Origin of the sequence: Streptomyces sp. ITFR-6 (genome assembly GCF_031844725.1) — a bacterium.
Taxonomy (GTDB): Bacteria; Actinomycetota; Actinomycetes; order Streptomycetales; family Streptomycetaceae; genus Streptomyces.
Window position 1 is genome coordinate 403701 of record NZ_CP134612.1, and the last position, 57671, is coordinate 461371.

The following is a 57671-nucleotide window of genomic DNA, read 5'->3' on the forward strand; positions in this document are numbered from 1 at the left end:
GGTCGGCGGCCCGGCGCACGCGCTGGAGCTGGCCAGGTCGGGCGAGCCGGTGGCCCGCGAGGCCTTCGCGCAGGCAGGGGCGGCGATCGGCCGGGCCATCGGGGCGGTCGCCAATCTGCTCGGTCCCGAGTGCGTGATCATCTCCGGCGAAGGGCTGGCCGCGTACGACCTGTTCGCCGCGCAGATCCGCGACGCGTTCGCCACCACCGTTTTCAGTACAGCCGCGCAGTGCGACGTGATCACACGCCCGCTGCCGTTCGAGGAGTGGGCGCGCGGGGCCGCGGCCACCGCCATCCAGACCTTCATCGGGTCCGACACCATCCAGGAGAATCGATGACCGAGCAGAGCCGCATACCGGTACCGGGCGGTCCGGGCCGCCGGCGCGTCGTGGGCGGGCTGATGGGGGTGGGCGCCGCGGTTCTGGCGGCCCCCGCCCTCACGGCCTGCGGGTCCGGGGCCGCCGCCGACCCCAAGACGGTGACCTTCGGGTCCAACGGCGCCGACGCCACTCCCAAGAAGGCGTACGAAGCCCTGACCAAGGCCTTCGCGAAGGACAGCGGGCTCACGGTCAAGACCAACACCGTCGACCACGACACCTTCCAGAAGGGCATCTCCAGCTACCTCCAGGGCACTCCGGACGACGTCTTCACCTGGTTCGCGGGCTACCGCATGCAGTACTTCGCCAAGAAGAAGCTGTGCGCTCCTCTGGACGACGTGTGGGAGAAGATCGGCGGCGGCTTCAGCGAGGCCGCGAAGCAGCTCTCCCGGGGCGAGGACGGGAAGTACTACTTCGTTCCGCTGTACAACTACCCGTGGGCCGTCTTCTACCGCAAGAGCCTCTTCAGGGAACGCGGCTACCGGGCGCCCACCACCTGGGACGACTTCGTCGCCCTGGCCAAGCGGATGAAGAAGGACGGCCTCTCGCCGATCGCCGCCGGATACGGGGGCGGGGACACCTGGAGCATCCTCGGCGCGTTCGACTACCTGAATCTGCGGACCAACGGCTACGAGTTCCACACCTCGCTGCTGCGCGGCGACATCAGCTGGACCGACCGCCGGGTGCGCGGAACGATCGACCGGTGGCGCGAGCTCAGCCCGTACTACCAGGAGCGGGCCGGCGGCCGTTCCTGGCAGGACGCCGCCCGGTCACTGCTGGACAAGAAGTCGGGCATGGCCGTCATCGGCCTGTTCCTCGGACAGCAGATCAGCGACCCGGAACTCCGGGACGACATCGACTTCTTCGCGTTCCCGGAGATCGATCCGTCGTACGGTCAGGACACCGTCGAGGCGCCGACCGACGGGTTCATGCTCAGCCGTCGGCCCAAGAACGAGAAGAAGGCCCAGCAGTTCCTGGAGTTCCTCGGCAGCGCCCGTGCGGAGGGCCTGTACATGGGCGTCGACCCCAGCAACGTCGCCGTGCACAGCGAGGCCGACACCAGCGGCTACAACGCGCTGCAGAAGAAGTCCGCCGCGCTCATCTCCCAGGCCAAGCACATCACCCAGTTCGGTGACCGCGACAGCGACCCGGGCTTCATCTCCACCGTGGTGCTGCCCGGACTGTCGCAGTGGCTGAGCAGCCCGGACGACGGCGTGGCCATGCTCAAGAAGATCGAGTCGCAGCGTTCGCGTTTCTTCACCGCCTGACCGACCCAGGGAAGCCCGCCCATGTCTTCCGTACCCTCCGCGCCGCCCGGCACCCGGCGGACGCGACAGCCACGACGCCCGCGACGGCTCGGCCTCTCCGACCGGCTCTTCCTCAGCGTGATCGTCGGTGTGCCGCTGCTCGCCCTGCTGGTCTTCGTCTGGCTGCCCGCACTGGCCTCGCTCGCCCTGTCCTTCACCCAGTGGGACGGCCTCGAACTCTCCGGCATCCAGTGGACCGGCCTGGACAACTACCGGGAGATCTTCACGAACTACCCGCCGTTCTGGCCCGCTGTCCAGCACAACGTCATCTGGCTGCTCTTCACCGCCCTGCTGCCGACCCCGTTCGGGATCTTCCTGGCCTACCAGCTCGACCGGAAGATCCGCTTCACCCGGATCTACCAGACCGCCATCTTCCTGCCCATGGTGCTGTCGCTGGCCGTGGTCGGCCTGATCTGGGAAATCATCTACAACCCGGACAACGGACTGCTGAACGGCATCCTCAACACGGCGGCGCCGGGGCACCACATCGACTGGCTGGGCGACCCGGACCTCAATCTGTGGATGGTCCTCATCGCCTCGGCGTGGCGGCACACCGGCTACATCATGATCCTCTACCTCGCCGGGCTGAAGGGCTTCGACCCGGCCCTCAAGGAGGCGGCCGCCCTCGACGGCGCCAACGGCCGGCAGACGTTCCTGCGCGTGGTCTTCCCCGCCCTCAAGCCCGTCAACGTCATCATCCTGGTCGTGACGGCCATGGAGTCGCTGCGCGCCTTCGACATCGTGTACGTGCTCGGCGGCGGTGTGGGCAGCAAGCCCGGGATGGAGCTGCTGTCCCTGCTGATCACCGACAACATCATCGGCGAGTCCAGCCACATCGGCTACGGCTCCGCGCTTGCCATGATCATGCTGGTGATCTCCCTGGCGGCGATCGGCACCTTCCTCGTACAGAACTTCCGCAAGGAGGACCAGTGACCGTCACCGCACCTCCGCCGGGCGTCCGCCGTTCACAGGCCCCCCGGCCGCCGTCCGGGCCCGCGCCGTCGCGGCGGCGGAGCCGGACCGGACGCCATGTGATGCTGGCCGGCATCTCGCTGCTCTGGCTGGTGCCGCTGCTCTGGGCGGTCTACACCTCCCTGCGGCCCTACGAGGACACCAGCAAGCACGGCTACCTCTCCTGGCCCCGGAGCCTGAGCCTGGACAACTTCAGTGCCGCGTGGGGCCAGTCGGGCATGTCGCACTACTTCTGGAACTCGGTCCTGGTGACCATTCCGGCGGTGCTCGGCACCCTGTTCTTCTCGGCGGCCGTGGCCTTCTACGTGTCACGGTTCGACTTCCGCTGGAACGTCGCCCTGCTGATGCTCTTCACGGCGGGCAACCTGCTGCCGGCCCAGGTCCTGATCACCCCGCTCTACCGGCTGTACCTGCAGGTCCCGCTGCCGGCCTGGATGAGCGATTCGCTGCTCCTGTACAACTCCTACTGGGGCATCATCGCCATCCACATCGCCTACCAGTGCGGCTTCTGCACCTTCGTCCTCAGCAACTACATGAAGACGATCCCGAAGGAGATCACGGAGGCGGCGCTGGTCGACGGCGCGCCCGTGTGGCGCCAGTTCCTCCAGATCGTACTGCCGCTGTGCCGCCCCGCGTTCGCCGCGCTGGCGACGCTGGAGTCGATCTGGATCTACAACGACTTCTTCTGGCCGCTCGTCCTGATCGAGACCGGCGACAAGCGGCCGGTCACCTCGGCGCTCGCGAGTCTCCAGGGCCAGTACTTCACCAACCCGAACCTCATCGCGGCCGGTGCGCTGATGACGGCCGTGCCCACCCTCCTCGTGTACTTCGCGCTCCAGCGCCAGTTCATCAGCGGCCTCACCATCGGCGCGGGCAAGTAGCCGACCGGACGCGAGCCGCCGCGCCCCGCACACCCGCACCGCCCCACCCGACCAGAGCAGGAGACCACCCGCATGCCCTCCCCCGCCCGCACCACGAGCCGAGCCGCGCGCGCCGCGATGGTCCTCGCCGTCACGGCCGCCGTGGCCGTCGCCGTACCCCCGGCGCAGGCCGCGACCGACACCGCACCGGCCACGGCTGCCATGGCCGCCGCCCCGACGGCGGCCGCCGGACACGGCCTGGCCCAGAAGCCGTTCATGGGGTGGAGCAGCTGGTCGATGCAGACCAGTTCGTACCCCGGCCTCAACCCCACGGGCCAGTACAGCTACCTCACCGAGGCGAACGTCCTCAAGCAGGCCGACGCGATGGCCACCAAGCTGAAGAAGTACGGCTACGCGTACATCAACATCGACGCCGGCTGGTGGCGCGACCAGGACTGGACGCCCGAGTTCGACGGCTACGGGCGCCAGCAGGCCGACCCGGTGCGCTTCCCGCGCGGAATGAAGCCGGTCGCCGACGACCTCCACCGCAAGGGGCTCAAGGCGGGCATCTACCTGCCGGTCGGTCTGGAGAAGGAGGGGTACGGCGGCGGCAGGCTGCCGGTCTGGAACGCCCCGGGCTGCACCACCGGGGACATCGTCTACGGCGATCTGCGCACCACGAACGGCTGGGACAGCTCGTACAAGATCGACTTCTCGCGGCCGTGCGCCCAGAAGTACGTCGACTCACAGGCTCAGCTGATCGCCGACTGGGGCTACGACTTCCTCAAGCTCGACGGGGTCGGCCCGGGTTCCTTCAAGAGCGGCGACAACTACGACAACCGGGCGGACGTCGCCGCCTGGAAGAAGGCCATCGCACGCGCCGGGCGCCCCGTTCATCTGGAGATCTCCTGGTCTCTGGATGTCGACTACGCCGACAGCTGGAAGGAGAACTCCGACGGCTGGCGGGTGGACACCGACGTCGAGTGCTACTGCGAGACGCTGGTGACGTGGGACAGCTCGGTGAAGACCCGCTGGCGCGACACCCCCGCGTGGACCCGGCACGCGGGTCCGGGCGGCTGGAACGACCTGGACGCGATCGACGTCGGCAACGGCGAGATGGACGGGCTGACGAAGGCCGAGCGGCAGAGCTACATGACGCTGTGGTCGATCGTCAAGTCGCCGCTCTACTCGGGTGACGACCTCACCAAGCTGGACGCGTACGGCGTCTCGCTGCTGACCAACCGCGAAGTGCTCCGGGTCAACCAGCGGCCGGGCGCCCCGGCCCACCCCGTCACCACGGCGGGCGACGAGCAGGTGTGGGCGGCCAGGAACCCCGACGGCGGCTACACCGTGGCACTGTTCAACCTCGGTTCCTCGCCCGCTCCGGTGACGGCCCGCTGGTCGGCCCTCGGCTTCGGCGGCAAGGCCTCCGTGCGCGACCTCTGGAACAAGAAGAACCTCGGACAGCGCAAGGACTTCATCACCGAAACGCTGCCCGCGCACGGATCGCGGCTGTTCACCGTCACCCCGCACGGTTCCGGGCCGCGTACCACGGCGTACGAGGCCGAGTCCCCGGCCAACACGCTGTCCGGCAACGCCTCGGTCTCCGACTGCGACGAGTGCTCCGGCGGCAAGAAGGTCGGCAACCTCTACGAGGGCGGCTCGGTGCGCTTCGGACACGTCGAGGCAGCGCGGGCCGGAACGTACTACATCAACGTGGCCTACACCTCCGGTGACGAACGGTCCGTCGAGATCTCGGCCAACGGGAAGGCCGCCACGAAGCGGATCTTCCCCTCCAGCGGGGGCTGGGGCGCGGCAGCGACGATCAGCGTCCCCGTCACGCTCAAGGCCGGCCGCAACACCCTCACCTTCGACAGCGGCGACTCGGGCTACTCACCCGACATCGACCGGATCGACGTACCGAAGCGGAGCTGACACCCGGCGCTCCACCGCACTGTTTCTCCCCGCCCGTCATCCGCACCGGAATGGAGTCACCGTGAACGACCAGCACCCGCACCCGCAGCCGCCCGCGCAGCCGGAGCCCGGTCACCCGAGCCGCCGCCGCCTGCTCACGCTCGCCGCGGCCGTGGGTTCGGCCACCGCCCTCGGCGCGCTGCCTGCCTTCGCCGCCACGCCCGCCCCGGAGCGGCCCGCCGCGGCCCCGCCGCGCGCCCCCGGCCGGGCCACCGAGATGTGGTACCGGACGCCCGCCTCCGCCGACTCGATGATCGAGCAGGCCCTCCCGGTGGGCAACGGCCGGCTCGGCGCGCTCGTCGGCAACGACCCCGCGCACGAACTGCTGCACATCACCGACGCCACCCTGTGGACCGGCGGGATCAACGATCAGCTGGACGCGGACGGCCAGTTCCCCTACGGGCGTGAGGACTTCGGCAGCTTCACCCTGCTGGGCAACGTGACCGTCGACATCCCGGACCACGAGCTCTCCGAGGTGTCCGGCTACCGCCGCGGTCTCGACCTCGCCCAGGGAGTCGTCACCTCCCGCTACACGCGCTCCGGTGTGACGTACGAGCGCAGCGTCCTCGCCAGCCGGCCGGACGACGTCGTGGTCATCCGGTTCAGCCAGCGCGGCGGCGGCCACTACACCGGCACGCTCGCGCTGGACGGCACCCACGGCGAGACGACCTCGGCGGACGGGCGCGGGGCGGAACTCTCCCTGGCCGGCTCGTTCGGCAACGGGCTCCGCTACGGGGCGGTCGTCCTGGCGCACAGCCGCAGCGGCAGGGTGTCCACGGACGGCGGCCGGATCACCTTCACCCGGTGCGCGGACCTCACCGTGGTGATCAGCGGCGGAACCGACTACGCCCCCGACGCCGCCAAGGGCTACCGGAACCCGGGGCTCGACCCGCTCGCCCTCGCGCGCACGAAGGCCCGTGACGCCGCCGCCGTCTCCGCCACCGATCTGCTGCACACCCATGTGGCCGATCACCGGGGGCTGTTCGACCGCGTGACGCTGGACCTGGGCGCCTCCACACCGGAGCAGCGCTCCCTGGACACCTGGGACCGGCTGCGGGCCCGTACGGCGGAGGGTGATCCCGATCCGGAACTGGAGTCCCTGTACCTTCAGTTCGGCCGCTACCTGATGATCTCGGGTTCGCGGGGCGGGCTGCCGGTCGCCCTCCAGGGCCTGTGGCTGGACGGCAACGACCCGGACTGGATGGGTGATTACCACACCGACATCAACATCCAGATGAACTACTGGATGGCCGACCGCGCGGGGCTGTCCCCCTGCTTCGACGCACTGACGGACTACTGCCTCGCCCAGCTCCCGTCCTGGACCGAGCTGACGGACAGCCACTTCAACGACCCGGCCAACCGCTTCCGCAACTCCAGTGGCAAGGTCGCCGGCTGGACCGTGGCGTTCTCCACCAACATCCACGGCGGCCTCGGCTGGTGGTGGCACCCGGCCGGCAACGCCTGGCTGTGCAACTCCCTCTGGGAGCATTACGAGTTCACCCAGGACCTGGCGCATGTGGCACGGATCTTCCCGATGCTGAAGGGCGCCTGCGAGTTCTGGGAGGCACGGCTGCTGACGACGACCGTCACCGATGCCGCGACGGGCGAGCGGCGCGAGGTCCTGATCGCGGACAGCGACTGGTCCCCCGAGCACGGACCGCAGGACGCGAAGGGCAACACCTACGCCCAGGAGGTGGTACGGGACCTCTTCCTGCACTTCGAGGAGGCGTGCGCGCTGCTCGGCCGGGACGCGCGGTACGGCGCGGCCGTGAAGAAGATGCGGAAGCGGCTGTACCTGCCCGAGGTCAGCCCAGAGACCGGCTGGCTCCAGGAGTGGATGTCCCCGGAGAACCTCGGTGAGACGGAGCACCGCCATCTGTCACCGCTGATCGGCCTCTTCCCCGGGGACCGGATCAGGGCGGGCGCGGTCTCCGACGAACTGCTGGCAGGGGCCACCGCGCTGCTCACGGCGCGCGGCATGGAGAACTTCGGCTGGGCCAACGCCTGGCGTGCGATGTGCTGGGCACGGCTGAAGAACGCCGACAACGCCTACCAGCTCGTGGTCAACAACCTGCGGCCCTCGGTCAGCAGCAGCAACGGCACCTCGGTGAACCTGTTCGACATCTACCAGACCGGCCCTGACCGGGGGATCTTCCAGATCGACGCCAACTTCGGTACGCCCACGGCCATGATCGAGATGCTCCTGTACTCCCGGCCCGGTCACATCGAGCTGCTGCCCGCCCTGCCGGCGGCGTGGGCGGGCTCGGGGTCCGTCACCGGACTGGGCGCGCGTGGCGGCTTCGTGGTGGATCTGAGCTGGCGCGACGGGAAGGTGCGCGAGGCGCGGATCCGCAGTGTCGGCGGCCGCAGCACCGAGGTGAGCTGGCGGGGCGTGACGCGGCGGGTGGCACTGCGGCCCGGCGGCTCTGTCACCCTGCGGAAGTTCTGACTCCGGTTCGCTGTCCGTCCGGCGGCGGGTTGGCCCTTGCGGGTCACCCCGCCGCCGGACAGAACCTAGACCTCCTCCGCCGCGCGCAGGACGCGGTCGGGGCGGATCGGCAGCTCCCGGTGACGGACGCCGGTCGCGTGCCACACCGCGTTGGTGATCGCGGCGGCGACGCCGACGACACCGATCTCACCGATGCCCGCGATGCCGATGGGGTCGTCGGGAAGGTGGTCGTCCACCCAGTCCGCCTCGATGACCGGCACATCGGCGTGCGAGGCGAAGTGGTAGCCGGCGAGGTCGGCGCCGACATGGCCGCCAGAGGCCTGGTCCCTGACCGCCTCCTCGTGCAGGGCCATCGACAGCCCCCAGGTCATCCCGCCGATGAACTGGCTGCGGGCGGTGAGCGGGTTGACGATGGTGCCCGCGGCGTAGATGCCGAGCAGCCTGCGTACCCGCACCCCGCCGGTGGTGACATCCACCGCCGCCTCCGCGAACTGCGCCCCGAAGGAGTGCCGTTCCAGCTGCGGGAGGGTGCCGATGACATCTGCGGTGTTCGACCTGGCGGTGATTCCCTCCGGCGGGATGGCGCCCCCCAGTGCCAGCCGCTCGCGCACCTCGCCCGCCGCCAGCTTGACCGCCCAGGCCCAGGAGCGGGTGCCCACCGAGCCGCCGGCGATCATCGCCTGCCCCAGGTCGCTGTCCCCGATCCGCACCCGGACGCGGTCCGGGTCCACCTCCAGGGCGTCCGCGGCGACCAGCGTCATCGCGGTCCTGGCCCCGGTGCCGATGTCCGCCGCGTTGATCCGTACGGTGAAGCCTCCGTCCGGCTCCGCGGTCACCGCCGCGGTGGACGGGCTGACTCCCGAGGGGTAGGTGGCCGCGGCCGTTCCGGTCCCGATCAGCCAGCGTCCCTCGCGGCGCACGCCGGGGCGCGGGTTCCGCTCGGCCCAGCCGAACCTGCGGGCCCCCTCCTCGAAACAGGCGACCACGTTGCGGCTGCTGAACGGCAGCCCGGAGACGGGCCCGACCGAGGTCTCGTTGCGGACGCACAGCGCGATCGGGTCCACGCCGCACTTCTCGGCCAGTTCGTCGAGGGCCGATTCGATGGCGAAGGAGCCGGGCCTCCGGGTCCGTGCCGAGGAGCGCGAGCGCTCCGGATACGTCGTGGACGCGCTCGTAGCCGAATTCCCTCATGCGAGCGGCTCCTTGACCCTGTCGGCACCGGCCGCGGAGGCTTCCGCGGCCGGTGCGACCGCCCGCACGATCGACACATAGGCGCCGCAGCGGCACTGGTTGCCGCTCATCCGCTCGCGGATCCCCTTTGCGGTGAGGTCGGGCACCCCGGCTTCGGGCCGGACGTCGTCGGTCACGGCGCTCGGCCAGCCCGCCGCGTGTTCCTCGATCACCGCGAGGGCGGAGCAGATCTGCCCCGGGGTGCAGTAGCCGCACTGGTAGCCGTCCAGGCCGAGGAAGGCCTGCTGGACCGGGTGCAGCCGGTCGCCGTCGGCCACCCCTTCGATGGTGGTGATCGCGCGCCCCTCGGCCGCGACCGCCAGTTGCAGACAGGCCACGGCTCTGCGCCCGTCGAGCAGTACCGTGCAGGCCCCGCACTGGCCCTGGTCGCAGCCCTTCTTGGTGCCGGTCAGATCGAGACGCTCGCGCAGGGCGTCGAGCAGGGTGGTGCGGTGATCGACGGGCAGCGTGTGCTTCTCGCCATTGATGTTCAGGGTGATCGCACTGGTCGCCGATGGGGCCATGCTCAGCCTTCTTTCGCGTTGCTGATGCGCGTCGACCGGTCCCGGTGGACGGTCCGGGAGGAGCGGGAGTGGCTTGAACTGCCGCTAAGGTAAGGCTAAGCGGACAGCTGTCCGCCAATGATCGAACCCAGTGGACAGCTGTCCGGTTATCAAGAGCGGCCATGGCCGCGGGCCCGGAAGGAGGACGTGTGCGGGAACGGAAGAGCACCCCTCTGCGTCCGGACGCACAGCGCAATCGCGAACGCATCCTGGAAGTCGCGCTGGCCGAGCTGACCCGGGCGGCGGACGCTCCGGTGAGTGTGATCGCGAGGAAGGCCTGTGTCGGGCAGGGGACGTTCTACCGCAACTTCCCCGACCGGGAGGCACTCGTCCTGGAGGTCTACCGCTACGAGATGCAGCAGGTGGCCGACTCCGCCGCGCAGCTGCTCCTCACCCGCGGCCCCGACCGGGCCCTGCGGGAGTGGATGGACCGGCTCGCGCAGTTCGCCATGGCCAAGGCGGGTCTGGCCGAGGCGCTGCGTACGACGGTCAGCCGGCAGGGCGGCCTGGCCCGGCTGGGCCACGGTCCGGTGACCGGGGCCGTCACGCTGCTGCTGGACGCCAACGAGAAGGCAGGCACCATCCGTGCGGGGCTGACCGCGGAGGACTTCCTGCTCGCCATAGCCGGGCTCTGGCAGATAGACCCGCACAGCGACTGGCCGCCGCGCGCGGCCCGGCTGCTGGACCTCGTGATGGACGGGCTGCGGGCGGGTGCGTCCGGCGGGCACGGTACGGCGCCGGACCCCGCGAGCCCGGAGTGATCCGGACGAGAGGCACTAGAGTGCGCCAGTGCCCTCGTACAGCATTGGCCAGGCCGCGGAGCTGCTGGCCGTGAGTCCCGAGACCGTTCGCCGCTGGGCCGACGGTGGTCAGCTCGCGATGGACCGGGGCGGTTCGGGAAACCGGGTGATCGACGGTGTCGGCCTCGCGCGCTTCGCCACGGAGCGTGCCGCCGGTCTGCATCCGGTGCCCGGGGAGGTCCTGACCTCGGTACGGAACTCGTTCGCCGGGATCGTCGTCGCGGTGACGGCCGACGACGTGGTGGCGCAGGTGGAGATCCAGTCGGGGCCGCACCGGCTGGTGTCGCTGATCAGCCGCGAGTCCGTCGATGAACTCGGCCTGGCGGTCGGGGTCATGGCCACGGCCCGGGTGAAGTCGACGAACGTCCACATCGACCGGCCGGGCAGCCGGGGCTGATCACCGGCTGCGGGGCGTCGCCGGTCAGCGGCACATCAGCGCGGCCTGGAGATCGAGTCGGTGGTCGAGGCGCGACAGATCGCGGCCGGTGAGCTGCTCGATGCGCCGGACCCGGTAGTGGACCGTGTTGACGTGGAGGTGAAGGGCCTCGGCGGCGCGGGCCCAGGAGCAGTTGTGCGCGAGGAAGACTTCGAGGGTGTGCAGCATCATGCGCTGCGAGGCGCTGTCCCCGTCGGTCAGCGGGCCCAGGGTCCGGGCGCTGAAGACCTCGCGGACCTCTCCGGGGATTCCCGCGAGCAGCGTGCGCAGGGTGGTGAGTTCGTCCACCGAGGTCAGTCCGGCCGCCGCGGGTGCGGTGGTGCGGGACGCCGTGAGGGCGTAGCGCGCCTGTACGAGGCTGCCGTGCAGTTCCTCCGGTGCGGCGGCCACGGCGCCGAGCCCGCCGTGGAGCGTGGCGTCGGGGTGGCAGCCGTCCAGTACGGGCCACAGGGCGTGCAGCAGGGCCTGGCTGTCCCCCGGTTCACCCTGGACGACGGCCACGGCGGCGCCTTCCGTGAGCCTGCCGACGGCGAAGGGGCGCTCCGCGTCGTGGTGGAGGGCTTCGCTCAGGGCGTCCGCCGCCGCGTTCGCGTCGCCCTCATGGGCGTGCCGGGCGGTGAGGACCCGATAGGGCCCCCGGTCGGAGAGTCCGCAGCCGTGGAGGGCGGTGCGAAGTGATGTCCCGTCGGTGTGCGGGGCGTCGATCAGGGAGACGAGTTCGTCGCCCTTGCGGCGTGCCGCGTTCTCCGCGGGGGCGGCGCGGTGCCGGTGCTGGGCGAGTACGTCGGTTATCTCGTGCAGCACGCGGGGCGGCGCCCCGGCCGTGTCGGGGACGTACAGATGCCAGACGTCGCAGGGGGACCCGTCCGACTCGACGCGCAGCGTGACCCCGGCGGGCCCGTGCAGGCATTCCGCGCCCTGTTGCGCGGACAGCGGCGGGGCGGACCGGGTGCGCGCGAGGGTGCGCCCGGTCGCGCTGAGGAGGTAGGCGGGCGGGGTGCCCAGGTGGGCGAAGGCCCGGTCGAGCAGTGTGTCCGGGTGGGCGCCGGCCGCGATCAGGGCACTGAGCTCGTTGCGTACGTTCTCCGGGGTCGCGTAGTGGTGGGTGGGGCGGCGACTGAGATCGCCCCACTGCCTCAGGTAGACCGCCTCGGTGATGGCCCGGAAGCTGGTGCGCGTGGGGACGGCGACGAGGGTGACTCCGTGCGTCCGGCAGGCGTCGACCAGGACATCGGGCACGGTCCCGTGCGTCTCCTCGCCCGCGAGCAGGGCCACGGCTCCGGCCGTCCGCAGCGCGGTGACGAACCGCTCGGCCTTCTCGGGCCCGTCGCCGGGGCGCCACCACACCAAGCCGCTGAGCACGATCTCCCCCTGCTGGAGGAAGCGCGCCGGGTCCTCCAGGTCGGTGGCGGTGACCCCGCTGATCTCCCGGACCGGCAGGGGCTCTTCGCCCCACAGCAGGGTGAGGCCGAGCGATTCGAGCTGGAGAAGGTGTTCGACGTGCATGGTGTGGCTCCTTGCGCGACTGCCGGGTCCGGGCCCCGACATCTCACATTCACGAGGCGACTGCGAGTCCAGTCATCGTAAATGCAAGGTGAAGTGATAGATACACCTCTTGGTGAATCCTCCAGGACGCGGCCCGGGGGCTGGTGTTTTTCCGTGTGGTGCACCAGTCGTGCGCGGGGCGGCGGCGTTGCTTCACTGAGCTTCTCGGTGGCCGACGACGCAGCGGCCGGAGTGGAGAACGACATGGATCTCAACACCGTGCGGGACGTGCGGGACGCCCGTTCCCACGAGCCCTGGCGGCCCGGTGACGCCTGGCTCGGCGGGGGCACCTATCTGTTCTCCGAGCCCCAGCCACACCTGCGGCGGCTGGTGGACCTGAGCAGGATGGGCTGGGAGCCGGTCACCCACCACCACGACGGTTCCGTGGAGTTCGCCGCCACCTGCACCATCGCCCAGCTGTCCCGCCACGGGAAGGGGAGCCGGGTCCGGGCCGCGCCGCTCTTCGAGCAGTGCTGCCGGGCGTTCCTCGCTTCCTTCAAGATCTGGAACATGGCCACCGTCGGCGGGAACCTCTGCAACGCCCTGCCGGCCGGGCCGATGATCTCCCTCACCGCGGCCCTCGACGGTGAGTGCCTCCTCCAGGCGCAGGACGGCTCGCTGCGCCGGGTACGGGTGGCCGATTTCGTCACCGGAGCGGGGCGCAAGGACCTGGCCGAGGGCGAACTGCTGCGCTCCGTCACCCTGCCGGCCCGGACGCTGGCCGCGCGCACCGCCTTCCGGCAGGCCTCGCTCTACGGACTGGGCAGGTCCGGCGCCCTGGTCATCGGGGTGCTCGACGAGCAGGACGGCTCGCTGGCCGTGACGGTCACCGCGGCGACCGTGCGCCCCTTCCGGTTCTGGTTCCCGCTGCCACCGGACCGGGCGGGCCTGCGCGGCGCGTTGGAGGCGGCCGTCGACGACGCCGACTGGTTCGACGACATCCACGGGCTGCCCGCCTGGCGGCGACACATGGCCTTCCGCCTGGCCGAGGAGGTCCGGCGCGAACTGACCACGGAAGGTACGCGAGGTACGCGATGAGTTTCGGGATCCATGTCAACGAGCAGCCTTTCGACGCCGAACCTCGGCCCGGACAGTGCCTGCGCACCTATCTGCGCGAACGCGGCTGGCTCGGGGTCAAGAAGGGCTGCGACGCCGGTGACTGCGGAGCCTGCACCGTCCATGTCGACGGGGAGCCGGTGCACAGCTGTATCTACCCGGCCGTACGGGCGGCGGGCCGCTCGGTGACCACGGTGGAAGGCCTGGCCAGGGACGGCGAACTCCACCCCGTACAGCAGAGGTTTCTGGACGCGCAGGGATTCCAGTGCGGCTTCTGCACCGCCGGGTACCTGATGACCACCGCGGCTCTCGACGAGGAGCAGCTCGCGGACCTGCCGCGCGCGTTCAAGGGAAACCTGTGCCGCTGCACCGGTTACCGCGCCATCGAGGACGCGGTGCGCGGGGTGAAGCACGTCGAGGCGCCGTGCGCGGGCGCGGCGGTCGGCCGCAGCCTGCCGGCCCCTGCGGGCCCCCAGGTGGTGACCGGGACCGCCCGCTACACCTTCGACATCGACGTCCCGGGCCTCCTGCACATGAAGCTGCTGCGCTCCCCGCACGCGCACGCCCGGATCACCGGCATCGACACGTCCGCCGCGCTGCGCGTCCCGGGGGTGCGTCTGGTGCTCACCCACCACGAAGCCCCCGAACGCCACTACTCCACCGCCCGGCACGAGCACCCCACGGAGGACCCCGACGACACCCGGGTCCTGGACGACACCGTGCGCTACGTCGGCCAGCGGGTGGCGGCGGTCGTCGCCGACAGCGAGGCGGCGGCCGAGGAGGGCTGCCGGCGCGTCGAAGTGACGTACGAGGTGCTGCCCGCGGTTCTCGACCCGGAGGAGGCGATGGAGCCGGGTGCGCCGGTCGTGCACGCGAAGGACGCACAGGAGGCCCGGATCGCCCGGCCGCTCGACAACGTCGTGGGCGAGTCGCACGGCGAGATCGGCTCGGTCGAGGAGGGGTTCGCCACCGCCGACGTGGTGTACGAGGAGACGTTCCGTACCCAGCGGGTCCAGCACGCGAGCCTGGAGACGCACGGCGCGGTCGCCTGGTTCGAGCGGCCGGAGGAGGGGCCGGAGCGCGTCGTGGTGCGCTCCAGCACCCAGACCCCCTTCCTCACCCGGCGGGCGCTCTGCGCCCTGTTCGATCTGCCGCTGGAGAAGGTGCGGGTGCTGGCGGGGCGGGTGGGCGGCGGGTTCGGCGGCAAGCAGGAGATGATCGTCGAGGACATCGTCGTACTCGCCGCGATGCGTCTGCACCGTCCGGTGAAGCTTGAGTACACCCGCGCCGAGCAGTTCTACGGGGCCACCACCCGGCACCCGTTCACCGTCCGGGTCAAGGCGGGGTCCCGTCGCGACGGGACCCTGACCGCGCTGCAACTGCGGGTGGTGTCCAACACCGGGGCGTACGGCAACCACGGGCCGGCCGTGATGTTCCACAGCGTCGGCGAGTCGATGGCCGTCTACCGAGCCCCGCACAAGAAGGCGGACGCCTACGCCGTCTACACCCACGCCGTGCCGGCGGGCGCGTTCCGCGGCTACGGGCTCGGGCAGGTCGTCTTCGCCATGGAGTCGGTCATGGACGAACTGGCCCGGCTGCTCTCCATGGATCCGCTGGAGTTCCGGGAACGCAACATCATCGGCCCGGGGGAACCCATGATCAGTCCGGGCGGCGAGGAGGAGGACCTGCACATCGCCAGCTACGGGCTCGACCAGTGCCTGGGCATCGTGCGGGGCGCTCGGGCCGAGCCGGCCGGGGCGGCGCCGGAGGGGTGGCTCGTGGGGGAAGGGTCGGCACTCTCCATGATCGCGACGGGGCCGCCCGGCGGGCACATCGCCGACGCCCGGATCAGCCTGCTGGCCGACGGAACGCTCGATCTGGCCGTGGGGACCGCGGAGTTCGGCAACGGCACCACCACGGTGCACCGGCAGATCGCGGCCGGTGAACTGGGCACCACCGTCGACCGGATCGCCGTGCGCCAGTCGGACACCGATGTCGTGAAGCACGACACCGGGGCCTTCGGGTCGACCGGGACCGTGGTGGCCGGCAAGGCGACGCTCCGCGCCTCCCAGGCCCTGGCGGAGACCCTCCTCACCTTCGCGGCCCAACATCTCGGGGTGCACCGCGACGAGTGCCGTCTCCTGGAGGACGCGGTCGAGTGCCGGAACACCCGTGTGCTGCTGAAGGAGCTGTACGCCGCGGCGCGGTCGGCCGGCCGGGATCTCGCGGCGGACGGCCACTTCGGCGGGACACCGCGTTCCGTCGCCTTCAACGCCCAGTGGTTCAGGCTCGCCGTCGACCCGGGAACCGGTGAGATCAGGATCCTGCGCAGTGTGCACGCGGCGGACGCGGGCAAGGTCATGAACCCGATGCAGTGCCGGGGACAGGTCGAGGGCGGCATCGCCCAGGCGCTGGGGGCCACCCTCTTCGAGAACGTCCGGCTGGACGAGCGGGGCAAGGTCACCACCGCCGCGTTCCGCCAGTACCGGCTGCCGCAGTACGCGGACATCCCCCGTACGGAGGTCCACTTCATGGAGACCGAGGACTCGATCGGCCCGCTGGGGGCGAAGTCGATGAGCGAGAGCCCGTTCAACCCGGTCGCGCCGGCGTTCGCGAACGCGCTGCGGGACGCCACCGGGGTCCGGTTCACCGAACTGCCCCTCACCAGGGACCGCGTCTGGCTGGCCCTGGACGAACAGGCCGGGGGCCTGCCCGGCCGACCGGGCGGTCAGTGATCCGGGGATGCGGCAGAAACGCTTGATATCGCTGGTGCTGGTTCACAAACGCCAGGCTTTTGGCGGACATCGTGTCGTACGCGCGATTTCGCGGGGCGGCTGCTGGGCATACCTTCTGACAGCCGCCCTGCGGGCCGTCCGATTTGGGAATCCCCATGAGCAGACCCAGCGCGCAACCCCGCACTCCCGCTCCGCCGTTCACGCCCTTCACCCTGCGCGGGGACGTCGAGCGCCCGGCCACGCTGACCGTGGCGGACCTGCGCGGCGGCTGGGAGCAGCACCGGGCGGAGGTGGTCTTCGACTGCGCCACCAACGGGCCGCAGCACCACAGCTTCGAGGGCCCGCTGCTCCGCGAGGTGGTGCTCGACGCCCACCCGGTGTTCGACGCGCGCAGGCGCAAGGACCGGTCCCGCTATCTGCTGGCGGTCACCGGCGGGGACGGCCACCACACGGTGCTGTCCTGGGCGGAGGTGGACGCCGAATTCGGCGATGTCCCGGTCCTCCTGGCCACCAGGATGGACGGCCGGGGGCTGGACGCGGCGGGAAGCCAGCTGGTGGTGCCCGCCGACCGGTGCGGCGCGCGCTACATCAGCGCCATCGCGCGTGTGTGGGTAGGGGCGTGGCCGGTCTCCGTATGACGGACGCGTCCGCCTGCCGTCACCCGGGCAGCCGCCCTGCGGCAACCGCTTCGGAGTTTCCTCCGAACGGCACCGCATCTGCTATGGAGCATCGCATTACGCGTTGTAAATGCGAGCCGAAAACACCTATTGTGTGGCACATGCGGTCCCCCGCCTTGGGCGATCCCGTAACCCGGGTGACCACCACCCGCTGTACGTCGACCGGCGTGCGCACCGACCGCAGCTGAGCCCACGACCCACAGACCCCACAGCTCCACCGAGCGGCGTCGCCCGTCCCCGGCGCGGCTCACCACCATCCGCTCGGACGGCACCGGCCGACCGCGTTCCCAAGGAGTCCCGACCCTCATGTCCCTCGCCTTCACCAGACGCCGTACCGCAGCCGCGATCCTCACGGCGGCTCTCCTCGTTCCGCTGGCAGCCTGCGGCAGCGACAACGACAAGAAGGACTCGGGCGCCGACGCGAGCGCTTCCGCCACCGGAGTCCCGAAGGCGGATCTGACGGTGCTGGCCGCCTCGTCCCTCACCGACGTCTTCAAGACGGCCGGTGCGGCGTACGAGAGGGAGCACCCCGGCACCAAGGTGAAGTTCTCCTTCGCCGGTTCGCAGGAGCTCGCCGCCCAGGTCAAGCAGGGCGCGCCCGCGGACGCCCTGGTCACCGCGGACACCAAGACGATGGACGGTCTCAAGTCCGACACCGGCACGCCGGCCGTCATCGCGAAGAACCGCCTGGTGATCGCCACCGGCAAGGGCAACCCGGAGAAGATCGACAACCTGAAGGACCTCTCCGACACCAAGCTCAAGGTGGTGCTCGCCGCCGCAGAGGTGCCGGTGGGCCGCTACAGCAAGCAGATCCTTGACGCCCAGAAGATCACCGTGAAGCCGGTCTCCCAGGAGCCCAACGTCCGTGCCGTCCTCAGCAAGGTCGAGCTGGGTGAGGCGGATGCCGGTCTCGTCTACAAGACGGACGCCGCGACGGCCACCGACAAGGTCGAGGCCATCGACATCCCCGATGCCCAGAACGCCGTCGCCTCGTACCCGGCCGCGACGCTCAAGACCACGAAGAACAGCGAAGCCGCGGACGCGTTCGTGAAGTGGCTCTCCACCCCGGAGGCCCTGAAGATCCTTACCGACGCCGGCTTCCAGCAGCCGTAACCGGTGACCGCCCCGTGCGGGCGGCCGGGCCCCGGTCCGGCCGCCCGCACGGTGTTTACTGCTTCAGGGACTTCCAGCTTCAGGGACTTCGATGAGACGCATTCGCAGCCGCGCCGCCGGCCCTCGCGCACCGATCGCCCTGGCGATCCCCGCGCTGCTGGCCATCGCCTTCCTGTTGCTGCCGCTGATCGGGATCCTCGCCCGCACCTCCTGGGGCGATCTGGGCACCCATCTGACCAGCCCGGAGACCACCCAGGCGCTGAAACTGTCGCTGTTCGTCTCGTTCTGGGCGCTCGGGCTCTCGCTCGTGCTCGGCGTGCCGCTGGCGTGGCTGCTGGCCCGTACCGAGTTCCCCGGCAAGACCTTCGTCCGTTCGCTCGTACTCCTGCCGATGGTGCTGCCGCCCACGGTGGGCGGTGTGGCCCTGCTGCTCGCCTTCGGCCGGCGCGGTCTGCTCGGGCCGTGGCTTGAGGACACGTTCGGCATCACGCTGCCCTTCCACACCTCCGGCGCCGTCCTGGCGGCGACCTTCGTCGCGATGCCGTTCCTCGTCATCAGCCTCGAAGGGGCGCTCGGCGGGCTGCGTCCCCGCTACGAGGAGACGGCGTCCTCCCTCGGGGCCTCGCCGGTACGGGTCTTCTTCACCGTCACCCTGCCCATGGTCGCCCCCGGCCTCGCCGCCGGGGCCGCACTCACCTGGGCGCGGGCACTCGGTGAGTTCGGCGCCACCATCACCTTCGCCGGGAACCTTCCCGGGACCACCCAGACGCTGCCGCTCCAGGTCTACCTGCTCCTCCAGGACAATCCGGAGGCCGCTACCTCGGTCTCGCTGCTCCTGCTCGCGATCGCCATGCTCGTCCTCATCGGGCTGCGCGGGCGGTGGACGGGCACCCCGAGCGCGACGGCCGCGGGTCCGCGCGGACCGGCCGAGGAGCCGGCCTCCGTCCCGTCGCAGGACGTCCGGCCTGCCCCGCCGGTCCACGTCGAAGCCAAGGCCGAAGCCGAAGCCGAGCCCGGGGACAGCTGGCCGCTGCACGCCGAGGTCACCGGCTTCAACCAGCTCACGCTCGACGCCTGTGCCGGGACCACCATCGCTGTCGTCGGACCCAACGGGGCGGGCAAGACGACCCTGCTGCGCGCCCTGCTCGGGCTCACCCCGCGCGCCCACGCCACGCTGCGGCTCGGGGAGCTGGACGTCAGCGCCCTGCCCACGCACCGCCGCGGCGTCGCCTGGGTGCCGCAGGACGGTGCGCTGTTCCCGCACCTCAGCGCACTCGCGAACACCGCCTACGGGCTGCGTGCCCAGGGCGTGCCGCGCGCCGAGGCCCGGCGCCGCGCGCAGGAATGGCTCGACCGGCTCGGGGTGGGGCATCTGACCGCCCGTAAGCCGTCCCAGGTCTCCGGCGGACAGGCCCAGCGCATCGCCCTGGCCAGGGCGCTCGCCACCCGGCCCCGGCTGCTGCTGCTCGACGAGCCGCTGGCCGCGCTCGACCAGACCACCCGGGCGCATGTCCGGCACACCCTGCGCACCCACCTCGGCGGCTTCGGCGGCGTCTGCCTGATCGTCACCCACGACCCGGTGGAGGCCGTCTCCCTCGCGGACCGGGTCCTCGTCCTGGAAGACGGCCACGTCCTCCAGGACGCCCCGCCCGGCGAGGTCACCCGGCACCCGCACTCCCCCTGGGTCGCCCGCATGCTCGGCCGCAACGCCTGGCCCGGCACGGCGACGGCGGAGGGGCTCCGGCTCCACGACGGCGGCCTCCTGGTCATCGCGGACCCGCTGCCGGCCGGTACCGCGGCACTCGCGGTCATCGCCCCCGAAGCGGTCTCCGTGCACCGCACAGAGCCCGGCGGCAGCCCGCGCAACATCTGGGCGGGCACCGTCCGGGAGATCACCACCAGCGGCAGCCGGCTGCGCGTGCTCATCACGTCACCGCAGGCACCGGATCTCGTCGCGGAGATCACCCCCCAGGCCGCGGCCGAACTCGGCCTCGCCGACGGGGTTCCGGTGTGGACGAGCGTCAAGGCGACCGAGACGACGGTCGTGCCCCTCTGAGGAGTGTCCTCGGGGCGTGAACCGGCCACGGTTCACGCCCGCCCCACGGCCTTCTGGCTCCGGCGCGAGAGGGAGTCGACGACCACGGCCGCCAGCAGGACGGCTCCCGTGATCATGAACTGGACCGCGTTGCTGACCCCCATGATGTTCATCCCCGACTGGATGGACCCGATCACCAGGGCTCCGAGCAGGGCCGACCAGACGGAGCCGCGTCCGCCGAAGAGGCTCGTACCGCCGATGACGGCCGCGGCGATGACGTTCATCAGCAGATTGCCGCCGCCCGATGTCTGGCTCGCGGACTGGATCTGGCCGGCCAGGAAGATGCCGCCGACCCCCGCCATCGTGCCGGCGATCGAGAAGACCGACATCCGGATGAACGGCACGCCGATGCCGGCCCGCCGCGCGCCCTCGACGTTGCCGCCGACGGCGAAGACCTTCCGCCCGTACGTGGTGCGGCGCAGCACGAAGTCCAGTACCACCAGCAGGACCAGGAAGATCAGCAGAGCCAGCGACAGGCCCTCGTACCGGTTGAGGATGTACGCGGTGGCGAAGGCGATCGCGGCGAGGACGACCGCGCGCAGCAGGATCTCGGTGACCGGCCGCGACGGTACCTTGGCCGCCCTGCGGCGGCCGGCGTCCAGCAGCGAGGCCGCCAGGAACAGCCCGACGCCCACGGCCGCCGCCGCGTAGGCGGCGACCGGGCTGGAGTAGATGGTCGAGTAGAGGTCCGCGACGATGCTGTCGCTCGGGATGTTGACCGTCCCGCTGGTGCCGAGCACCTGGAGCATCAGCCCGTTCCAGGCGAGGTTGCCCGCCAGGGTGACGACGAACGCGGGCACGCCGACCTTCGCGAAGAAGAAGCCGTGGATGAGGCCCACGGCGGCTCCGCCGAGGACGGCGACGAGGAGCGCCAGCCACTCGTTCATCCATGTTGTGGCTGACCAGGATGGTTCCCAGGCCGCGGTCGCGGAGCCGCTCGACCAGGTCGAGGACCTCGGCCGTCTGCTCCACGCCGAGGGCCGCGGTGGGTTCGTCGAGGATGACGACCTTCGGTTCACCGATGAGCGAGCGGGCGATCGCCACCGTCTGGCGCTGCCCGCCGGAGAGCGAGGCGACGGGGATGCGGACGCTGGGGATGCGGATGGACAGGGTGTCGAGCAGTTCCCGCGAACGCTGATCCATGCGGACCTCGTCGAGCACGCCGAAACGGCGCAGCTCACGGCCGAGGAAGAGGTTGCCGACCACGTCGAGGTTGTCGCACAGGGCCAGATCCTGGTAGACGGTGGCGATGCCGAGGTGCTGGGCGTCGTGCGGCTTGTCGATGGTCACCCGGCGGCCCTGCCATTCGATGACGCCCTCGTCCGGTGTGTTGACGCCCACGATGGTCTTGACCGCGGTGGACTTTCCGGCGCCGTTGTCCTCGACGAGCGCGACGACCTCGCCCGGGTGGACGTCCAGATCGAAACCCGACAGCGCCTGGACGGCACCGAACCGTTTGGAGATCCCCCGCAGTGTGAGCACAGGTGCTTCCGGCAACGGAACCGCCTCCTCCGCTCGCCCGCACGCGCGGGCCGTCTGGCGCCCCCGCCGGACGGGCCGCGCGGTGGCGGCCCGTCCGGACTCGCGGACTCAGTACTACTGGAGGCCGGCCTTCGCGCAGGCGGCGGCGTAGGTGGGAGTGCAGATGTCCTTGACCGTGTACAGGCCGTCCTTGACGACGGTGTCCTTGATGTTGTCCTTGTCGACCACGACCGGTGTCAGCAGCCTGGCCGGGACCTTCTCACCGCTGCCGCTGGTGACGGTGGTGGGCGTCAGGGACTTGGGCACGTCCTTGCCCTGGGCGAGCGCGACCGCCATCTCGGCGGCGATGTCCGCCTCCGGCTTGTAGGGCTTCTCGATAGTGATGGTCTGGGTGCCCAGGAGGATCCGCTGAATCGCGTCGAGCTGGGCGTCCTGGCCGGTCAACGGCACGTTCATGCCTGCCGCCTTGAGAGCGGTGGCGATACCGGCGGCCAGGCCGTCGTTGGCCGAGTAGACGCCGATGATGTTCTTCTTGCCCAGAGCGCTGATGGCACCCGCCATCTGCTGGTTGGCGTTGTTCGGGTCCCAGTTCGGGGTGTCGTACTCCTTGCCGATCTTCACCTTGCCGTCGAGGACGGAGTGGGCGCCCGCCTTGAACTCGGCGGCGTTCGGGTCCGTCGGAAAGCCGTTCTGCATGACGATCTCGCCGCTGCGGGCCTTGCTCCCGAGGGCGGCGAGCAGCGCCTTGCCCTGCAACTCCCCGACCTTGCGGTTGTTGTACGAGACGTAGCTGTCGACGGGGCCCTGGGCGAGACGGTCGTACGCCACGACCTTCACGCCCGCGGCCCGCGCCTTCTGTACGGACGACTGGATCGACTTCGCGTCCACGGCGTCCAGGATGAGGACCTTGTCGCCCTTGGCGAGGGCGGTGTTCACCTGCTGCTGCTGGGTGGTGGCGCTCTCCGCGGCGTTGTAGTAGTCGATCTTGGCGCCCGGTGCCAGCTCCTTGATCTTGTTCTCGATGTACGGCCGTTCGAACTTCTCGTACCGCGTGGTCTTGCTCTCCGGCAGCAGCAGACCGATCTTGACGTCGTCCGCTGCCGCTCTGCCCGCTCCCGGCTGCGCCGCGCCGCTGGTCGCCACCGCGCCCAGGGACAGGGCCGCCGCTCCGGCCAGGGCTATCGCGCCCCGCAATGTACGACGGGTCATGGGGAGGCTCCTTCTCGTACGGCGCCGTCCCTCCACCGGGAGACGCGGAAACGAAAACGCGCTTTTGGCCTACATTTCGACATTAGCGGCAGCCGCTGGACCGGCAAGCAGGTGACGTCGTCGCAGGCGGACGGCGCCGGAGTCAGTCCATCAGGCCGCTCGCGAGCGTCGCTCCCAGCTCCCAGCAGGCCTCGGTATCGGCCTTGCCCGGCTCTCCGGTCACCGTCACGGCGTCCGCCGCCCGGCGCCATCCCAGGCCGGTGGTGATCGAGTCAATGGCACGGACGGCTCCGGTGACGTCGTTGCCGCCGTGCACGTAGTACCCGAAGGGGCGGCCGCGCGTCGTGTCCAGGCAGGGGTAGTAGACCTGGTCGAAGAAGTGCTTGAGGGCGCCGGACATGTAGCCGAGGTTGGCCGGGGTCCCGAGCAGCAGCCCGTCGGCGTCGAGCACGTCGGACGCGGTGGCGGCGAGCGCCGCGCGCCGCACGACCCGGACGCCTTCGATCCCCTCCGTCGTCGCACCGGAGACGGCGGCTTCGAACAGTGCCTGGCAGTTCGGGGAGGGCGTGTGATGGACGATCAGCAAAGTGGCCACACCCCCGAACCCTGCCGCCCCCGCCGCCCGGCCGCAAGCGAGGCACGTCTCACGCACGGCCGCCCGGCGCCCACTCAGCCGCCGGGCACCATCACGCAGTCACCGGGCACCATCACGCCGGGCGGTCCGCGGTGACCAGCCAGGCGGTACCGCGCAACCGGACGGCGCCGCGCTCCTCGTGGCCGCGCAGCCGGTCCACCAGAGCTTCGCGGGCGCGATCGCGGGTCGCCCGGTCCACCTGGTCGGTCAGATGGCGTCCGGGGCCGCTGTCCAGCAGGAAGTCCGCCGCACCCTCCGCGTCGGGTCCCCAGTCTCCGTACGCCTCCACACCCGCGACGGCGATGTCCGCGAACCCGGCGGCGGACAGCACGGTGCGGACGCGGTCCGGATCGCCCAGGGAGAACATGCCCGGACCGCCCGACATCCCGAACTCCCCGAAGGGAGGTGGTCGCGCAGCGCGGCCATGGCCGTGATCCACTCGTTGTCCCCGGCCTCCGCGGCGCAGATGAACGCCAGCCGGCCGCCGGGGCGCAGGGCGCGGCAGATGTTGGCGAAGGCCTCGACGGGGTCACCGAAGAACATCACCCCGAACCGGCTGACCGCCACGTCGAAGGCGGCGGGTTCGAAGGGGTGGACCTGGGCGTCCGCGTGGTCGAACATCGCGTTGCCGACGCCCTCCTGCGCCGCCGTCAGCCGGGCGCGCTCCAGCATGGGGAGCGACAGGTCGACCCCCAGCACCCTCCCGCGCGGCGCTCGCTCCGCGGCGAGCCGTGCCGTCTTTCCGGCTCCGCAGCCGACATCGAGCACCCGGTCCCGCTCGCCTATCGCGGCGGCGGTGAGCAGCGGTTCGTCGAAGCCCCCGTTCACCGCGTCCCAGCGGTCCTGATTGCGCGCCCAGTAGGCGCCTTCGTAGCCGTTCCATGCCTGCGCCTGCTCGCTGTTGACGATGTTGGCGGTGTCGGACATCCGGTGCCTCCTGCTGGGTGCGGGAACGCCGGACCTATGATGGGCGCGTGCCCATACTGGCAACCCGGCCCTGCCGGACGAACCGCCACATCATCTCGGGAACCAAGAACCGGGAATCGGGAATCGGGAGGAGCCTCATGTCACCGCGTGGAGTAGCGATGCCGGACGTTCGGGAGCGGTTGTTCGCCGCGGCGGAGCGCGTGCTGGCCCGCGAGGGTCAGGGCGCCCTGACCAGCAGGGCGATCACCGCGGAGGCGGGCTGCGCCAAGGGCGTACTGCACGCCCATTTCGCCGGACTGGACGAGTTCGTCGCGGATCTGGTGCTCGACAGGTTCGCGACGACCGCACGGCCGGCCGAGGAACTCGCCGGACGGGCGGGCGCGGGCACCGTGGCCGGGAACCTCTGCGGTGTCGCGCTCGCACTGCTGGACTCCGCCGGTCCGACGATCGCCGGTCTGGCCATGACCCGCCCCGGCGCCTCCCTGCGGCTGCGCCAGGCACTGGAGGCGGGGGCGCCGGGCTTCTCCGCGGTCCAGGAGTCGATCACCCGTTACCTGGACGCCGAACAGCGCCTGGGCCGCGTCGCGTCAGGCGCCGACACGGCCGCCGTCGCGCTCGCCGCGGTCGGAACCACGCATCATCTGCTGATGACGGGCCGGTCCGGCGCCGCCGACCCGAGGGAGCAGGTGCGGGGGCTGATCGCCATGCTCGCGTCGGCGGCCGGGGCCGCTTCCGGCGAACTTCCGGGCGGCGAGTAGGCGTTGTCGACACGGTCCCGCCGGCCGCGCGCATCAGGCCGACGCCTCACCGATCCTGGCCGGCTGGTCCCTGACCGGGCGGGTGTGCGCCCTGGCCAGACACGCGGGCAGCGCCAGCACGGCACTGTGGTCCCCGGCCCGGTACGCGCTCGGCGTCATGCCCACCAGTTCGGTGAACCGTGAGCTGAACGAGCCGAGGGAGGTACAGCCGACCGTCATGCACGCGTCGGTCACACTCATGCCCGCGCGCAGCAGCGCCATCGCCCGCTCGACCCGGCGGGTCATGAGGTAGCTGTACGGAGTCTCGCCGTAGGCCTCCCGGAAGGCCCGGGAGAAGTGCCCGGTGACATCAGCGCGCGGCTCGCCATGGCCGCCACGTCGAGCGGTCGCGCGTACTCCCGGTCGACGAGATCCCGCGCCCGGCGCAGGTGCGCGAGGTTGGCGAGGCGCTGGTCGTCCATGCGACGAGGGTACCTCCGCCCGCGCGGCCGCCCCCCTTGGTTTCGTCACCCTTCTCAGCGCGTCCGCTCGGGGGTGCCGGACCCGCCCGCCCGTGCCAGGAGGGACGCGGCGAGCTCGGTGAGCCGGGCGCGCCCGTCGGCGGGCAGTTCGTCGGTGAGCGCGTTCACCCGGCGGCCGATCTCGTCCGCGCACCGCCCGGCGAGCTGCCTGCCGTCGGGGGTCAGCGTGACGAGGACGGCGCGGCCGTCGTACGGGGAGGGGGTGCGCTCGACCAGGCCGCGCTTCTCCGCGCGGCCGACCAGTCCGGTCATCGAGGACTTGTCCAGGCCGAGGTGGCGTCCGAGTTCGACCATGCCCGCCTGCCGGTCGCGCAGGATGCCGAGCAGCCTGATCTGGATGACCGACAGGTCGTGCCCGGCACCGGCGGCGGAGACGATGCGGTGGATCAGGAAGGACAGCTGCACCAGCGCGTCCACCGTGTTCGGGGGCCCGTCGGCGGCAAGGCCGGACGGGTCGGATTCAAGGGTCATGGGGCCAGCCTATTTGACGTAGTACGTGGCACAAACTACTTTCGAATTTAGTACGTGCCGCAAACCAAATGGTCGTGGCAGCCACAGCGGAACGGGAGAACCCCATGCACGCCGCAGTAGTACGGGCCTTCGGCTCGCCGCCCCGGTTCGAGAGCTTCCCGACCCCCAGCGCCTCCGGGGACCACGAGGTCCTGGTCGACGTCCTGGCCGCCGGTCTGCACCCCCGGGTCCGCTCGGCCGCGAGCGGCAGCCACTACACCTCCGACGGCACCCTCCCCCTGATCCCCGGATTCGACGCGGTCGGCCGCACCCCGGAGGGCGAACTGCTCTACTTCGTCGCCTCGGACACGGCTCCGGGCACCATGGCGGAGCAGGCGGTGGTCGACCGCCGCCGGGCCATCGCGCTGCCGTCCGGCACGGACCCGGCCGACGTCGCCGCGGCGATGAACCCCGGCATGTCCTCCTGGGTGGCGCTGCGCTCCCGCGTCTCGTTGCGGCCCGGCAGCTCCGTCCTGGTCCTGGGCGCCACGGGCAACGCCGGACAGCTCGCCGTCCAGATCGCCCGGCACCTCGGGGCCGGCCGGGTGATCGGCGCGGGCCGCTCCCCGGAACGGCTCCGGCTGCTGGAGGGAATCGGAGCCGACGAGACGGTGAGCCTGAGCGGCGACGAGGAGACCGTGGCCGAGCGGCTCGGACAGGCGGCCGCGGATGTCGACGTCGTCATCGACTATCTGTGGGGCCATGCCACCCAGCAGGCCATGCCCGCACTGCTGATGGCCCGCGCCGACCGCGCGAAGGCGCTGACCTGGATCCAGATCGGGTCCATGGCCGGCCAGAACATCAACCTGCCCTCGTCCCTGCTCCGCGCGGCGAACCTGAACGTCGTGGGCAGCGGCCAGGGCTCGGTGACCACCGCGGGAATCGTCGCCGAGCTGCCGTCCCTGGCCGAGCGGATCGTCTCCGGAGAGCTCGCCGTGGACCCTCTGCTCATCCCGCTCAGCCAGGTCGAGGAGGCGTGGAACACCCCGACCGCCCCCGGCCAGCGCATCGTCCTGACGCCCTGACGGCCACGCCGCGGTGCCCAGGACGGGACGGTACCGGCGTTGCATAATTCAGCACGAGGAGCTCACGACACCCACCACGAAGGAGTCCCCCGTGGCTTTGACCCGTGAAGAGCGCGAGCAGTTCCTGACCGAGCCGCATGTCGCGGCACTGGCCGTGAACGCGACCGAGCAGGACCGGTCCCCGCTGACGGTCCCGATCTGGTACCAGTACCTGCCTGGCGGCGACGTCTGGATCATGACAGGGCTCGAATCTCGCAAGGGGAAGGCGATCGCGGCGGCGGGCCGGTTCTGCCTGATGGTCGACCGCGTCTCACCGACCGTCCGGTACGTCTCGGTCGAAGGCCCCGTCGTCTCGACCGTCCCGGCCACCCGCGAACCCCTGGTGGAGATGGCGTCGCGCTACCTCCCCGCCGAGAAGGTCGAGGGTTACGTCGACTTCTCCTGGAAGGAGCACGGCGAGCAGGTGGTCATCCACATGCGGCCGCAGCGCTGGCTCTCCTCGGACCTCGGCCAGGTCTGAGGAGAGCGGTACCGGACCGCCCGCACCGGCCCGGCGCCCGCCTCCGGTATCCCGTCCCGCCCTCCGGTACCCGGGACCGGGTCAGCCGGACGGTTCGTCGGGCACGGGGTGTTCGGGATGAGGCCGGTAGCCGGCCTGCGAGGCGCCGCGACGGCCGGTGCCCGCCTCGTCCGTGTCGGGAACCCCCGGATCCGGCCGCTCATCGGCCGTCCGCCGCTTCGTGCCGCCGACCACGTCCAAGGGGTCCTCGTCGGCCCCGGCCTGCTGATCGGGCGGGTCACGGGGGATCGGGTCCGCGCCGCTCCCACGGCCATTCGAGTGAACGTCGTTCACGGTGTGCTCACTTCCTCCAGTAGGCGTCCAGCCCGTTGCGGGTACCCGCCTGGGCGGGCACTCCATTCGTCCCACAGGAGCGGGGATCACGCTCACCGAGAACGCGGCACAGGGTCCGGAACGGCTGCTCGCCGTCCCTGAGACCCCACCTGCTCCCCCGTCCTCCCTCGTCCTCCCGCGTCGTCAACTCGTCGCCCACCGCATCCCGTTCGGGTGGCGTGCGACGCGTTGAGGGAATGGCGCGGGGGCCCGGGGCAGTCTCCCGGCGAAAGACCGTGAAGGGGAAGTCGTCGAAGGGGAAGTCTTGGAAGTGTCACCCGAGTACGGGCGCACCATCAGCGAGGGTCCGACCCCGGCGGACACCGCCGGGGCGCCCGCCCTGCCCTACCCGAGCGGCTGGTCCGCACTGGCCTTCTCGCACGAGCTGCGGCCCGGCACCGTCCTGACCCGGCCACTGGCGGGCCAGGACGTCGTGCTGTACCGGCTGGGCAGCGGGGCGCTGCGGGCCGTCCAGCCGTACTGTCCGCACCTCGGTGCCCATCTCGGGCTGGCGAAGGTCGAGGGGGACGAGCTCACGTGTCCCTTCCACTTCTTCGCGTTCGGCCCCGACGGCGCGTGTGTGCGCACGGGGTACGGCACGCCGCCGCCGCGTTCCCCGCTGACTCAACTGCCCGTGGACGAGGTCAACGGTGCCGTCTTCGTGTGGCGCCACCACGACGGTCGCGCCCCGGACTGGACGGTCCCCCGCTGGCACGAGATCGGCCACCGGCCCGCCCGCACGGCCGCCTGGGAGCTGGCCGGAAACGTCCAGGAGGTCATCGAGAACTCGGTGGACCTCGGGCACTTCGCCACTCTGCACGGCTGGGCCAGGGCCGAGATCGGCGGTCCGGTGGTGTACGACGACGCCGCGTTCCACGTATCGATGCGGGCGCACGAGACGGCTCCGCTCGTGGGCAGCTTCACCGTCGATGTCGAGGTGGACGGATACGGGCTCGGCTGCCTGCACGCCGATGTGTACACGCCGCGCTTCGGGCTGCGGATGTGCACGATGGTGATGCCGACGGCGATCGCGCCCAACCGGATGCAGTTCCGGCAGTTGAACCGCATCGCCTTCGCCGAGCCGGGCCGGCTGCCGTCCCCCCTCGCGCGGGCGGTCAGCCGTACCGCCGCCCGGCTTCTGGACCGGGTCATCTTCCGGTCCAGTTGTGAGTTCACCGCGGCCGACTTCCCGATCTGGCACCACAAGCAGTACCAGCAGCCACCCCGGCTGGCCTCCGGTGACGGCCCGATCGGCCCGTTCCGGCGCTGGGCCCGGCGGTTCTATCCGCCAATGCCCGGCAACGGGGCCGTACCGCGCCCGAGCCACAGCGAGGGAGGCGACAAGGCCGTGCTCCCCTGACTCCGCGCTCCCGTCTCAGCCGCGCTCGCGGAGGTAGCCGTCCAGCTCCGCGGCCCCGGTCAGCATCGCCCGGCCGCGGGCGGACAGCCGGGCGCGCCAGTCGCCCAGTGCGGCCTCCAGCGGCTCCGGTCCGCCGGCCGCCCGCACCTGGGCGATCAGCGGGGCGATCTGCTCCAGCAGGTGTCCGCCCCGCCTCAGTTGATGGGTCAGCCGGGCGTCCCGCACGTCGGCCTCGTCGTAGACGCGGTAGCCGGTCAGCGGATCGCGGTCCGGGCTCAGCAGTCCGGCGCCCTCCCACTTCCGCAGCGTCGCGGGCCGGATCCCGAGCCTCCCGGCGAGCTGCCCGATGAACGTGCCGCCGTTCGCCCCGGTGACCGTACCGGGCTCGGACGGCGGAGCGGGCTCAAGGCCGCGGAGGGCGCTCTCCACGGCCTGCAGGGTACGGCGGTCGTCGAGGAGCTGGGCGTGGCTCTCGTCGATGAGGTGGAACGCGTGATCGGCCACGCCCTCGTTCACCGACCGCATGATCAGCGTCGCCGTCCGGTGGCCGTGGCCGGGCACCAGGGCGAGAAACGCGCGCAGGGCGACCGCGTGCAGCGGCGTGTAGGCGCGGTAGCCGTTGGGGGTGCGGCAGGCCCGCGGAAGGATGCCGGCCTCCTCGTAGTTCCGCACCGCCTGGGTGGACAGACCGTGCACACGCGCCAGATCAACCGGCCTGAGCCGCTCATTGCTTTGAGGCTTTTTCCCCACTCCTCATCCAACTCCCTGCCATTTTCCTGCTGGTTGTGCGGAACAGTTTCCACCGTTGGTTCAACGATAGCGTTGAAGGCATGGCTACTGGCATCAAGGACATCGCACAGGCCGTAGAGGCCTCCGCCGTCATGGAGCTGCTCCCGGGCAGGCCTCGGCTGCTCGCTCTGGGCGAGCCCACCCACGGCGCGGGCACGGTGCTGGACACACGCAACGCGCTCTTCCGCCAACTGGTCGAGCAGGAGGGATACCGCACGATCGCGATCGAGAGCGACTGCCTGATGGGTCTGCTCGTGGACGACTACGTCATCTCGGGCACGGGCACGCTCGACGAGGTCATGGAGCACGGATTCAGCCATGAGTGGGGCGCCTTCGCGGGCAACCGCGACCTCGTACGGTGGATGCGGGCACACAACGAGGGCCGGCCCGCGTCCGAACAGGTCCGCTTCGCCGGTTTCGACGGGCCGCTGGAGATCACCGGCGCCGCGAGCCCCCGGCAGGCCCTCATCGCCCTCCACGGCCACCTCTCCTCCCACGTGGCCGCGGACCTGCTCCCCTGCACAGCGGAGACGCTCGACCGGCTGCTCGGCCCGGACGACCGGTGGACCGGGCCCGCCGCGATGATGGACCCCGCGCGGTCCTTCGGACGGTCGGAGGAGGCCGCGCGGCTGCGGCTGCTCACCGACGATCTCGTGGCGCTGCTCGATGCCCGGACACCGCAGCTGATCGCGTCGGACTCGCGGGAGGGCTGGCACCGGGCGCGCTTGTACGGGCGCACCGCCGTCGGGCTGCTCCGCTACCACTTCTGGATGGCGGACGCGTCACCGAGCCGCCTCTCCTGGCTGATGGGCCTGCGGGACTCGATGATGGCCGCCAACCTGCTCGCCCTCGCCGAGCAGGGTCCGGCCCTGGTCAACGCCCACAACGGGCACCTCCAGCGGGACAGGAGCACGACGCGGATGGCCGGCCGCCCGCTGGAGTGGTGGAGCGCCGGCACACTCGTGAGCGCCCGGCTGGGCGAGGAGTACGCCTTCGTGGCCACGGCCCTCGGCACGCTCCGGCACCTCGGTGTGGAGGCCCCGCCGCCGGACAGCGTCGAGGGGCTCCTGTACGCGCTCCCGCAGGACCGCTGCGTCGTCGGCGCGGCGGGACTGGCCGCCTCCCTCGGGGACACCCGGCCCGCCCACCGGGTGTCCCCGTACTACGGCTACTCACCGCTGGACCCGGCCCACCTGGAGCGGGTCGACGGGATCGTGTTCGTCAAGGACGTCCCGGAGAGTTAGGCGAGTCAGGGCCCCCGGGGAAGCCGTCAGCTGCGCCCGCACGGCTCCTGAACGCGACGAAGTCCCTGGGCCAACGCCCCCCGCCGGGCCTTGTAATGCCCGAGTAACGGCGTCCTCCTAGCGTGCGGACTCCCCCGTACCGTTCCTGGAGGAGCATCCCGATGCACCTGTCCCGATCGCCCCGGCGCAGAACCGCCGCATGGGCGGCCGCAGCGCTCACCGTCACGGGCCTGCTGATCGGCCCACCGTCCGCAGCCGCCGCTTCCGGGCCGACCGCCCAGGTCGACGCCGCCCTGCTGAACGCCGTGGACGGCGGCGGCGACGCGTCGTTCTTCGTCGTCCTCAAGGACAAGGCCGACCTGTCGCCGGCCAAGAGCAAGCGCGCCCACGCCGCGAAAGCGAAGTCGGCGTTCAGCGAGCTGAAGACCAAGGCACAGACCAGCCAGCGTTCGCTGAACTCCTTCCTCGACAAGAAGAAGGTCGGCCACCAGGACTTCTGGATCGCCAACACCGTCAAGGTCACCGGTGACGCGGACCTGATCGCGGAACTTTCGAAGCGCTCCGACGTCGCGCGGATCGTCAAGGAGCAGCACTACAAGCTCGACGACATCGAGAGCAAGCCCTCCAAGGCACAGACCAAGGCGGCGGTCAACGCCGCCTCGAAGGCCGCGGCCACGGAGGAGGACGGCGCGCCCGAGTGGGGCGTCAAGGACATCAAGGCCGACCAGGTCTGGGACGAGTACGAGGACCGGGGCGAGGGCATCGTCATCGCCGACCTCGACTCCGGTGTTCAGTACGACCACCCGGATCTGGTCGGCAACTGCCGGGGCAACAACGGCGACGGCTCCTTCACGCACGACTACAACTGGTTCGACGCCAGCGGCCAGTACCCCACGAGCGCCCCGTGCGACAACAACGGGCACGGCACGCACACCATGGGCACGATGGTCGGCAAGGACGGCGTCGGTGTCGCCCCCGGCGCGACCTGGATCGCCGCGAAGGGCTGCGAGACGGACGAGTGCTCGGACTCGTCGCTGCTCGCGGCCGGGCAGTGGATTCTCGCGCCGACCGACCACAACGGTGCGAACCCGCGGCCGGACCTCGCGCCGAACAAAGTCAACAACTCCTGGGGCGGCGGCCGGACGACGTTCTACCAGGACGCCCTTGAGGCGTGGAACGCGGCGGGCATCTTCGAGGCGTTCGCGGTCGGCAACAAGGGTGACGGCGCAACCTGCTCGACCACGGAGGCGCCCGGCGCGCAGGCTCCGGCCTACGGTGTCGGCGCGTACGACTCGACCGGGAAGATCGCGAAGTTCTCCGGCTTCGGCCCCTCGCTCGTCGACGGCTCGATGAAGCCGAACATCTCGGCCCCCGGTGTCGACGTCCGCTCCACCTGGCCGGGCGACTCGTACAACACCATCTCCGGTACGTCGATGGCGACTCCGCACGTCGTCGGGGCGGTGGCGCTGCTGTGGTCGGCGGCCCCGTCGCTCATCGGTGACATCGACGCCACCCGCACCCTGCTCAACGAGGGCGCGACGGACGGCGCCTCCACGGATCACGGCACCTCGCTCCAGGACTCGTCCGGCAAGAGCGCGCCGAAGCCCAGGGCGTCCGGCAGCGGCGCGGCGTCCGGCACCGATGCGACGGACACGCCCGTCATCTTCACCAAGAAGTCCGCACTGGACGGCGTCACCGGTCTGGGCGCCACCGTGCAGGCCGGCTCGCAGGGCTACTTCACCGTGCACAGCCTCGCCACCGTCCAGCTCCACAAGGCCGACGGCTCCACCGCCTGGACGCGCAACAGCGACTCGCTGTACGCGGACTGGGGGATCACGCACCTGCGGCCCTGGGAGAAGGGCTTCTACCCGGCCCGGGTCCTGATGAGCTACGACGCGGTCAGCCCGTTCTCGCCCTACTCCGACCAGGGCTACGACACGGGCGACCTGACCGGTGACGGCGTCCCGGACCTGGTCTTCTCCGCGAGCGTCGGCATAGACCCGCCGACCGGCGTCGTCATCCCCGGCACCACGATGACATCCGGCACGGTGGTCACCGTCCTGGACGGCAAGACCGGGAACACGCTCTGGTCGAAGGTCCACGCCTACGCCGGCGCGGTCAAGATCGTCGACGGCACGCTGCTGGTCGCCGACTCGCCCCAGCTGAACAGCGGACCGCCGGACGGTGCGACGGGCGCCCTCTACGGGACCCGCTTCTCGTACGCCGACGGCGCGCTGACCCCCTCCTCGACCTGGACCTACGACACCGGGGAGACCGGGGTCGCCGCCTGGGGCGCGCTGGAGGACGCGGGCGACGGGAAGGTCACCGCCTCCTGGAACCTCAGCAAGACCGCGACGACCGCCGCGCGCGGCAGCGCCCTGGTCCTGGACACCGCGGACGGCTCCCTGGTCTGGAAGACGGACGGCGAGCTGTACGGGCGTCAGCTGCACCTGGACGCCGCCCGGGGCCGGATGGTGGCCCTGGAGCAGGCGGACACCTCGGACGCGGTCAGGTACCAGATCGCCTCCTACGATCTGGCCAGCGGCAAGCGCATCACTCTGGACACCCGGATCAACGCCCTTCCGACCGCCATGACGGTCGGTGACGTGACGTCGGGCAGCGGGGCCGAGTACGCGGTCAGCGAGTCGACCCTCGACTCCGACATGTTCCTGAACGCCAGTACCGTCCGCGTCGTGAGCGGCTCGGACGGCGCCACGGTCCAGTGGACGCACACGACCAAGCGCGCCCCCGGCAACACGAGGAACGCCCCGGCCACCTGGCACATGGACGTCGTCGGCGGCAAGCTGATCGCCGCCGCCCAGGACGACACGGACAGCACGCTGGCCAGAACATCGGCAGCCTTCGGTACGGCTCGCTGACGGCGTTCAACGCCAAGGGCAAGGTCGCCTGGCGACAGTCCGGCCTCAACGCCTCGCCCATGTTCCAGCAGCCGTACCGCTCCGGCGGCAGCGACTACGTGCGGACCATCGACCCGCAGCAGAACATCCACGAGTACAAGGTGGGCAACGGCAAGCAGCAGAGCCTCACGCCGCTCCAGGCCGACCTCAACTACGCGCAGGCAGCCGATCTGGACGGCGACAAGAAGCCGGACGTGGTCGCGGGCGGCACCTCGAACGGTGTGTGGGCGTGGTCGGGCCCCTCGCTGGTCGAGGGCGCGCCCAAGGAGCTGTGGAAGACGACCGTGCCCGGCGCGGTGCTCAGCGTCCAGACCGGTGACACGACCGGTGACAAGAAGCCCGGGGTGATCGTCGCCGCGGAGACGGCGGTGGTCGTGCTCGACGGCACCACCGGCAAGATCCTGACGACCATCGACGGCGGCGGGCAGTACGTACGCTCCGTCACGGTCGCCGACGCCGACGGCAAGGACAAGGCCGAGATCCTCGTCCCGACCGACGCGCTGCGCGCCTACAAGGGCAACGGCAAGGCCCTGTGGACGTATTCGGCTCCGGCCGAAGCGGGCGACGTGGTCTTCTCCGACACCGTGTCCGGTGACGGCCAGGTGTACACGCAGTACAGCTCGGTGGGTGCACTGGACCTGCCGGACGCCGCCGAGAACGGTGTCGCGCTCGACGGCGCGAAGGGCACCGTGAGGTGGACAGCCGATCCCAAGGCACCGGCCAAGGCGGTCGACGGCAAGCTGCACGGCGCGCTCCTGGACCACGCCGTCTTCGCCTCGCCGAACATTCCGTACGCGGACGGGCATGCGGTCGTCTACACCTGGTTGGCGCTGGCCGATCCGACCACGGCCGGGGACATCTCCACCGCCACCCCGCACGTGGTGGCCGAGATCCGCGACGGCCGCACCGGCGAACTGCTGCACCGAACCGTGAATGGCAGTCCGTGGTCGCACGGAAACTTCTTCATCGACGGCAAGGGCGACCCGCTCTACAGCACGAGCTTCGGCACCTTCCGCGGCTACGGCGCCGACGGTGCGGAGACCAGCAGCTCAGTGGTGGCGCCGATGCGGACCGCCCAGTTCATCAACGGCCCCGGCGGCAGACGGCTGGTGGCCGGCGGCATGGAGGACGGCGTGGGCGTGTGGGACCCGTCGGTCCTCACCACGGGCTGGTCCTTCCAGAACGGCGTCGGCAGCGCGACCAACATGGGCGGCCGCAACTACCTCGCCGCCGACCTGGACGGCGACGGAGTCGATGACATGGTCTCGCTGAACTTCGACGACCACGGCACCAACCGGATGGCCGAGGAGCTGGGCGGCGGCGTCCTGTCCCTGAACGACGCCGGTCCTCAGATCGTGGTGTACACCCTGTCCTGACACTCCACCGGTCCGTGCGGCGCGCCGTCGTGACGGCCCATGAGTGTTGACCACTGAGGACCCCTGGGCCGAGCCCAGGGGTCCGCAGCATGCTCGGTTACAGTTGCGCCCTCATGAACGCACGACGTACCACCGGCACCGATCCCGTGGCGCCACGTTTGAACCTGCACCTTTTCGGCGGTTTTCGGGTCACCCGGGAATCCGGCGCGGCGCCCGCCGAGCGTTGGCCGAGACTGACCGCACAGGCCCTGGTGAAACTGCTCGCCGTGGTGCCGGAACACCGCCTGCACCGCGAGCAGGTCATCGACATCTGCTGGCCAGGCGCGGAGCCGCACGCGGCACAGGGCAGCCTGCGCGTCGCCCTCCACTCGGCGCGCCGGATCCTGGAGCCCGAACTCGCCTCGCGCGCCACGTCCTCCTACCTCGTCGCCGAGGGCGCGCTGCTGTTCCTGAACCCGGCGACGGTGTGGATCGACGCGGACCAGGCCGAACGGGACGCGCTGGCGAGCGGCGGCGTGGCGGAGCTGGCGCGGGCCCTGGAGTGGTTCTCCGGCGAACTGCTGCCCGAGGACCGTTATGCCGACTGGGCCGAGGGCCGTCGCTCGCAGCTCGCGGAGCTGAAGGAGCGGGTGCTGCTCGGGCTCGCCTCGGCGCACCTGGAGGCCGGCGCGGTGCCGGAGGCGGCGGCCGCCGCCGAGCGGGTCCTCGAATCGAGTCCCGCCGAGGAACTGGCGCACCGCATCCTCATCGACGTGTACACCCGGCAGGGGCTGCGGCGCCGCGCGGTGCGCCAGTACCACGTCTGCCGGGCCACGCTGGACGCGGAGCTGGGGGTGCGGCCCGGCCCGGAGACCGACCGTCTGCACCGGGTCGCGCTGGCGGCGGAGCTTCCTCTCGTACCGTCCGCGCCGTCCCTGCCGGCCGTCCTGCGGGTCCCGGTCGCGACCCCGCTGCGCGGACGCGAGGCCGTCCTCGAACGGCTCCTCGCGGCGGACGGCCCCGCCGTCGTCAGGCTGCTGACCGGCGAGGCAGGGGTGGGCAAGACCCGGCTGGTGGGCGAGGTGGCGCGGCGGGCCGCCGCGTCCGGTACGGCGGTGCTGTGGGGCGGCGGCCACGACGCGGAGGGGCACACGCCGTACGGTGCGTTCGCGGAGGCGCTCGACGGATGGCTCGCAGAACGCGACCCGGACCAGCGGGCCGGGGTCGGCGCGGAGTACCCGGAGCTGGCCGCGTTCCTCCCGGCCCTAGGCCGGGTGCGGGCGGACGAGGAGCGGAGCCCGGAGGAGGAGCGGGACAAGCTGTTCCGCGCCACGGCCGGGCTGCTCGGCGAACTGTCCTCCGTACAGCCGGTGCTGATCGTCCTGGACGACCTGCACGCGGCGGACGAGGGATCGTTCCAGTTGCTGAGCCACTTGGCGCGGCGGGCGGCGCAGACGGGCGGCCCCCGGTTCCTGGTGACCTGCCGCGAGGAGGAGATACCCGACGGCGATCCGTGCGGGACCGGGCTGACCTCGCTGCTGCGCCAGGGGCTGGCCACCCGCGAGGAGGTGGGCCGGCTGAGCCAGGAGGCCTGTCTCGCGGTGGTGCGCGACACGGTGCTGCTGCCCGCCGCACCGCATCTGGCGCCGCGACCCGGCGAACCGGCCCGTGACGTCGCGGAGGACGAACGGCTGAACCGGGTGTGGGAACTCTCCCTCGGCAACCCGCTGTTCGCTGTCGAGCTCGCCCACGGTCTGGCGGAGGACGTGCCCGGTATGCCTGCGCCGGAGGGAATCCGGCAGCTGGTGGCGGAGCGCCTCGGCCGGCTCGACCACGACGCGCGGCGCATCGTCGAGGCGCTCTCCGTCGCAGGGCCCGAGACCGCCCTGTCCGAACTGCTCGACGTCGCCGCCCACGGACTGCATCCGCCGGTCTCCGGCGTCGCCGCCACCGACGCGCTGGAACACGCCATCGGCGCCTCCCTCGTCGAGGAGCGCGAGATCGTGCTGGCCGGCCAGCACGAGGCCGGGCTGATCTTCCGGCACCCCCTGGTCCGGCTCACCTGCTACGAGGAGCTCTCCTCGGTCCGCCGCAGGCAGTTGCACGGCGCGTTCGCCCAGGCGGTGCTGCGCCGCCGCCCCGACGCCGTCGACACCCTCGCCGCGCACTTCGCGCACGCCGACGATCCGCGCGCCGCCGAGTATCTGCGCAGGGCCGCCGCACGGGCCGCGGCCCTCTTCGCCAACGACACCGCCGACCGCTACTACCGGGATCTGGTGGCGCGGCTCGACGTGGACGCGGCCCGTGCCCGCCTCGCGCACAGCCAGGTGCTGTGCCGGATGGGCAACTTCGGCGAGGCGGCCGAGGTGCTGCGGCTCGCGCTGGACGAGTTCGCCCGACGGGGCGACCACGAGGACGTCGTCCTCACCGCCGCCTGGCTGGCCGACGCCCTGGCGCGGGCGGGTGGCCCGGACTCCGGCCGGCAGGTGCTGGACGAGCATCCGGTGGCCGGAGACACCGCGGCCGAGCCGGCCGCCGGGCACTACCTCGCGCTGTCCATGATCTGCAAGATCCAGGGGCGGTACGAGGAGGGCTACCTGGCCGCCCAGCAGGCGCTCTCGGTCGCGCTGCGGGTGTCCGGAAAGCAGGGGCAGGGGCTCGTCGCCCGCTCGTACGCCCTGCAAGCCAGCAATCTGGGCTTCAACGGGCGGCTGGACGAAGCGCGTACGGCGGCCGGCCGGGCGCTCGCTCCGGCCGAGGAGTACGGGGATCCGCCCCTGCTCGGCTCGGTCCTGTCGACCTTGCGGGAGAACCGGCGGCGGGGCGGACGGCTCCGCGAGGCGGTGGCCATGGGCGAACGCGCCCTCGACCTCGCGGAGCAGTCGGGCGATCCGATCGCGGCCGCGTTCGAGCGGGCCGACCTCGCCGAACTGTCCCTGCTGCTCGAAGAGTTCACCGCCGCGCGGACACTCGCGGAGGCGGCGGTGGCGAGCGCGGAGCCGGACGACGCCTGGTGCCTGCCGTACACCCTGGCGACGCTGGCCCTGGTGCGGATACGCACCGGGGAGCCCTCGGAGGCGGCGGCGGCCCTGCTGGACCGGGCCGAGCGGTCCGCCGTGGGCGCGGTGGACCGGCAGGCCGGCCACGAGGTCCACACGGACCGCGCCGAACTCGCCCTGCGCGGCGGGCTTCCGGGTGACGCGCTGCGTGCCGTGGACGGCTTCGCGCAGGAGGCCCCGGTGCTGACCGCCTGGGGGCAACTCCGCGCGGGACACGCCGCGTCGGCGCGGCGGATCGCGCACGCGGAGGTCGAGCGGGCGGCGCGGACCGGTGAGCGGATCGCCGAGGCGGACGCGCGGATCGCCCTGGCCGTGGCCCTGTTGCGGCTCGCGGAGCACGCGGCCGCGCGGGAGGCCCTGGAGCGGGCCGAGGAGCTGGTGCGGGCGCTGCCGTATACGGCGGGGATCCGCCACGCCGCCGACGCGCGCCGGCTGATGGACGAGGCCGCCTGAGACGGGGTGCCTGTGCCACACCCCGTCCCCACGTCTCCCCCGGTCTCAGGCGGGAAACCCGGTCTCAGGCGGGCAGCCGCTCCAGCAGTCCGGCAAAGTCCGTGCCCGGTGCGAGGGTGCCGAACGCCTGGCCCCGGTCCCCGTCCAGCCGGGACGCGCAGAAGGCGTCCGCGACCGGGGCCGGTGCGTGCCGGACGAGCAGGGAGCCCTGGAGCACCAGCGCGGCGCGTTCGATGAGACGGCGGGCGCGCAGCGGGGCGTCCTCGGTGAGGACGAGTTCGCCGCGCAGGTCATGCCAGGCGGCGTCCAGTCGCCGGTCTGCGCCGGAGGCGGCCTCGATCTCGGCGTGGAAGGCCTCGAAGGACTCGGGCCCACGGGCCAGCGCCCGCAGCAGGTCGAGGGCGTTCACATTGCCGGAGCCCTCCCAGATGCCGTTGAGCGGGGCCTCCCGGTAGAGGCGCGGCATCCCCGACTCCTCGACGTATCCGTTGCCGCCGAGGCATTCCAGCGCTTCGGCCACCGCGACCGGCTGGCGCTTGCAGACCCAGTACTTGGCCACGGCCGTGGCGAGCCGCAGGAACGCGCGCTCCCCGGTGTCGCCCCGCTGCGCCCGGTCGGCGGCACCGGCCAGCCGCAGCGCCATCGTCGTCGCGGCCTCCGACTCCACGGAGAGGTCACCGAGCACGTTGCGCATCAGGGGCTGGTCGATCAGTCGGGCGCCGAACACCGAGCGGTGGCGGGCGTGGTGGGCGGCCTGGGCGAGGGCGGCGCGAGTACCGGCGGCGGAGCCCAGGACACAGTCCAGGCGCGTCATGGTGACCATGTCGATGATGGTGCGTACGCCCTTGCCCTCGGTGCCGACGAGCCAGGCCACCGTGTCGTCGAACTCGGGCTCGCTGCTGGCGTTGGCGCGGTTGCCGAGCTTGTCCTTGAGCCGCTGGATGCGGAAGGTGTTGCGGCTGCCGTCCGGCAGTACGCGCGGCACCAGGAAACAGGAGAGTCCGCCGGGCGACTGGGCGAGCACGAGGAAGAGGTCGTTCATCGGCGCGCTGGTGAACCACTTGTGCCCGCGCAGCCGCCAGGTTCCGTCGGCCGCTTCGGCGGCCGTCGTGGTGTTGGCGCGTACGTCGGTGCCGCCCTGCTTCTCCGTCATGCCCATCCCGGCGAGCAGGCCGGGCTTTTCTGCCGGGGTGCGCAGGCCGGACTCGTAGACCCGGCTGGTGAGCAGCGGCTCGTACGTCTTGGCCAGGTCGGGTGAGTGGCGCAGCGCCGGGACCACGGCGTACGTCATGGAGACGGGGCACAGGTGTCCCGGCTCCAGGGTCGTCATCAGCATGAAGCCGGCGGCGCGGGCCACATGGGCGCCGGGACGTTCGTCGGCCCAGGCCGCTCCGGCGAGGCCGGCGCCCACCGAGGTGTCCATCAGATGGTGGTAGGCGGGGTGGAACTCGACCTCGTCGACGCGGTGTCCGTAGCGGTCGTGGGTGCGCAGGACGGGTTCGTGGTCATTGGCCTGGTCGGCCCAGCGCTGCGCCTCCTCGCTGCCTACGAGGCGGCCGAGGCGGTGCAGTTCCCCGGTGTGCCACTCGGCGCCCTCGCGCCGCACGCCCTCCAGCAGCACGGCGTCGTCCGCGACGTCATGGCCGGTCAACGGCGGTGTCTGGTTGGTCACTTCGTGGGTGAGGGCGGTGGGGTGGCTGCGGGGGGCGTCGGTCGTGGTCACGGGTTTCCTCCGAGTGGGATGGACGGGACGCGGACGGGAGGCAGAGGTTCGCGCGGGTCCGGTCAGGGCTGCGGGGAGCCGGGCAGGGAGCCGGCAGTGGCGCCCGCGCAGCGCAGCGCCATGGCGACGAGTTCGGCGAGGAGCGCCTCCGCGGCCTTCTCCTCGCGGGTGCCGAGCGGGTCGACGAGCACTTCACCGATCGCGCCGGTGAGCGCGGCCGCGGTGATCTCGCCGTTCTGGGCGGGCAGCAGGCCGGACTCGATGCCCTCGTGCACGACCTGGGCGAACAGGGCTCGGTAACGGCGGCGGAATTCGAGCCGTTCGGCGCCGACCGCCGGTTCGGCCGGGGCGGCGAGCAGCGCGTAGGCCAGCCCCCGGTTCTCCAGGGCGCGGCGGGCGAAGACCTCGACGCCGCGTCCGATCCGCCCGACGGTGTCTCCCGGCCCCTGGAGCACCTCGCCCAGCACCTCGACCTCGCGCCCGGCGGCGCGCCGGAACACCTCGACGGCGAGGGCGGTCTTGGACGCGAAGTGCTGGTAGACGGAACCGGCGGCGATGCCCGCCGAGTCGGCCACGGCGGTGACGGACGCCTGTGACCAGCCCACTTCCGTGATCACCGAGGTGGCACAGGCGATCAGGTGCTCTCTGGCGGCTTCGAGCCGACTGATTTCGGCTGGGGTCTTGCGGTAGGCCATAAAAGAAGTGAACCATCATTCAGAGTTTCCCGCCATGGTCGGTTGTCCCGGCCCGGCCCGCAAGGAGAACGTCATGCACCTCAGTACCCTGCTGGACAGCGCGGTCCGCTCGGCCGGCGACAGCGAAGCGGTCGTCTACCGTGAGCGGCGCTGGACCTACCGCGAGTTCGCCGACGCGGCGCGGCGCGCCGCGACCGTGCTGCGGGAGGCCGGGCTGCGGCCGGGAGACCGGCTGGCGGTGATGACGTACAACACCCCCGCCTTCCTGTTCGCGGCGTTCGGGGCCTGGTACGCGGGCGCCACGCTGGTGCCGGTGAACCACAAGCTGCGGACCGCGGAGGTGGAGCGGCAGCTGCGGCACTGCGGGGCCCGGCTCGGGGTCGTCGACGCGGAGATCGGGGCGCGGGCGACCTCTGCGGACACCGGCACGACCTGGCTGGTCAGCCACCCCGACGCCGGGGACGGCGAGCTGCCCGTCGACTCGTTCGAGGCGCGGGTGGCCCGCGCCGAGCCGTGGTCCGCGGAGCCGGGGCCGGACAGCGACGTCGCGCAGATCCTTTACACCTCAGGCACCTCGGGGAACCCCAAGGGCTGCGTCCACACCCACCGGGGCATCGCCCTGACGGCGACGTACACCGCCGTCGCCATCCCGCTTCGGCGGGACGAGCGGTTCCTGATCTGCATGCCGATCTGGCACGCGTCACCGCTGAACAACTGGGCGTTGGGCGCCCTGCTGCTGGGCGCGACGGTGGTGCTCCAGCGCGAGTACGAGCCACGCGGCATGCTGGAGACCATCCAGCGGGAGCGGATCACCGCCCTGTTCGGGGCGCCGGTCGCCCTCATCGCCCCGGTGCGTGCGGTCGAGGACTTCGCCGCGTTCGACCTGACCTCCGTGCGGGCCTGGATCTACGGCGCCGGCCCACTGGACGCCGACACCGCGCGCCGGCTGATGAAGGCGTACGGCTCCGAGCGTTTCCACCAGGTCTACGGGATGAGCGAGACGGGCCCCGTGGGGGCTTCGCTCTCACCGGCCGAGCAGGTGGCGAAGGCGGGTTCGATCGGGCGCGGCGGGATGCCCGGCGTGGATCTCCGGCTCGTCCGGTCGGACGGCACGGACGCCGAGGCCGGGGAGACCGGGGAGATCTGGCTGCGCTCCGACACCCGGATGACCGGCTATCTCGACGACGAACAGGCCACCGCCGAGGTGTTCGCGGGCGACTGGTACCGCAGCGGCGACCTGGGCAGGGCCGACGAGGACGGATTCGTGACGGTCGTGGACCGGATGAAGGACGTGATCATCACCGGCGGGGAGAACGTCGCGTCCCAGGAGGTGGAGGGCGTCCTGCGCGGCCACCCGGACGTCCTCGACGTCGCCGTCCTGGGGCGTCCGCACCCGCAGTGGGGCGAGACAGTGGTGGCCGTGGTCGTACCGCGCGCGGGCGCCGAGGTCGACCTGGAAGGGCTGCGCGGCTGGCTGGAGCCCAGGATCGCGCGCTACAAGCTGCCCCGCGAGCTCGTCCTGCGGGCGGAGCTGCCCCGTACACCGTCCGGAAAGATCACCAAGCACGTCCTGCGCGCCGAACTCACCGGGGCCGCCGCGCACCCCTGAGAACGGGGCCGTGCGGGGTCCGCGTAGGGTCACGGCATGGCCGATGAACAGGCACGGACCGCCCGCCGGGGCCCGGGGCGGCCCCGGGAGGAACGCGTCACCCGGGCGGTGCTGGACGCCGTCGTCGAGCTGGTGACGGAGAACGGCATGAGCGCCCTGACGATGGACGCGGTCGCGGCCAGGGCCGGGGTGAGCAAGCCGGCCATGTACCGGCGCTGGGCCACCAAGCAGGATCTCGTCATCGCCGCCGCGGAGTCCCGGATCGGCCCCCTGGACGTTCCGGACACGGGCGATTTCCGGGCCGAGCTGCGTGCCGTGCTGACGGCGCGCATGGAGGCGTACCGGCAGCCGGGCATCAACCGCCTGCTGGCCGGGGTGATCGGCGCCGCCTCCGAGTCGGGGGCCGGACGCGACGCATACCGCGACTACACGGCCCGGGTGATGAGCGAGACCCGTCATCTGCTGGAGCGTGGCGTGGCGCGCGGTGACGTGCGGGCCGATGTCGACGTGCCGGCCGCCGCGACGCTCGTGGCGGCATCCCTGGTCTTCCGGATGGTCGGCGAACAGCGGCTTCCCGACGAGGAGTTGGTGGACTCCGTGGTGGACCTGATCGCCCGCGCGGTCGCCGCCCGGCCGTAGCGTCCCCTTTCCCGGCTCCCCCCGCCGGCCCGCGAGACAGCGGGTCACGGGGGCCGTCGGCATGCCCGGACGGCGCCCGCGACGGCCTGTCGGAGCTTCCGTAAATCAATCCCTCACACCCCTTGCCCCGCCAGATCTAGATATCGATACTGCTGGTTACGTAATTAGCTTCGCTGCCGGGAGAAACCCTCATGCAGAGCGCGACGACCAACCCTGTCGACCACCCCAAGCCGGTCCTGGACAAGCCCCTCATGCACTACGGGAGCCGGGTCCTGGAACGGCTCGCCCCGGGCGCGGAGCCGTCCGCGTACCAGCACGTGGAGATCAGCCCGCTCACCCCGCACTTCGGCGCGGTGCTCGGCGGCGTCGATCTGACCGGTCCCATCCCGGACGAACTCGCCGGGGAGCTGCGGCAGGCGCTGCTGGAGTGGACGGTGATCTTCTTCCGGAAGCAGACCGCATTCACCGCGGACCACCAGCTCGCCCTGTCCTCGGTCTGGGGACCGCCGGAGCCCAACCCGTTCTTCCCCAGGACCGGCACCGCGGGCGTCTCCCGGCTCGCCAAGGACGCCAAGGCCGCCGGGGACAAGAACATCTGGCACAGCGACCATTCGTTCATGACCAACCCGGCGCTCGGCTCGGTCCTGCGCGCCGTGGAGGTGCCGGCCGCGGGCGGCGACACCATGTGGGCGGACATGGCGGCCGCCTACGACAACCTGCCCGAGGAGCTGAGGCAGCGGATCGAGGACCTCACTGCGGTCCACGACTGGGCACCCAGCTGGGGCGCGCTCATGAACGACGAGCAGAAGGCCGAGTTCCGCAAGCTGTGGCCGCGGGTCGAGCACCCCGTCGTGGTACGCCACCCGCGCAGCGGCCGCCGCACCCTGTACGTCAACGAGCCGTTCACCACCCGCATCAAGGGCCTGTCCGACACGGAGAGCCGCGAGCTGCTGGACATCCTGGTGCTTCAGGCCCGCATCCCCGAGTACCAGGTCCGCTTCCGCTGGGAGGCCGGCTCCATCGCCATCTGGGACAACATCGCCACCCAGCACTACGCGATCAACGACTACTTCCCGCAGCGACGGGTCATGGAGCGCATCGCCGTCGCCGGCGTACCGCTGTCCTGAACCGGACCTGACCCGACCGTCCTGACCGGACCCGACCGTCCTGACCGGACCCGAACGGGCCCGAACGGACCTGAACGGTTCGGCCCGCACCGCCCGCCGATCGCGGTGCGGGCCGCACCCCGCGACCTCAACGGCCGCTCCCCCGCGACCTCGAAGGCCGCGCCCCGCACCCCGCAGGACGCCACCCCCGCCTCCCAGGAGTCTCCATGACCGCGGCACCGACCGCGCCGCCCCAGCCCCACGCTGAGGCCGCGGGACCCACCACCAGCAGCAACGTCCGTGCCTGGACGGTGACCGCGCTGCTCGTGGTCTTCATGATGGTCAACTTCGCGGACAAGTCCGTCCTCGGCCTGGCCTCCGACGAGATCCGTGCGGACCTGCATCTGAACGCCACTCAGTTCGGGCTCGTCAACGGCGCGTTCTTCCTGCTCTTCTCGGTCGCCGCGGTCGTCGTCGGCCTCGCCGCCGACCGGGTGTCGCCCAAGCTGCTGCTGGTGCTCATGGCGCTGCTGTGGTCCGTGGCGCAGGTGCCCGCCGCGATCGGCGGCGGGCTCGCCGTCCTGATCGGCTCCCGCGTCTTCCTCCGAGCGGCGGAGGGACCGGCCTTCCCGGTGGCGCAGCAGGCCACCCTCGCGTGGTTCCCCAACCACCGGCGCAATCTGCCCGGCGCGCTGATCACCCTCGGCGTCACGCTCGGCGTGATCGTCTCCGCGCCCGGCCTGTCCTGGGTGATCCAGCACCATGGCTGGCGGACGGCGCTGTGGGTCCTGGCAGGCGTGGGGCTGGTGTGGGCGGCCGTCTGGGCGGTCTTCGGCGCCGACGGCCGGCACCACGTCGGCACGACCGACGCGGACACCCGCGCCGAGGGGGCGGCGGCGCGGGCCTCGTACCGCCGGATCCTCACCAGCCGCACCTGGATCGGCGCCACGGTCGCCTACTTCACCAGCTACTGGACCGTCGCCCTGATGCTGGTCTGGATGCCGTCCTACCTGCGCAACGGCCGACGAGGCGGGCACCGTCGTCATCGCGCCCTGAACCATCGGCACGGTCGTCCTGCTCGCCCAGGCCTGGATCACCGGGTGGCTGATGCGCCGGGGCACCGGCAGCCGGCATGCCCGCGGCTGGGTGGGCGGTGCCCTGCTCGCGCTCGGCGCCGTCTGCTGTCTGGCCCTACCGCTCGTGGACGGCTCCACCGCCAAGACGGTGCTGGTCGCCCTCGGCTTCGGTCTGGGCGGCTCGTACGCCGCCGTGGCCGCGACCAGCGTCGCAGAGCTCTCCCCGCCGTCCAGGAGCGGTGGGACCCTGGACGTCATGAACGCGGTGGTGACCGCCGCCGGTCTCGCCGCGCCCGCCGTCGTCGGCGCCCTGGTCGACGCCCGGGGATCCGACGGGTACCAGAGCACGGTCGTCCTCTCCGGCCTGCTGCTGGCCGTCGGGGCAGCGGCGTCCTTCTGGCTCGTCGACCCGGCCCGGGACATCGCCCGGCTGTCCGCCTGACCCCGCCCAACCACAGCCCACCCGCAGCTCACCCTCAAGGAGCCCCCCATGAGCGCCGCACCCGTACTCGACGCCGCCTCGCTCGACCGTGCCGTCGCCGAGCCGCGCGACCACGCCGCGAGCTGGACCGCCACACCACCGGCGGAACGCGTCCGGCTGCTGGAGCGGATGCTCCCGCGCATCACCGAAGCGGCCCCCGCCATGGTCGCCGGAGCGGCCCGCGCCAAGGGGTACGAGCCCACGTCCCAGTGGGCCGCGGAGGACTGGGTGACCGCCCCCTGGGCCCTGGCGCAGATGGTGAGCGCGTATCTGCACGTACTGCGCAGGGTCGCCGCGGGAGACGGTCCGCTCGACGCCGGGGCCGTCCGTGAGCGCGACGGCCGCGTGGTCGTCGACGTCTTCCCCGCCACCGCCTCCGACCGGCTGCTGCTCAACGGGTTCACCGCCCAGGTGTGGACGCTGCCCGGAACGACCCGCGCGGACGTACTGGCCGACGCGGCGGGCGAGTACCGGGGCCGGCAGGGGCGCCCGGGGGTCGCCCTGGGGCTCGGTGCCGGGAACGTCCCCGCCATCACCCCGCTGGACATCCTGCACAAGCTGTAGGCGGAGGGCCACGTCGTCCTGGCCAAGATGAACCCCGTGAACAACTATCTCCGCCCCCAGTTCGAGGAGGTCTTCGGCGAATTCGTCGAACGGGGCTGGGTCCGCTTCGCGGACGGCGGCGCGGAGGAGGACGCCCACCTCACCGCGCGCCCGGACATCGACACCATCCACGTCACCGGCAGCGAGCGCACCCACGACGCCATCGTCTGGGGCACGGACGACCGGGCGGGGCTGCGGCGCAGCGAGGACACCCCCCTCAACGACAAGCCGTTCACCAGCGAGCTCGGCGGGGTCAGCCCCTGCATCGTGACGCCGGGACCGTGGAGCGCGGCGGACTTCCGCTTCCAGGCCGAACACATCGTCACCAGCAAGATGAACAACTCCGGCCACAACTGTGTCGCCAGCCAGATTCTCGTGGTGCCCCGGGAGTGGGACGGCACCGAGCGGCTGCTCACCGAGATCCACGGGGTGCTGCGCGAACCGCCGCCCCGCGGCGACTACTACCCGGGCGCCGCGGAGCGGCTGGAGGCCGTCGTGCGGGCCCACCCGGACGCGGAGACGCTGGGTGACGCGGCGTGCCGCATCCTGGTCCCGGACATCACGGACCCGGACGACCCGATGTTCGACGTGGAGGTGTTCGCCAGCGCGCTCGGGGTGGTGCGGCTCCCGGGTAGCGGCGCGGCCGAATTCCTGCGCGCGGCGACCGAGTTCGCCAACGACAGGCTGCCGGGCACCCTAGGCGCCACCCTGCTGGTCCACCCCAGGACGGAACGCGCCCACCGCGCGGCGGTCGACGAGGCCATCGCCGCCCTGCGGTACGGCACGCTCGGCATCAACTGCTGGTCGGCGTTCGGCTTTCTCCTCGGCTACACGCCGTGGGGCGCGTTCCCGGGCCACACCCGTCAGGAGATCGGCAGCGGAATCGGGTTCGTGCACAACGCGTTCATGCTGGAGCACGTCGAGCGGACGGTCCTGCGCGCCCCCTTCGCCCCCGCGCCGCGCGGCCTGTTCACCGGTTCGCCATCACTTTCGCCCCGTCCCCCGTACTACGTCACCAACCGGACCGGCCGCACGACGACGGAGCGGCTCACGGCCTACACCGCTGATCCCAGGCCGTCGCGGCTGCCCGGCATTCGGAACGTGAGCAAGCTCCTCGATCGCGTGACGTTCCTCCTGAACCGCGCCGGCGGGACCGCGCTCGAAGCCTCGGCTGCTTCGTGGCCCTGAGCGAGTCATGGCGGAGGAAGGCTCCCTGACCGTATGTCAGCGGCGCTTGACCAGGCCGCGGGCCGAGTCGGCGATGTGGGAGCGGGAGATCCCGGCCGCGTCGAGGAGCTCGTCCGTGGTGCCCGAACCCGGCAGGCCGGTGACGGCGAGGTGGGCGAAGCGCGGGTTGCTGCCGGACGTCGCGAGAGCCGAGAGGACCGCTTCTCCGAGGCCTCCTTCGGGATGGTGGTCCTCGACCACGACCAGGGCTCCCGTCTCCGAGGCCGCGCGGACCAGGGTGCCCGCGTCGACGGGCTTGACCGAGTACAGGTCGATCACGCGGGCCGCGATGCCGTCGGCGGCGAGTTCATCGGCGGCGGCCAGGCACTCGTGCAGGGTCACACCGGCGCCGATCAGCGTGACCTGGTCGTCGTCACCCCCGCGCAGGGTTTTGGAGCCTCCCGGCCGGAAGGTCTCGTCCCCGTCGTAGAGGACCGGGTAGGCCCCGCGCGTGGTGCGCAGGTACGAGATGCCGTCGATATCGGCCATGGCGGCCGTCAGCGCAGCGGCCGAGGTCGCGTCGGACGGATAGAGGACGGTGGATCCGAGGACGGCACGCATCATCGCGAGGTCCTCGACACCCATCTGGGAGGGACCGTCGGCCCCGATCTCCACTCCGCTGTGGGTCCCGCACAGGGCCATCGTGATCTCGGAGACGGCGGCCATCCGGATGAAGTCATGAGCCCGGGTGAGGAAGGCGGCGAAGGTGGTGGCGTAGGGGCGGTAGCCGCGCACGGCCATGCCGACGGCGGTGGCGATCATCTGCTGCTCGGCGATGTAGGTCTGGAAGTACCGCTCCGGATGAGCCTTCTGGAAGTCCTCGGCGTGCGTCGAATTGCCGACCTCCGCGTCCAGGGCGACCACGTCGGGGCGGGCCCCGAGGGCAGCCAGTGCCTTGCCGAAGGCGACCCGGGTGGCGACCTTGTCCCCCACGTCATACCGGGGCAGCTCCACCGGGCCCGCTGCCGGGGCCGGGGCGGGGGTGGCCTCCGGCGGCCGGGGGCCGCGCACCCTGAGATCTCGGATGCCGCCCAGTTCCGCCACTGCCCGCTCGGCCAGGTCTTCTGGCAGCGGTTTGCCGTGCCAGCCTTCCTGGTCGGCGACCTCACTGACGCCCTGGCCCTTCACGGTCCTGGCGACGATGACGGTGGGCGCCTGCCCGTCGGCAGCGGTGGTGAGGGCCCGGTCGACCGCTTCGAGGTCGTGGCCGTCGACCACGATGGCCCGGCAGCCGAATGCCTCGGCCCGCCGCGCGTAGGCAGCCGTATCCCACTGCAGCTCGGTCGGTCCGCTCTGGCCGAGCCTGTTCACGTCGACGATCGCGGTGAAGTTGGCCAGCTGGTGCCGGCCCGCCTTGTCGAGCGCCTCCCAGACGGAACCCTCGCTCATCTCGCTGTCCCCGCAGAGCACCCACACCCGGTACGGCTGCTTCTCCAGGTCCCGGCCGGCCAGCGCGATGCCGACCCCGTACGCGATGCCCTGGCCGAGAGACCCGGTGGCCAGGTCCACCCAGGGCAGCACCGGAGTGGGGTGGCCCTGGAGGCGGTGACCGAACCGGCGGTACGTGGTCATCAGCTCCTCGTCACCGATGACTCCGACGGCCTTGAACATGGCGTAGAGGAGCGGTGACGCGTGCCCCTTGGAGAAGATCAGGTGGTCACCGGCGGGATTGTCCGGTGCCGACCAGTCGTAGTGCAGGTGGCGGGCGAGCAGGACGGCCATCAGATCGGCCGCCGAGAGGCTGGAGGTGGGGTGCCCGGAACCCGCGGAGGTGCTGGACCTCACGGAGTCCACGCGCAGTTGCTGGGCGAGCTCGAAGATCTGGTGCAGGTCGCTGCTGGAATCGAGCGTGGTCGGTCGGGTGGACATGGCCGGGCCTTTCGTACGGGTGCGGAGGGAGAGACGGTGCGACGGAAGACGGTGCGACGCAAGACGAGTTCCCTGATCCGGGCGATCCATCACATCTCCGGTCCGCTTGACCTCGTTCGGCCGTGGGCTGTGGGGTGGAGGCAGCGGTGGAGGCCGCACGACGGTGATGCGCACGTTGCCGGACCGTCCGCGCGCTGCCGGTATCACCCCAATGCACGATGCTCCCTCCTCCTCCCGGTTCCCGGGCGGCTCCAGGGCCACCGCGTATTCCGGCGTTCGAGGACACCGCCGGGCCCGTCCGGTCGGGCTCCTGACCGCTACGGTGGCCAGGGGCTGACCCGACACGCCCGAGGAGCGCGAGACCGGATGAGACGAGGCACGGAACCCGCGAACGCCCGCAGCGCGCTGCGCCTCAGGAGAATTCTCGCGACGGCGGCTCTGCTGCTCCTCGTCGTCGCCGCGGTGCTGCTCGCCCTCGGGGCGGCTGCCGCCGGTCCTGGCGACACACCGACCCGCACGGAACTGGCCGTTCTCGCCGGGGTGTGCGCCCTCCTCGCCGCGACCGCCGGCATCGACCCGCTGGTGCTCCGGCGGAGGCTGAGACGCCAGTGAGGTCATGCCGGCCCGTCTCGCCCTGAGCCGCCAGCAGCCCCGAGCCACTTCCCGTCCGCACCAGCCGTCCGTGCGCCCCACAGGGCCAGACAGGTCCTTTAGTCACCGGACTGCGGCGTGGTCATGGTCTTCACTCCACCGGTCCCCCACCATGCTGGTTTCCGGTCGGCATACCGCGTGGCCAGCGGCGCGCGGGATGACGCGACCCGCGTCGGCGAGGACAAGGAGGCACGCGCATGAGCCGTAAAGGGGCGGCCGCCCTCGCCGCGGAACTTCTCCTCTGGCAGGTACTGCTCTCCGCGCTGTGGCTCGTGCTCATCAGCTCCGTCGACACACTGGAGCTGCTCACCGGGTCGCTCTGTGCCCTGCTCGGAGCTGTGGCGGCGGTGGCAGCGCGCCGGGCGGCGAGCCGCAGGTGAACGCGTGGCTCGTCACCGCGGCCGCTGTTCTCGCCGCAGGTCTCGGTCCGGTCGTGTGGGGTGTGTCGACCGGACCGCTCAAGCGCAGGTCCGTGGCCCAGAACGCGGCCACGACCGTGGTCTGTCTGGTGATCCTTCTCCTCGCCCAGGGGTATCAGCGCCCGTCCTATACAGACCTCGCCGTGGTTCTCTCCGTTCTGGGGCCGGTCGGCACGCTCGTGTACGCCCGGCTGCTCATGGACGACCTGTGTGAGGATCCGCCGCGGACGCGTCTCCCGACAATCCTGCTGGCGTCCGCCACTGTGCCCGTCGTCATGGCGCTGTGCGTGGCCGCCGGGCCGGGGCGGGCGGCGCTCAAGATCGTCCTGACCGGTGTACTTCTCGTCGCCGGCAACGTGGTCGCGTCACGGGCGCTGTCCCGTGGCTGCCCGAAACCGGAGAAGGCGCACCATCTCTGATGTGCTCGTCGTGATCTCGCTGGTCCTCGTCGCCGCCTCCGCGACCGCGGCGGTGGCGGTGCGTGATCCCGCCCGCCAGGCCTTGGTCCTCGCGGTCCTCGGCATGACGCTCGCCGTTCTCTTCACGGTCCTGCAGGCGCCGGACGTCGCCCTGTCCCAGTTGGCGGTGGGCTCGGCCCTCACTCCGCTGCTGATCCTTCTCTCGGTACGGAAGGTGCGGCGCCGCGGGCAGCGCGGGGACGGCGGACGATGAGCCGAAGGCTGCGGACATGGGTCCTCGGGGTGAGCTGCCTGGGCTTCGCCGTGCTGTTCGGGGCTGCCTGCCTGCGGCTGCCGGCCTTCGGCGGAACCAGCCATCCGTACGGAGAGCGGGCCGTCGGTGCCGCGCTGGCCCACCGCACGTCCAACGTCGTCTCCTCGGTCAACTACGACCAGCGCGCCTTCGACACACTGATCGAGGAGAGCATCCTGTTCGCCGCGGTGCTCGGGACAATCGTCCTGCTGCGGCAGGCCCGTGACGAGCGGCAGGTACGGCCGGAGGCAGCGCGTGTCGACCATCCCGTACGCAGGTACGCGCTGGTCCTGCTGCCCGTCACGCTGCTCGTCGGCCTCTACGTGGTGGCCCACGGCCAGCTCAGTCCGGGCGGCGGGTTCCAGGGCGGCGTGGTGGTGGCGACCGCGCTGCACCTGCTCTACCTCGGCGCGGACTACCGCGCCCTGGAGCGTATCCGCCCGATCGGCCTGTACGAGGTCGGGGACGCGATGGGCGAGGCCGCGTACCTGGTGGTCGGGGTGGCGGGACTCGTCGCCGGCTCCGCGTTCATCGCCAACAACCTTATCCCGTACGGCACGTTCAACACCCTCGCGTCCGGAGGCCTCGTACCGCTGCTGAACGTGGCCGTCGGCATGGAAGTGGCGTGCGCGGTGGTGGTGCTGCTCGCCCGGTTCCTCGACCAGGCGGTGGAGATCGAGAAGGCGGACGGCGCATGAACGAGGGCGGGACGAAACCGTGATGACAGTGCTTCCCTACCTGGTCGCCGACTGGATCTTCCTGAGCGGTTGCTACGGACTCGCCACCAGCCGCCATCTCGTCCACGCGGTGGGCTGCCTCGCGGTGTGCCAGTCGTCGACCTATGTACTGCTGCTGGCTGTCAAATACCGGGACGGTGGGACCGCGCCCGTGTTCTCCGATCTGAAGCCGGGGTCCAGGCCGGTGGTCGATCCGGTCGTGCAGGCGCTCGCCCTCACCGACGTGGTGGTGGGCGCGACCGTGACCGCGCTGCTGCTCGCCCTGGTCGTGCAGGTCGCCAAGAGGCACGGGACCGTCAACCCCGACGAACTGTCCGAGCTGCGCGGATGAGCCGGCTCCTCCCCCTGGTCGTCGTTCTGCCGCTGTTCGGCGCCGTGTTCCTGGTGGCGGCGGGACGCCGGCTGCCGCGGGTGGCCGCCGAGTCGACCGGCTGCGCGGTCGCGGCGGCCACGGCCGCACTGGCACTGGTACTGCTCGGCCAGGCCTCGACCGGCTCCGTCACATGGGTGGGCGGACAGCAGCCCCGGCACGGCGGGGGTGTGGGCATCGTCCTGCTCCATGACGTGCCCGGCCTCGGGAGCGCCGCACTGGTATCCGTTCTCGTCCTCGCCGTACTCGTCTACTCCTGGCACTACTTCGACGAGCCACCTCGCCGGTTCCTTTCCCGCTCTGGTCCTGCTCTTCCAGGCGGGCATGTGCGGCTTCGCGCTCACCGGGGACCTCTTCAACGCCTTCGTCTTCTTCGAGTTGATGAGTGTGGTGGCGTACGCCCTGACCGACTACCGCGTCGAAGAGGCCAGGGCGGTGCAGGGCGCCCTCACCTTCGGAGTCGTCAACTCGCTCGGCGCGTACGCCACGTTGACCGGCATCATCCTGCTGTACGCCCGCACCGGCGAACTCGGCATGAGACAGATCGGGGAGCGCCTCGACGCACTCGGCGGGCCCGACGCCCTGACCCTCTGCGCGTTCGTTCTGGTACTGACAGGGCTTCTGGTCAAAGCGGCCGCCGTACCCTTTCACTTCTGGCTGCCCGACGCGCACGCGGTCGCCCCGACACCGGTCTGCATACTGCTGTCCGGCGTCATGGTCGAGCTCGGCGTGTACGGCGTCCGGCGGGTGCACAACACGGTGTTCGCCGGCCCCGGCGGGATCCCCGCGGCAAGTGCCGAGCACGCGCTGGTCGCCCTCGGTGTCCTGACCGCGTTCGTCGGCGCCGTCATGTGCTGGCAACAACGCCATGTGAAGCGTCTCCTCGCGTATTCGACCATCGCGCACACCGGCCTCTTCCTCATGGGTGCCGGCCTGCCGCGGCCCGGAGCGACTGCGGGAATCGCCGTCTACGTCGTCGGTCATGCCGGGGTGAAGGCGTCCCTCTTCGCCTGCACGGGCATCCTGCTCGACCGTTACGGCAGCGTCGACGAACACGAACTGCGGGGCAGCGCGACCGAGCTGAAAGGGGTGGCGGCCCTCTTCGTCGTCGGCGCGCTCGCCCTCGCGGGACTGCCTCCTTTCGCCACAGGCCTCGGCAAGTCGGTGACCGAGGAGGCGGCGGGCGGACTTTTCACCCTCGTGTTCGTCACAGTGTCGGCCCTCACGGCAGGTGCCGTTCTGCGCGTGGCCGCGAGGGTGTTCCTCGGCCTCGGCCGACTCCCCGAGACCGATCCGGCGGACGTGACGAAGGGTGAGCGGGAGGAACCGGAGACCAGGGGCAGGCTCGGCCCCGTCCCGGCGACCATGGCCGCGGTGCCCGCTGTCCTGCTGGCCGGTGCGCTCGCGGCCGGACTCGATCCCGGCCTCGCGGCGTCGGTGGGCGACGTGTTCGGCGCCCACGGGACCCCGCACTGGACTACGACCGGTCTGATCCTCGGAGCGGCTTCGACGACCCTTGCCATCGGCTTCGGCGCGACGGGCCTGTACGCTCCGCCCCGCCGTGCACGCTACGACTGGACGGGCCCGCTCCGCCGGGCGCACTCGGGGCACATCGGGGACTACGTCACCTGGCTCCTGGCCGGCACGGTCCTGCTGGGGGCTGTAGTCCTGCCCGGAATCCTGTGAGACCGTACGGAGACGCCGTACCGGACCGCGCTCCGGCAGCAGACAGTAGGCAGCCGATTGCCAGGCCGGGCCGGACGAGCGTCAGGAGTCCAGCCATCGCTTGACGAGCCAGGCGACCATCCCGGGGTCGCGATGGTCGAAGAACAGCGAGGCACCGGTGTCGAGCGGGGCGATCTGTGTCATCTGCTCGTCGGTGAGCCGGAAGCCGAAGACATCGATGTCCTCCGCCATGTGCTCGGCCGGACGGACTCGGGACTCGCGACCACATCGCGCCGAGTGAGCCAGCGCCCCCATGGACGGAGGTGCCGGCGGTCGGCGGCCTGTCCCGGCCGCGAAGGGGCCCTTCGTGGCCGGCGCGCTACCGCACCAGCGCACCGCGTGACGGCCGGTCCGGCGACATCAGGGGGCCGTGTATTCGTGGGCGGGGGCGCCCTGCCACTCCACGAGGGACGCACTGTCGAGGGCCCGCTCGGGACTGGCCATTCCGGCGTCTGCGAGGAACACGATGACGTCGTGGTCGCTGTGGGCGAGCCCGAGCCGTTCTTCACGGCCGGCGATATACACGGTGACGAGCCTCGCACCGGAGGGTGCCGGCCGGTGGATCACGATCGGAGGCGTAGCCATGACTCCAGCGTGACCCGGAGCGCCGCCGCCCGCATCCGCTCCGGACGCGGGCGCCCCCGCACGGCATGCGGATCGGAGCACAGGGCGGTGCCCCCGGCTGCCCCTGGCCCCGGCCGTGGGCAGACGCGACCGGCGGCGGGCGCGCACGTACTCGGGTGCCGTCACGAGGCGTTTCGAGGCGGCCAGGAGATGGTTGCACCCTGTGCGTGCGGTGACGGGTACGCCCCTGGCGAGAGAGGCAGCGGGCCAACCGCAAGCGCCGAGGCAGCCAAGGCGGGCGACCCACAAGGCTTCGACAAGACGATCTACAAGCGCGGGACCGAAGTCGAGCGGACGATCAGCGCCCTGAAAAACTTCCGGGCTGTGACCACGAGGTTCGACAAGCGCGTCTACGCCTTCCGCGGCACCGTTACCGTTACCGCGACCCGGCTGTGGCTCAGGACGTGATCAGCCGCCCGCGACTCAGAGCCACCGCTGTGCCGCCTCGACACTGTCCCCGCCACCGGTGTTGAACGCAATCGCGGCCTGGGGCGCATGGCTCCGGATGAGGCTCACGACCTGTTCGAAGAGCGGAAGCAGTGGTTCGGTCTTGCGGATCCCGCCGCCGACGACCACGACATCCCACGGCTGCTCGGTCAACGATGCGACGAGGGTGGACTCGGCCGATTCGTCGAACACGATCAGAGTCATGGCCGCGTCGATGCCGTGCTCACCGAACCGGGCCAGCTCCGCATCGAGCGCCGCACGAAGAGCCTCTCCATCGACGCCAGGTATCGCTTGCGGGTCGTAACCAACTACAAGTGCAGAAGACATGCAGCCAACCCACCGAGCCCCGCACGAACATGATCCGCCGGACAGGGCTTAAGGGCTGTCCCGTAAATGATCCTTGAGTCGCCGGGCCGGGCCGGTGGCGATGGGTCCGCTTGTCTATCCGGCGAAGGCGAGGTTGTGCATGCGGGCGATGCCGAGCATGGCGTGGTGGACTCCGTCGCCTTTGAGGCGGCAGTCGCGGAGGATCTTCCAGGTCTTCATGCGGGCGAAGACGTGCTCGACGCGGGCACGGACCTGCTTGTGAGACTTGTTGTGTTCCGTTTCCAGTCGGGCAGGTCTTTGCCCTTGCGTCGGCGGTGGGGCATGACGAGCCCGGTGCCGGGGTAACCGCCGTCGGCGATCGTGAGGGTCTTGCCGACGGCGGCCTCGGCGCCGGATTCCTCCCACGCCTCGCAGTCGTTGCGGTTTCCGGGCAGCGGCCGGCCCACCACGACGACCAGGCGGGTGTCGGCGTCGACGACAACCTGGTGGTTGGTGGAGTACCGGTAGTCCTTGGACTGCTCGGCCACGGAGTGGTCGTGGGTGGGGACCAGGGCGCCGTCCACGATGAGCACGGTGCCGTTGGTGAACCGCTTGCGGGGCTGGGGAGCAAGCATCGGCCCGAGGTGGTCGATGATCCGGTCCGCCGCCGATTTGGACACCCCGAACAACGGAGCGGGCCGGCGCATGGTCAGGTTCGTGCGCCATTACGCGGCGACCAGCAGGGCCCGGTCCTCCAAAGGCAGGCCCCACGGCCGTCCCTTGCGGACCGCGTCTGCACCCTCGCGCCGCAGAACTGTCACCAGCTTCCGAACTGCCGCAGGCTCAGCCCGGTGAACGCGGCTATCCAGGACGGCTCGGACGCCGTGATCACACCAGCCACAGCCAGATCGTCCCAAAGATCGACGGCATGGCACGATGACCGGCATGTCAGGTCAGGCCTGGGTGTCACTCATATCGCTGGGCGGCGTTGTCCTCGGCGGTTCGTTGTCCTACCTCGTCCAGCAGAGAACTCAACTCTCGGCGGAACGCGCTGAACAGCAACGGCAGCAGCTCGCCTTGTCGGAGGCCCGGCGCGGGGAACGGCTGGCGCTGCTGGAGCGGTTCGTCGAGGTGGGGGCCGAGGCCGAACGTTCCGCCTTTAGCCGGCCTTCCGAGTGGGAGGACACGGACGCCTGGTTCCTCACGACCCGGGACGTCATGGACAGGCTGTGGGTTGCGGAGCGGCTCATCCGCATCCAGTTCCCTCTGCCGGTGCACGACGCGGCCCGCGCGTACTTCCTCGACCTCAACCGGACGGTATGGGAAGGC

The 57671-nt window shown here is 71.4% G+C and carries 46 protein-coding genes and 10 pseudogenes (2 of these 56 cut by a window edge); 37 read left to right on the plus strand and 19 right to left on the minus strand.

Annotated features, from left to right (window positions below; all coding sequences use genetic code 11):
- From RLT59_RS01610 to RLT59_RS01635, 6 genes are all read left to right on the plus strand, one after another.
- Positions 1–337 carry the 3' portion of an ROK family protein gene (locus tag RLT59_RS01610; RefSeq protein WP_311301676.1) on the plus strand. It extends 851 nt beyond the left edge of the window, so the window shows 337 of its 1188 coding nt (coding positions 852–1188); its start codon lies beyond the left edge, outside the window; it ends in the stop codon at positions 335–337.
- Positions 334–1644, plus strand: a complete 1311-nt coding sequence (locus RLT59_RS01615; protein ID WP_311301677.1) for an ABC transporter substrate-binding protein — start codon at positions 334–336, stop codon at positions 1642–1644. Before RLT59_RS01610 ends, RLT59_RS01615 begins: the two co-directional genes overlap by 4 nt.
- 21 nt (positions 1645–1665) lie before the next feature.
- On the plus strand, positions 1666–2616 hold the full coding sequence (locus tag RLT59_RS01620; protein WP_311301678.1) for a carbohydrate ABC transporter permease: 951 nt from the start codon (positions 1666–1668) through the stop codon (positions 2614–2616).
- Positions 2613–3536 carry a carbohydrate ABC transporter permease gene (locus RLT59_RS01625; protein WP_311301680.1) on the plus strand — a complete coding sequence of 308 codons (924 nt, stop codon included), beginning with the start codon at positions 2613–2615 and terminating at the stop codon, positions 3534–3536. The genes RLT59_RS01620 and RLT59_RS01625 overlap by 4 nt, the downstream gene beginning before the upstream one ends.
- Before the next feature lie 72 nt (positions 3537–3608).
- Positions 3609–5450 carry an alpha-galactosidase D gene (locus RLT59_RS01630; RefSeq protein ID WP_311301682.1) on the plus strand — a complete coding sequence of 614 codons (1842 nt, stop codon included), beginning with the start codon at positions 3609–3611 and terminating at the stop codon, positions 5448–5450.
- Between the two features lie 61 nt (positions 5451–5511).
- Positions 5512–7938, plus strand: coding sequence for a glycoside hydrolase family 95 protein (locus RLT59_RS01635; RefSeq protein ID WP_311301683.1), 2427 nt, complete (start codon positions 5512–5514; stop codon positions 7936–7938).
- Positions 7939–8003: 65 nt separating this feature from the next.
- On the opposite strand, the pseudogene RLT59_RS01640 reads toward RLT59_RS01635, so the two are convergent.
- A pseudogene (locus tag RLT59_RS01640) lies at positions 8004–9056 on the minus strand (xanthine dehydrogenase family protein molybdopterin-binding subunit); the annotation flags it as partial.
- A 69-nt stretch (positions 9057–9125) separates the two neighbouring features.
- Complete coding sequence (locus tag RLT59_RS01645; protein ID WP_311301684.1) at positions 9126–9692, minus strand: 2Fe-2S iron-sulfur cluster-binding protein; 567 nt, start codon at positions 9690–9692, stop codon at positions 9126–9128.
- 188 nt (positions 9693–9880) lie between these two features.
- On the opposite strand from RLT59_RS01645, the gene RLT59_RS01650 reads away from it, so the two are divergent.
- Positions 9881–10492: a TetR/AcrR family transcriptional regulator gene (locus RLT59_RS01650; RefSeq protein WP_311301685.1), complete on the plus strand. Its 612-nt coding sequence runs from the start codon at positions 9881–9883 to the stop codon at positions 10490–10492.
- Positions 10493–10520: 28 nt separating this feature from the next.
- Positions 10521–10928 carry a TOBE domain-containing protein gene (locus RLT59_RS01655; RefSeq protein WP_311301686.1) on the plus strand — a complete coding sequence of 136 codons (408 nt, stop codon included), beginning with the start codon at positions 10521–10523 and terminating at the stop codon, positions 10926–10928.
- A 24-nt stretch (positions 10929–10952) separates the two neighbouring features.
- Here the strand turns inward: RLT59_RS01655 and RLT59_RS01660 are convergent, their stop codons facing one another.
- The gene (locus tag RLT59_RS01660; protein ID WP_311301687.1) at positions 10953–12473 is read right to left on the minus strand and encodes a PucR family transcriptional regulator; all 1521 of its coding nucleotides are present in this window, start codon (positions 12471–12473) and stop codon (positions 10953–10955) included.
- A 243-nt stretch (positions 12474–12716) separates the two neighbouring features.
- Between RLT59_RS01660 and RLT59_RS01665 the strand changes: the two genes are divergently transcribed.
- From RLT59_RS01665 to RLT59_RS01685, 5 genes are all read left to right on the plus strand, one after another.
- Positions 12717–13550 carry an FAD binding domain-containing protein gene (locus RLT59_RS01665; RefSeq protein ID WP_311307582.1) on the plus strand — a complete coding sequence of 278 codons (834 nt, stop codon included), beginning with the start codon at positions 12717–12719 and terminating at the stop codon, positions 13548–13550.
- On the plus strand, positions 13547–16303 hold the full coding sequence (locus tag RLT59_RS01670; RefSeq protein ID WP_311301688.1) for a molybdopterin-dependent oxidoreductase: 2757 nt from the start codon (positions 13547–13549) through the stop codon (positions 16301–16303). Before RLT59_RS01665 ends, RLT59_RS01670 begins: the two co-directional genes overlap by 4 nt.
- Positions 16304–16458: 155 nt before the next feature.
- A complete protein-coding gene (locus tag RLT59_RS01675; RefSeq protein WP_311301689.1) occupies positions 16459–16941 on the plus strand; it encodes a molybdopterin-dependent oxidoreductase in 483 nt (160 codons plus the stop codon).
- A gap of 345 nt (positions 16942–17286) precedes the next feature.
- Entirely contained in the window at positions 17287–18093 is an 807-nt protein-coding gene (gene modA / locus RLT59_RS01680) for a molybdate ABC transporter substrate-binding protein (protein WP_311301690.1), read from the plus strand.
- A gap of 91 nt (positions 18094–18184) precedes the next feature.
- Entirely contained in the window at positions 18185–20149 is a 1965-nt protein-coding gene (locus RLT59_RS01685; protein WP_311301691.1) for an ABC transporter permease, read from the plus strand.
- 32 nt (positions 20150–20181) lie between these two features.
- On the opposite strand, the pseudogene RLT59_RS01690 reads toward RLT59_RS01685, so the two are convergent.
- The 5 genes and pseudogenes from RLT59_RS01690 to RLT59_RS01710 form a co-directional block, all read right to left on the minus strand.
- A pseudogene (locus RLT59_RS01690) lies at positions 20182–21075 on the minus strand (sugar ABC transporter permease); the annotation flags it as partial.
- A pseudogene (locus RLT59_RS01695) lies at positions 21050–21685 on the minus strand (ATP-binding cassette domain-containing protein); the annotation flags it as partial. The pseudogenes RLT59_RS01695 and RLT59_RS01690, both read right to left, overlap by 26 nt.
- 99 nt (positions 21686–21784) lie before the next feature.
- Positions 21785–22879 carry a sugar ABC transporter substrate-binding protein gene (locus RLT59_RS01700; RefSeq protein ID WP_311301692.1) on the minus strand — a complete coding sequence of 365 codons (1095 nt, stop codon included), beginning with the start codon at positions 22877–22879 and terminating at the stop codon, positions 21785–21787.
- Between the two features lie 142 nt (positions 22880–23021).
- Positions 23022–23474, minus strand: coding sequence for a flavodoxin family protein (locus tag RLT59_RS01705; RefSeq protein WP_311301693.1), 453 nt, complete (start codon positions 23472–23474; stop codon positions 23022–23024).
- 112 nt (positions 23475–23586) lie between these two features.
- Positions 23587–24440, minus strand: a pseudogene (locus RLT59_RS01710) (class I SAM-dependent methyltransferase).
- A gap of 137 nt (positions 24441–24577) precedes the next feature.
- Here RLT59_RS01710 and RLT59_RS01715 point away from each other — a divergent pair.
- Positions 24578–25198, plus strand: coding sequence for a TetR family transcriptional regulator (locus RLT59_RS01715; RefSeq protein ID WP_311301694.1), 621 nt, complete (start codon positions 24578–24580; stop codon positions 25196–25198).
- A gap of 33 nt (positions 25199–25231) precedes the next feature.
- On the opposite strand, the pseudogene RLT59_RS01720 reads toward RLT59_RS01715, so the two are convergent.
- Both RLT59_RS01720 and RLT59_RS01725 read right to left on the minus strand, forming a co-directional pair.
- Positions 25232–25659, minus strand: a pseudogene (locus RLT59_RS01720) (helix-turn-helix transcriptional regulator).
- A 54-nt stretch (positions 25660–25713) separates the two neighbouring features.
- The gene (locus RLT59_RS01725) at positions 25714–26190 is read right to left on the minus strand and encodes a MarR family winged helix-turn-helix transcriptional regulator (RefSeq protein ID WP_311301695.1); all 477 of its coding nucleotides are present in this window, start codon (positions 26188–26190) and stop codon (positions 25714–25716) included.
- Positions 26191–26294: 104 nt separating this feature from the next.
- On the opposite strand from RLT59_RS01725, the gene RLT59_RS01730 reads away from it, so the two are divergent.
- Both RLT59_RS01730 and RLT59_RS01735 read left to right on the plus strand, forming a co-directional pair.
- On the plus strand, positions 26295–27254 hold the full coding sequence (locus tag RLT59_RS01730; protein WP_311301696.1) for a quinone oxidoreductase family protein: 960 nt from the start codon (positions 26295–26297) through the stop codon (positions 27252–27254).
- A 91-nt stretch (positions 27255–27345) separates the two neighbouring features.
- Positions 27346–27774: a pyridoxamine 5'-phosphate oxidase family protein gene (locus RLT59_RS01735; protein ID WP_311301697.1), complete on the plus strand. Its 429-nt coding sequence runs from the start codon at positions 27346–27348 to the stop codon at positions 27772–27774.
- 81 nt (positions 27775–27855) lie between these two features.
- Here the strand turns inward: RLT59_RS01735 and RLT59_RS01740 are convergent, their stop codons facing one another.
- Positions 27856–28107, minus strand: a complete 252-nt coding sequence (locus tag RLT59_RS01740; RefSeq protein ID WP_311301698.1) for a hypothetical protein — start codon at positions 28105–28107, stop codon at positions 27856–27858.
- A gap of 304 nt (positions 28108–28411) precedes the next feature.
- Between RLT59_RS01740 and RLT59_RS01745 the strand changes: the two genes are divergently transcribed.
- Positions 28412–29506 carry a Rieske 2Fe-2S domain-containing protein gene (locus RLT59_RS01745; RefSeq protein ID WP_311301699.1) on the plus strand — a complete coding sequence of 365 codons (1095 nt, stop codon included), beginning with the start codon at positions 28412–28414 and terminating at the stop codon, positions 29504–29506.
- A 15-nt stretch (positions 29507–29521) separates the two neighbouring features.
- Here the strand turns inward: RLT59_RS01745 and RLT59_RS01750 are convergent, their stop codons facing one another.
- Positions 29522–30256 carry a TioE family transcriptional regulator gene (locus RLT59_RS01750; RefSeq protein WP_311301700.1) on the minus strand — a complete coding sequence of 245 codons (735 nt, stop codon included), beginning with the start codon at positions 30254–30256 and terminating at the stop codon, positions 29522–29524.
- Between the two features lie 80 nt (positions 30257–30336).
- Here RLT59_RS01750 and RLT59_RS01755 point away from each other — a divergent pair, with 80 nt between their 5' ends.
- From RLT59_RS01755 to RLT59_RS01770, 4 genes are all read left to right on the plus strand, one after another.
- Positions 30337–31539 (plus strand): erythromycin esterase family protein, encoded by a 1203-nt coding sequence (locus RLT59_RS01755; RefSeq protein ID WP_311301701.1) that lies wholly within the window; start codon positions 30337–30339, stop codon positions 31537–31539.
- A gap of 161 nt (positions 31540–31700) precedes the next feature.
- Entirely contained in the window at positions 31701–34418 is a 2718-nt protein-coding gene (locus RLT59_RS01760; RefSeq protein WP_311301702.1) for a S8 family serine peptidase, read from the plus strand.
- Positions 34419–34477: 59 nt separating this feature from the next.
- Entirely contained in the window at positions 34478–35833 is a 1356-nt protein-coding gene (locus RLT59_RS01765) for a PQQ-binding-like beta-propeller repeat protein (RefSeq protein ID WP_311301703.1), read from the plus strand.
- A 113-nt stretch (positions 35834–35946) separates the two neighbouring features.
- Complete coding sequence (locus RLT59_RS01770) at positions 35947–39324, plus strand: ATP-binding protein (RefSeq protein WP_311301704.1); 3378 nt, start codon at positions 35947–35949, stop codon at positions 39322–39324.
- Between the two features lie 64 nt (positions 39325–39388).
- Here RLT59_RS01770 and RLT59_RS01775 read toward each other — a convergent pair whose 3' ends face one another.
- Entirely contained in the window at positions 39389–41047 is a 1659-nt protein-coding gene (locus RLT59_RS01775) for an acyl-CoA dehydrogenase family protein (protein WP_311301705.1), read from the minus strand.
- Between the two features lie 62 nt (positions 41048–41109).
- Complete coding sequence (locus RLT59_RS01780; RefSeq protein ID WP_311301706.1) at positions 41110–41742, minus strand: TetR/AcrR family transcriptional regulator; 633 nt, start codon at positions 41740–41742, stop codon at positions 41110–41112.
- Between the two features lie 73 nt (positions 41743–41815).
- On the opposite strand from RLT59_RS01780, the gene RLT59_RS01785 reads away from it, so the two are divergent.
- From RLT59_RS01785 to RLT59_RS01815, 7 genes and pseudogenes are all read left to right on the plus strand, one after another.
- Positions 41816–43351, plus strand: a complete 1536-nt coding sequence (locus RLT59_RS01785; protein WP_311301707.1) for a class I adenylate-forming enzyme family protein — start codon at positions 41816–41818, stop codon at positions 43349–43351.
- A 36-nt stretch (positions 43352–43387) separates the two neighbouring features.
- Entirely contained in the window at positions 43388–43990 is a 603-nt protein-coding gene (locus RLT59_RS01790; RefSeq protein ID WP_311301708.1) for a TetR/AcrR family transcriptional regulator, read from the plus strand.
- A gap of 191 nt (positions 43991–44181) precedes the next feature.
- Positions 44182–45117, plus strand: coding sequence for a TauD/TfdA dioxygenase family protein (locus tag RLT59_RS01795; protein ID WP_311301709.1), 936 nt, complete (start codon positions 44182–44184; stop codon positions 45115–45117).
- Between the two features lie 317 nt (positions 45118–45434).
- Positions 45435–46052 (plus strand): annotated as a pseudogene (locus tag RLT59_RS01800) (MFS transporter); the annotation flags it as partial.
- A gap of 151 nt (positions 46053–46203) precedes the next feature.
- Positions 46204–46614 carry an MFS transporter gene (locus RLT59_RS01805; RefSeq protein WP_311301710.1) on the plus strand — a complete coding sequence of 137 codons (411 nt, stop codon included), beginning with the start codon at positions 46204–46206 and terminating at the stop codon, positions 46612–46614.
- A 48-nt stretch (positions 46615–46662) separates the two neighbouring features.
- On the plus strand, positions 46663–47217 hold the full coding sequence (locus tag RLT59_RS01810; protein WP_311301711.1) for a hypothetical protein: 555 nt from the start codon (positions 46663–46665) through the stop codon (positions 47215–47217).
- A 36-nt stretch (positions 47218–47253) separates the two neighbouring features.
- Entirely contained in the window at positions 47254–48444 is a 1191-nt protein-coding gene (locus RLT59_RS01815; protein WP_311301712.1) for an aldehyde dehydrogenase family protein, read from the plus strand.
- Positions 48445–48480: 36 nt separating this feature from the next.
- On the opposite strand, the gene RLT59_RS01820 is transcribed toward RLT59_RS01815, so the two are convergent.
- A complete protein-coding gene (locus RLT59_RS01820) occupies positions 48481–50352 on the minus strand; it encodes a transketolase (RefSeq protein ID WP_311301713.1) in 1872 nt (623 codons plus the stop codon).
- A 366-nt stretch (positions 50353–50718) separates the two neighbouring features.
- On the opposite strand from RLT59_RS01820, the gene RLT59_RS01825 reads away from it, so the two are divergent.
- The 7 genes and pseudogenes from RLT59_RS01825 (at position 50719) to RLT59_RS01855 (ending at position 54926) form a co-directional block, all read left to right on the plus strand.
- On the plus strand, positions 50719–50964 hold the full coding sequence (locus RLT59_RS01825) for a hypothetical protein (RefSeq protein ID WP_311301714.1): 246 nt from the start codon (positions 50719–50721) through the stop codon (positions 50962–50964).
- A gap of 236 nt (positions 50965–51200) precedes the next feature.
- Positions 51201–51383, plus strand: a complete 183-nt coding sequence (locus tag RLT59_RS01830; protein WP_311301715.1) for a hypothetical protein — start codon at positions 51201–51203, stop codon at positions 51381–51383.
- Positions 51380–51841, plus strand: coding sequence for an MrpF/PhaF family protein (locus tag RLT59_RS01835; protein WP_311301716.1), 462 nt, complete (start codon positions 51380–51382; stop codon positions 51839–51841). Before RLT59_RS01830 ends, RLT59_RS01835 begins: the two co-directional genes overlap by 4 nt.
- On the plus strand, positions 51834–52094 hold the full coding sequence (locus RLT59_RS01840) for a Na(+)/H(+) antiporter subunit B (RefSeq protein ID WP_311307583.1): 261 nt from the start codon (positions 51834–51836) through the stop codon (positions 52092–52094). The genes RLT59_RS01835 and RLT59_RS01840 overlap by 8 nt, the downstream gene beginning before the upstream one ends.
- Positions 52091–52831, plus strand: coding sequence for an MnhB domain-containing protein (locus RLT59_RS01845; RefSeq protein ID WP_311301717.1), 741 nt, complete (start codon positions 52091–52093; stop codon positions 52829–52831). Before RLT59_RS01840 ends, RLT59_RS01845 begins: the two co-directional genes overlap by 4 nt.
- A gap of 22 nt (positions 52832–52853) precedes the next feature.
- A complete protein-coding gene (locus RLT59_RS01850; RefSeq protein ID WP_311301718.1) occupies positions 52854–53201 on the plus strand; it encodes a sodium:proton antiporter in 348 nt (115 codons plus the stop codon).
- Positions 53198–54926: pseudogene (locus RLT59_RS01855) on the plus strand (complex I subunit 5 family protein). Before RLT59_RS01850 ends, RLT59_RS01855 begins: the two are co-directional and overlap by 4 nt.
- Before the next feature lie 81 nt (positions 54927–55007).
- Here RLT59_RS01855 and RLT59_RS01860 read toward each other — a convergent pair.
- Both RLT59_RS01860 and RLT59_RS01865 read right to left on the minus strand, forming a co-directional pair.
- Positions 55008–55157, minus strand: coding sequence for a hypothetical protein (locus tag RLT59_RS01860; protein ID WP_311301719.1), 150 nt, complete (start codon positions 55155–55157; stop codon positions 55008–55010).
- A 168-nt stretch (positions 55158–55325) separates the two neighbouring features.
- On the minus strand, positions 55326–55550 hold the full coding sequence (locus RLT59_RS01865) for a hypothetical protein (protein WP_311301720.1): 225 nt from the start codon (positions 55548–55550) through the stop codon (positions 55326–55328).
- Positions 55551–55789: 239 nt separating this feature from the next.
- Here RLT59_RS01865 and RLT59_RS01870 point away from each other — a divergent pair.
- Positions 55790–55997: pseudogene (locus RLT59_RS01870) on the plus strand (IS5/IS1182 family transposase); the annotation flags it as partial.
- 15 nt (positions 55998–56012) lie between these two features.
- On the opposite strand, the gene RLT59_RS01875 reads toward RLT59_RS01870, so the two are convergent.
- Positions 56013–56363 (minus strand): hypothetical protein, encoded by a 351-nt coding sequence (locus RLT59_RS01875; RefSeq protein ID WP_311301721.1) that lies wholly within the window; start codon positions 56361–56363, stop codon positions 56013–56015.
- Positions 56364–56477: 114 nt separating this feature from the next.
- A pseudogene (locus RLT59_RS01880) lies at positions 56478–57243 on the minus strand (transposase).
- Between the two features lie 35 nt (positions 57244–57278).
- Here RLT59_RS01880 and RLT59_RS01885 point away from each other — a divergent pair.
- Positions 57279–57671 (plus strand): annotated as a pseudogene (locus RLT59_RS01885) (hypothetical protein); it runs 83 nt beyond the window's last position.

What these genes read in the sequence shown, in the direction of transcription:
- RLT59_RS01615 (WP_311301677.1), top strand. Translation starts at nt 334, where the DNA reads ATGACCGAGCAGAGCCGCATACCGGTACCGGGCGGTCCGGGCCGCCGG.
- RLT59_RS01620 (WP_311301678.1), top strand. Translation starts at nt 1,666, where the DNA reads ATGTCTTCCGTACCCTCCGCGCCGCCCGGCACCCGGCGGACGCGACAG.
- RLT59_RS01630 (WP_311301682.1), top strand. Translation starts at nt 3,609, where the DNA reads ATGCCCTCCCCCGCCCGCACCACGAGCCGAGCCGCGCGCGCCGCGATG.
- RLT59_RS01645 (WP_311301684.1), bottom strand. Translation starts at nt 9,692, where the DNA reads ATGGCCCCATCGGCGACCAGTGCGATCACCCTGAACATCAATGGCGAG.
- RLT59_RS01660 (WP_311301687.1), bottom strand. Translation starts at nt 12,473, where the DNA reads ATGCACGTCGAACACCTTCTCCAGCTCGAATCGCTCGGCCTCACCCTG.
- RLT59_RS01665 (WP_311307582.1), top strand. Translation starts at nt 12,717, where the DNA reads ATGGATCTCAACACCGTGCGGGACGTGCGGGACGCCCGTTCCCACGAG.
- RLT59_RS01670 (WP_311301688.1), top strand. Translation starts at nt 13,547, where the DNA reads ATGAGTTTCGGGATCCATGTCAACGAGCAGCCTTTCGACGCCGAACCT.
- RLT59_RS01675 (WP_311301689.1), top strand. Translation starts at nt 16,459, where the DNA reads ATGAGCAGACCCAGCGCGCAACCCCGCACTCCCGCTCCGCCGTTCACG.
- modA (WP_311301690.1), top strand. Translation starts at nt 17,287, where the DNA reads ATGTCCCTCGCCTTCACCAGACGCCGTACCGCAGCCGCGATCCTCACG.
- RLT59_RS01685 (WP_311301691.1), top strand. Translation starts at nt 18,185, where the DNA reads ATGAGACGCATTCGCAGCCGCGCCGCCGGCCCTCGCGCACCGATCGCC.
- RLT59_RS01700 (WP_311301692.1), bottom strand. Translation starts at nt 22,879, where the DNA reads ATGACCCGTCGTACATTGCGGGGCGCGATAGCCCTGGCCGGAGCGGCG.
- RLT59_RS01715 (WP_311301694.1), top strand. Translation starts at nt 24,578, where the DNA reads ATGTCACCGCGTGGAGTAGCGATGCCGGACGTTCGGGAGCGGTTGTTC.
- RLT59_RS01725 (WP_311301695.1), bottom strand. Translation starts at nt 26,190, where the DNA reads ATGACCCTTGAATCCGACCCGTCCGGCCTTGCCGCCGACGGGCCCCCG.
- RLT59_RS01730 (WP_311301696.1), top strand. Translation starts at nt 26,295, where the DNA reads ATGCACGCCGCAGTAGTACGGGCCTTCGGCTCGCCGCCCCGGTTCGAG.
- RLT59_RS01755 (WP_311301701.1), top strand. Translation starts at nt 30,337, where the DNA reads ATGGCTACTGGCATCAAGGACATCGCACAGGCCGTAGAGGCCTCCGCC.
- RLT59_RS01760 (WP_311301702.1), top strand. Translation starts at nt 31,701, where the DNA reads ATGCACCTGTCCCGATCGCCCCGGCGCAGAACCGCCGCATGGGCGGCC.
- RLT59_RS01765 (WP_311301703.1), top strand. Translation starts at nt 34,478, where the DNA reads ATGTTCCAGCAGCCGTACCGCTCCGGCGGCAGCGACTACGTGCGGACC.
- RLT59_RS01770 (WP_311301704.1), top strand. Translation starts at nt 35,947, where the DNA reads ATGAACGCACGACGTACCACCGGCACCGATCCCGTGGCGCCACGTTTG.
- RLT59_RS01780 (WP_311301706.1), bottom strand. Translation starts at nt 41,742, where the DNA reads ATGGCCTACCGCAAGACCCCAGCCGAAATCAGTCGGCTCGAAGCCGCC.
- RLT59_RS01785 (WP_311301707.1), top strand. Translation starts at nt 41,816, where the DNA reads ATGCACCTCAGTACCCTGCTGGACAGCGCGGTCCGCTCGGCCGGCGAC.
- RLT59_RS01790 (WP_311301708.1), top strand. Translation starts at nt 43,388, where the DNA reads ATGGCCGATGAACAGGCACGGACCGCCCGCCGGGGCCCGGGGCGGCCC.
- RLT59_RS01795 (WP_311301709.1), top strand. Translation starts at nt 44,182, where the DNA reads ATGCAGAGCGCGACGACCAACCCTGTCGACCACCCCAAGCCGGTCCTG.
- RLT59_RS01805 (WP_311301710.1), top strand. Translation starts at nt 46,204, where the DNA reads ATGCGCCGGGGCACCGGCAGCCGGCATGCCCGCGGCTGGGTGGGCGGT.
- RLT59_RS01810 (WP_311301711.1), top strand. Translation starts at nt 46,663, where the DNA reads ATGAGCGCCGCACCCGTACTCGACGCCGCCTCGCTCGACCGTGCCGTC.
- RLT59_RS01820 (WP_311301713.1), bottom strand. Translation starts at nt 50,352, where the DNA reads ATGTCCACCCGACCGACCACGCTCGATTCCAGCAGCGACCTGCACCAG.
- RLT59_RS01825 (WP_311301714.1), top strand. Translation starts at nt 50,719, where the DNA reads ATGAGACGAGGCACGGAACCCGCGAACGCCCGCAGCGCGCTGCGCCTC.
- RLT59_RS01830 (WP_311301715.1), top strand. Translation starts at nt 51,201, where the DNA reads ATGAGCCGTAAAGGGGCGGCCGCCCTCGCCGCGGAACTTCTCCTCTGG.
- RLT59_RS01845 (WP_311301717.1), top strand. Translation starts at nt 52,091, where the DNA reads ATGAGCCGAAGGCTGCGGACATGGGTCCTCGGGGTGAGCTGCCTGGGC.
- RLT59_RS01850 (WP_311301718.1), top strand. Translation starts at nt 52,854, where the DNA reads ATGACAGTGCTTCCCTACCTGGTCGCCGACTGGATCTTCCTGAGCGGT.
- RLT59_RS01860 (WP_311301719.1), bottom strand. Translation starts at nt 55,157, where the DNA reads ATGGCGGAGGACATCGATGTCTTCGGCTTCCGGCTCACCGACGAGCAG.
- RLT59_RS01865 (WP_311301720.1), bottom strand. Translation starts at nt 55,550, where the DNA reads ATGGCTACGCCTCCGATCGTGATCCACCGGCCGGCACCCTCCGGTGCG.
- RLT59_RS01875 (WP_311301721.1), bottom strand. Translation starts at nt 56,363, where the DNA reads ATGTCTTCTGCACTTGTAGTTGGTTACGACCCGCAAGCGATACCTGGC.